67 protein-coding genes and 1 pseudogene (2 of these 68 cut by a window edge) are annotated in these 57,671 nt (G+C 40.1%); 2 read left to right on the top strand and 66 right to left on the bottom strand.

Going from position 1 to position 57,671, the window contains the following annotated elements:
• From ED605_RS10755 to ED605_RS10640, 24 genes and pseudogenes are all read right to left on the bottom strand, one after another.
• Positions 1–164: the start of a beta-ketoacyl-ACP synthase III gene (locus ED605_RS10755; RefSeq protein WP_121978888.1), read on the bottom strand. 820 nt of this gene lie to the left of the window's left edge; only the first 164 of its 984 coding nucleotides appear in the window; its start codon is at positions 162–164; its stop codon lies off the left edge, out of view.
• A complete protein-coding gene (locus ED605_RS10750; protein ID WP_121978887.1) occupies positions 161–628 on the bottom strand; it encodes a MarR family winged helix-turn-helix transcriptional regulator in 468 nt (155 codons plus the stop codon). The genes ED605_RS10755 and ED605_RS10750 overlap by 4 nt, the downstream gene beginning before the upstream one ends.
• Positions 629–657: 29 nt before the next feature.
• Positions 658–1,104, bottom strand: a complete 447-nt coding sequence (gene fabZ, locus ED605_RS10745) for a 3-hydroxyacyl-ACP dehydratase FabZ (protein WP_121978886.1) — start codon at positions 1,102–1,104, stop codon at positions 658–660.
• Positions 1,105–1,409: 305 nt separating this feature from the next.
• Positions 1,410–2,735 (bottom strand): annotated as a pseudogene (locus ED605_RS10740) (pyrimidine-nucleoside phosphorylase).
• A gap of 20 nt (positions 2,736–2,755) precedes the next feature.
• Positions 2,756–3,703 carry a sugar-binding transcriptional regulator gene (locus ED605_RS10735; RefSeq protein ID WP_121978885.1) on the bottom strand — a complete coding sequence of 316 codons (948 nt, stop codon included), beginning with the start codon at positions 3,701–3,703 and terminating at the stop codon, positions 2,756–2,758.
• Positions 3,704–3,745: 42 nt separating this feature from the next.
• Complete coding sequence (gene deoD, locus ED605_RS10730; protein ID WP_121978884.1) at positions 3,746–4,462, bottom strand: purine-nucleoside phosphorylase; 717 nt, start codon at positions 4,460–4,462, stop codon at positions 3,746–3,748.
• Positions 4,459–5,673, bottom strand: a complete 1,215-nt coding sequence (locus ED605_RS10725) for a phosphopentomutase (protein ID WP_121978883.1) — start codon at positions 5,671–5,673, stop codon at positions 4,459–4,461. Before ED605_RS10725 ends, deoD begins: the two co-directional genes overlap by 4 nt.
• A 31-nt stretch (positions 5,674–5,704) precedes the next feature.
• The gene (gene deoC / locus ED605_RS10720; protein ID WP_121978882.1) at positions 5,705–6,373 is read right to left on the bottom strand and encodes a deoxyribose-phosphate aldolase; all 669 of its coding nucleotides are present in this window, start codon (positions 6,371–6,373) and stop codon (positions 5,705–5,707) included.
• 262 nt (positions 6,374–6,635) lie between these two features.
• Positions 6,636–7,538, bottom strand: coding sequence for a glycine betaine ABC transporter substrate-binding protein (locus ED605_RS10715; protein WP_121978881.1), 903 nt, complete (start codon positions 7,536–7,538; stop codon positions 6,636–6,638).
• A gap of 12 nt (positions 7,539–7,550) precedes the next feature.
• Entirely contained in the window at positions 7,551–8,402 is an 852-nt protein-coding gene (locus ED605_RS10710) for an ABC transporter permease (RefSeq protein ID WP_121978880.1), read from the bottom strand.
• Positions 8,395–9,594 (bottom strand): quaternary amine ABC transporter ATP-binding protein, encoded by a 1,200-nt coding sequence (locus tag ED605_RS10705; RefSeq protein WP_121978879.1) that lies wholly within the window; start codon positions 9,592–9,594, stop codon positions 8,395–8,397. Before ED605_RS10705 ends, ED605_RS10710 begins: the two co-directional genes overlap by 8 nt.
• Before the next feature lie 395 nt (positions 9,595–9,989).
• Positions 9,990–10,379 carry a hypothetical protein gene (locus ED605_RS10700; protein ID WP_121978878.1) on the bottom strand — a complete coding sequence of 130 codons (390 nt, stop codon included), beginning with the start codon at positions 10,377–10,379 and terminating at the stop codon, positions 9,990–9,992.
• 384 nt (positions 10,380–10,763) lie between these two features.
• Complete coding sequence (rlmD, locus tag ED605_RS10695) at positions 10,764–12,137, bottom strand: 23S rRNA (uracil(1939)-C(5))-methyltransferase RlmD (RefSeq protein ID WP_121978877.1); 1,374 nt, start codon at positions 12,135–12,137, stop codon at positions 10,764–10,766.
• A gap of 85 nt (positions 12,138–12,222) precedes the next feature.
• Positions 12,223–13,227, bottom strand: a complete 1,005-nt coding sequence (locus ED605_RS10690) for a diacylglycerol kinase (protein WP_121978876.1) — start codon at positions 13,225–13,227, stop codon at positions 12,223–12,225.
• A gap of 15 nt (positions 13,228–13,242) precedes the next feature.
• Complete coding sequence (gene gatB / locus ED605_RS10685) at positions 13,243–14,664, bottom strand: Asp-tRNA(Asn)/Glu-tRNA(Gln) amidotransferase subunit GatB (protein WP_121978875.1); 1,422 nt, start codon at positions 14,662–14,664, stop codon at positions 13,243–13,245.
• Positions 14,664–16,127 (bottom strand): Asp-tRNA(Asn)/Glu-tRNA(Gln) amidotransferase subunit GatA, encoded by a 1,464-nt coding sequence (gene gatA / locus ED605_RS10680; RefSeq protein WP_121978874.1) that lies wholly within the window; start codon positions 16,125–16,127, stop codon positions 14,664–14,666. The genes gatB and gatA overlap by 1 nt, the downstream gene beginning before the upstream one ends.
• Complete coding sequence (gatC, locus tag ED605_RS10675; protein ID WP_121978873.1) at positions 16,127–16,438, bottom strand: Asp-tRNA(Asn)/Glu-tRNA(Gln) amidotransferase subunit GatC; 312 nt, start codon at positions 16,436–16,438, stop codon at positions 16,127–16,129. Before gatC ends, gatA begins: the two co-directional genes overlap by 1 nt.
• 85 nt (positions 16,439–16,523) lie before the next feature.
• Positions 16,524–17,666, bottom strand: a complete 1,143-nt coding sequence (locus ED605_RS10670) for a CamS family sex pheromone protein (RefSeq protein WP_121978933.1) — start codon at positions 17,664–17,666, stop codon at positions 16,524–16,526.
• 17 nt (positions 17,667–17,683) lie between these two features.
• Positions 17,684–19,711 (bottom strand): NAD-dependent DNA ligase LigA, encoded by a 2,028-nt coding sequence (gene ligA / locus ED605_RS10665; protein WP_121978872.1) that lies wholly within the window; start codon positions 19,709–19,711, stop codon positions 17,684–17,686.
• 40 nt (positions 19,712–19,751) lie between these two features.
• Complete coding sequence (locus ED605_RS10660; RefSeq protein ID WP_121978871.1) at positions 19,752–20,354, bottom strand: sugar O-acetyltransferase; 603 nt, start codon at positions 20,352–20,354, stop codon at positions 19,752–19,754.
• A gap of 13 nt (positions 20,355–20,367) precedes the next feature.
• Positions 20,368–22,605, bottom strand: a complete 2,238-nt coding sequence (pcrA, locus tag ED605_RS10655; protein ID WP_121978870.1) for a DNA helicase PcrA — start codon at positions 22,603–22,605, stop codon at positions 20,368–20,370.
• A 240-nt stretch (positions 22,606–22,845) separates the two neighbouring features.
• Positions 22,846–24,006: an ATP-grasp domain-containing protein gene (locus ED605_RS10650; RefSeq protein ID WP_121978932.1), complete on the bottom strand. Its 1,161-nt coding sequence runs from the start codon at positions 24,004–24,006 to the stop codon at positions 22,846–22,848.
• Positions 24,007–24,117: 111 nt separating this feature from the next.
• Positions 24,118–24,690: a xanthine phosphoribosyltransferase gene (locus ED605_RS10645; RefSeq protein WP_121978869.1), complete on the bottom strand. Its 573-nt coding sequence runs from the start codon at positions 24,688–24,690 to the stop codon at positions 24,118–24,120.
• Positions 24,691–24,705: 15 nt separating this feature from the next.
• A complete protein-coding gene (locus ED605_RS10640; protein ID WP_503100502.1) occupies positions 24,706–25,338 on the bottom strand; it encodes a glycoside hydrolase family 73 protein in 633 nt (210 codons plus the stop codon).
• Between the two features lie 250 nt (positions 25,339–25,588).
• Here ED605_RS10640 and ED605_RS10635 point away from each other — a divergent pair, with 250 nt between their 5' ends.
• Positions 25,589–25,873, top strand: a complete 285-nt coding sequence (locus ED605_RS10635; RefSeq protein ID WP_121978868.1) for a DUF2187 domain-containing protein — start codon at positions 25,589–25,591, stop codon at positions 25,871–25,873.
• A 51-nt stretch (positions 25,874–25,924) separates the two neighbouring features.
• On the opposite strand, the gene ED605_RS10630 is transcribed toward ED605_RS10635, so the two are convergent.
• From ED605_RS10630 to rpsL, 39 genes are all read right to left on the bottom strand, one after another.
• Positions 25,925–26,521, bottom strand: coding sequence for an ECF transporter S component (locus ED605_RS10630; protein ID WP_121978867.1), 597 nt, complete (start codon positions 26,519–26,521; stop codon positions 25,925–25,927).
• A 198-nt stretch (positions 26,522–26,719) separates the two neighbouring features.
• Entirely contained in the window at positions 26,720–27,112 is a 393-nt protein-coding gene (rpsI, locus tag ED605_RS10625; protein WP_013728473.1) for a 30S ribosomal protein S9, read from the bottom strand.
• Positions 27,113–27,125: 13 nt separating this feature from the next.
• Positions 27,126–27,569 carry a 50S ribosomal protein L13 gene (rplM, locus tag ED605_RS10620; RefSeq protein WP_121978866.1) on the bottom strand — a complete coding sequence of 148 codons (444 nt, stop codon included), beginning with the start codon at positions 27,567–27,569 and terminating at the stop codon, positions 27,126–27,128.
• A 202-nt stretch (positions 27,570–27,771) separates the two neighbouring features.
• On the bottom strand, positions 27,772–28,545 hold the full coding sequence (gene truA / locus ED605_RS10615; RefSeq protein ID WP_225419112.1) for a tRNA pseudouridine(38-40) synthase TruA: 774 nt from the start codon (positions 28,543–28,545) through the stop codon (positions 27,772–27,774).
• A 36-nt stretch (positions 28,546–28,581) separates the two neighbouring features.
• A complete protein-coding gene (locus ED605_RS10610) occupies positions 28,582–29,376 on the bottom strand; it encodes an energy-coupling factor transporter transmembrane component T family protein (RefSeq protein WP_121978864.1) in 795 nt (264 codons plus the stop codon).
• Positions 29,373–30,245: an energy-coupling factor ABC transporter ATP-binding protein gene (locus tag ED605_RS10605; protein WP_121978863.1), complete on the bottom strand. Its 873-nt coding sequence runs from the start codon at positions 30,243–30,245 to the stop codon at positions 29,373–29,375. Before ED605_RS10605 ends, ED605_RS10610 begins: the two co-directional genes overlap by 4 nt.
• Positions 30,215–31,048, bottom strand: a complete 834-nt coding sequence (locus ED605_RS10600) for an energy-coupling factor transporter ATPase (RefSeq protein ID WP_121978862.1) — start codon at positions 31,046–31,048, stop codon at positions 30,215–30,217. Before ED605_RS10600 ends, ED605_RS10605 begins: the two co-directional genes overlap by 31 nt.
• A gap of 261 nt (positions 31,049–31,309) precedes the next feature.
• Positions 31,310–31,693 (bottom strand): 50S ribosomal protein L17, encoded by a 384-nt coding sequence (gene rplQ / locus ED605_RS10595; protein WP_121978861.1) that lies wholly within the window; start codon positions 31,691–31,693, stop codon positions 31,310–31,312.
• 28 nt (positions 31,694–31,721) lie between these two features.
• Entirely contained in the window at positions 31,722–32,672 is a 951-nt protein-coding gene (locus ED605_RS10590; protein WP_121978860.1) for a DNA-directed RNA polymerase subunit alpha, read from the bottom strand.
• A gap of 95 nt (positions 32,673–32,767) precedes the next feature.
• Positions 32,768–33,157, bottom strand: a complete 390-nt coding sequence (gene rpsK / locus ED605_RS10585; RefSeq protein WP_121978859.1) for a 30S ribosomal protein S11 — start codon at positions 33,155–33,157, stop codon at positions 32,768–32,770.
• Positions 33,158–33,182: 25 nt separating this feature from the next.
• A complete protein-coding gene (gene rpsM, locus ED605_RS10580) occupies positions 33,183–33,548 on the bottom strand; it encodes a 30S ribosomal protein S13 (RefSeq protein WP_121978858.1) in 366 nt (121 codons plus the stop codon).
• Between the two features lie 25 nt (positions 33,549–33,573).
• Positions 33,574–33,693, bottom strand: coding sequence for a 50S ribosomal protein L36 (gene rpmJ, locus ED605_RS10575; protein ID WP_011668476.1), 120 nt, complete (start codon positions 33,691–33,693; stop codon positions 33,574–33,576).
• A 36-nt stretch (positions 33,694–33,729) separates the two neighbouring features.
• Entirely contained in the window at positions 33,730–33,948 is a 219-nt protein-coding gene (gene infA / locus ED605_RS10570) for a translation initiation factor IF-1 (RefSeq protein WP_003559541.1), read from the bottom strand.
• Between the two features lie 127 nt (positions 33,949–34,075).
• On the bottom strand, positions 34,076–34,732 hold the full coding sequence (locus ED605_RS10565; protein ID WP_121978857.1) for an adenylate kinase: 657 nt from the start codon (positions 34,730–34,732) through the stop codon (positions 34,076–34,078).
• A gap of 27 nt (positions 34,733–34,759) precedes the next feature.
• Positions 34,760–36,088 carry a preprotein translocase subunit SecY gene (secY, locus tag ED605_RS10560; protein ID WP_121978856.1) on the bottom strand — a complete coding sequence of 443 codons (1,329 nt, stop codon included), beginning with the start codon at positions 36,086–36,088 and terminating at the stop codon, positions 34,760–34,762.
• Positions 36,088–36,522 carry a 50S ribosomal protein L15 gene (rplO, locus tag ED605_RS10555; RefSeq protein ID WP_121978855.1) on the bottom strand — a complete coding sequence of 145 codons (435 nt, stop codon included), beginning with the start codon at positions 36,520–36,522 and terminating at the stop codon, positions 36,088–36,090. The genes secY and rplO overlap by 1 nt, the downstream gene beginning before the upstream one ends.
• A gap of 26 nt (positions 36,523–36,548) precedes the next feature.
• Positions 36,549–36,734: a 50S ribosomal protein L30 gene (gene rpmD / locus ED605_RS10550; protein ID WP_121978854.1), complete on the bottom strand. Its 186-nt coding sequence runs from the start codon at positions 36,732–36,734 to the stop codon at positions 36,549–36,551.
• Between the two features lie 14 nt (positions 36,735–36,748).
• The gene (gene rpsE, locus ED605_RS10545) at positions 36,749–37,252 is read right to left on the bottom strand and encodes a 30S ribosomal protein S5 (protein ID WP_121978853.1); all 504 of its coding nucleotides are present in this window, start codon (positions 37,250–37,252) and stop codon (positions 36,749–36,751) included.
• A 21-nt stretch (positions 37,253–37,273) separates the two neighbouring features.
• A complete protein-coding gene (gene rplR / locus ED605_RS10540) occupies positions 37,274–37,630 on the bottom strand; it encodes a 50S ribosomal protein L18 (protein ID WP_121978852.1) in 357 nt (118 codons plus the stop codon).
• Positions 37,631–37,664: 34 nt separating this feature from the next.
• Positions 37,665–38,204 (bottom strand): 50S ribosomal protein L6, encoded by a 540-nt coding sequence (rplF, locus tag ED605_RS10535; protein WP_121978851.1) that lies wholly within the window; start codon positions 38,202–38,204, stop codon positions 37,665–37,667.
• 27 nt (positions 38,205–38,231) lie between these two features.
• Positions 38,232–38,630, bottom strand: coding sequence for a 30S ribosomal protein S8 (gene rpsH / locus ED605_RS10530; protein ID WP_008855790.1), 399 nt, complete (start codon positions 38,628–38,630; stop codon positions 38,232–38,234).
• Between the two features lie 28 nt (positions 38,631–38,658).
• A complete protein-coding gene (locus ED605_RS10525; RefSeq protein ID WP_003635667.1) occupies positions 38,659–38,844 on the bottom strand; it encodes a type Z 30S ribosomal protein S14 in 186 nt (61 codons plus the stop codon).
• 16 nt (positions 38,845–38,860) lie between these two features.
• Positions 38,861–39,403: a 50S ribosomal protein L5 gene (gene rplE, locus ED605_RS10520; RefSeq protein WP_121978850.1), complete on the bottom strand. Its 543-nt coding sequence runs from the start codon at positions 39,401–39,403 to the stop codon at positions 38,861–38,863.
• Positions 39,404–39,433: 30 nt separating this feature from the next.
• A complete protein-coding gene (rplX, locus tag ED605_RS10515) occupies positions 39,434–39,742 on the bottom strand; it encodes a 50S ribosomal protein L24 (RefSeq protein ID WP_121978849.1) in 309 nt (102 codons plus the stop codon).
• Between the two features lie 28 nt (positions 39,743–39,770).
• A complete protein-coding gene (gene rplN, locus ED605_RS10510) occupies positions 39,771–40,139 on the bottom strand; it encodes a 50S ribosomal protein L14 (RefSeq protein WP_056983600.1) in 369 nt (122 codons plus the stop codon).
• Positions 40,140–40,196: 57 nt separating this feature from the next.
• The gene (rpsQ, locus tag ED605_RS10505; RefSeq protein WP_121978848.1) at positions 40,197–40,463 is read right to left on the bottom strand and encodes a 30S ribosomal protein S17; all 267 of its coding nucleotides are present in this window, start codon (positions 40,461–40,463) and stop codon (positions 40,197–40,199) included.
• A 25-nt stretch (positions 40,464–40,488) separates the two neighbouring features.
• A complete protein-coding gene (rpmC, locus tag ED605_RS10500; RefSeq protein WP_121978847.1) occupies positions 40,489–40,683 on the bottom strand; it encodes a 50S ribosomal protein L29 in 195 nt (64 codons plus the stop codon).
• Entirely contained in the window at positions 40,673–41,107 is a 435-nt protein-coding gene (rplP, locus tag ED605_RS10495; RefSeq protein ID WP_121978846.1) for a 50S ribosomal protein L16, read from the bottom strand. Before rplP ends, rpmC begins: the two co-directional genes overlap by 11 nt.
• A 2-nt stretch (positions 41,108–41,109) precedes the next feature.
• A complete protein-coding gene (rpsC, locus tag ED605_RS10490) occupies positions 41,110–41,775 on the bottom strand; it encodes a 30S ribosomal protein S3 (protein WP_121978845.1) in 666 nt (221 codons plus the stop codon).
• A gap of 3 nt (positions 41,776–41,778) precedes the next feature.
• Complete coding sequence (rplV, locus tag ED605_RS10485; protein ID WP_121978844.1) at positions 41,779–42,135, bottom strand: 50S ribosomal protein L22; 357 nt, start codon at positions 42,133–42,135, stop codon at positions 41,779–41,781.
• Positions 42,136–42,151: 16 nt separating this feature from the next.
• Positions 42,152–42,427 (bottom strand): 30S ribosomal protein S19, encoded by a 276-nt coding sequence (rpsS, locus tag ED605_RS10480; RefSeq protein WP_121978843.1) that lies wholly within the window; start codon positions 42,425–42,427, stop codon positions 42,152–42,154.
• A 43-nt stretch (positions 42,428–42,470) separates the two neighbouring features.
• Positions 42,471–43,310, bottom strand: a complete 840-nt coding sequence (rplB, locus tag ED605_RS10475; protein WP_121978842.1) for a 50S ribosomal protein L2 — start codon at positions 43,308–43,310, stop codon at positions 42,471–42,473.
• 28 nt (positions 43,311–43,338) lie between these two features.
• On the bottom strand, positions 43,339–43,626 hold the full coding sequence (gene rplW, locus ED605_RS10470; RefSeq protein WP_121978841.1) for a 50S ribosomal protein L23: 288 nt from the start codon (positions 43,624–43,626) through the stop codon (positions 43,339–43,341).
• Positions 43,626–44,249, bottom strand: a complete 624-nt coding sequence (gene rplD, locus ED605_RS10465; protein ID WP_121978840.1) for a 50S ribosomal protein L4 — start codon at positions 44,247–44,249, stop codon at positions 43,626–43,628. The genes rplW and rplD overlap by 1 nt, the downstream gene beginning before the upstream one ends.
• 17 nt (positions 44,250–44,266) lie before the next feature.
• Positions 44,267–44,902, bottom strand: a complete 636-nt coding sequence (gene rplC / locus ED605_RS10460) for a 50S ribosomal protein L3 (RefSeq protein ID WP_121978839.1) — start codon at positions 44,900–44,902, stop codon at positions 44,267–44,269.
• A gap of 28 nt (positions 44,903–44,930) precedes the next feature.
• Positions 44,931–45,239 (bottom strand): 30S ribosomal protein S10, encoded by a 309-nt coding sequence (rpsJ, locus tag ED605_RS10455; protein WP_035444678.1) that lies wholly within the window; start codon positions 45,237–45,239, stop codon positions 44,931–44,933.
• Between the two features lie 361 nt (positions 45,240–45,600).
• Entirely contained in the window at positions 45,601–47,703 is a 2,103-nt protein-coding gene (fusA, locus tag ED605_RS10450) for an elongation factor G (protein WP_121978838.1), read from the bottom strand.
• A gap of 74 nt (positions 47,704–47,777) precedes the next feature.
• Positions 47,778–48,248 (bottom strand): 30S ribosomal protein S7, encoded by a 471-nt coding sequence (gene rpsG, locus ED605_RS10445; protein ID WP_121978837.1) that lies wholly within the window; start codon positions 48,246–48,248, stop codon positions 47,778–47,780.
• A gap of 55 nt (positions 48,249–48,303) precedes the next feature.
• Positions 48,304–48,717 carry a 30S ribosomal protein S12 gene (gene rpsL / locus ED605_RS10440; protein WP_003559489.1) on the bottom strand — a complete coding sequence of 138 codons (414 nt, stop codon included), beginning with the start codon at positions 48,715–48,717 and terminating at the stop codon, positions 48,304–48,306.
• 374 nt (positions 48,718–49,091) lie between these two features.
• Here rpsL and ED605_RS10435 point away from each other — a divergent pair, with 374 nt between their 5' ends.
• Complete coding sequence (locus tag ED605_RS10435) at positions 49,092–49,787, top strand: prepilin peptidase (protein ID WP_225419111.1); 696 nt, start codon at positions 49,092–49,094, stop codon at positions 49,785–49,787.
• A 73-nt stretch (positions 49,788–49,860) separates the two neighbouring features.
• On the opposite strand, the gene rpoC is transcribed toward ED605_RS10435, so the two are convergent.
• The 3 genes from rpoC to ED605_RS10420 form a co-directional block, all read right to left on the bottom strand.
• Positions 49,861–53,532: a DNA-directed RNA polymerase subunit beta' gene (rpoC, locus tag ED605_RS10430; protein ID WP_121978835.1), complete on the bottom strand. Its 3,672-nt coding sequence runs from the start codon at positions 53,530–53,532 to the stop codon at positions 49,861–49,863.
• A gap of 18 nt (positions 53,533–53,550) precedes the next feature.
• Positions 53,551–57,174 (bottom strand): DNA-directed RNA polymerase subunit beta, encoded by a 3,624-nt coding sequence (gene rpoB / locus ED605_RS10425; RefSeq protein WP_162919793.1) that lies wholly within the window; start codon positions 57,172–57,174, stop codon positions 53,551–53,553.
• 225 nt (positions 57,175–57,399) lie between these two features.
• A protein-coding gene (locus tag ED605_RS10420; RefSeq protein ID WP_121978833.1) for an ATP-dependent Clp protease ATP-binding subunit crosses the window boundary here: on the bottom strand, positions 57,400–57,671 show its final stretch. Its footprint extends 2,227 nt past the window's final position; the window shows 272 of its 2,499 coding nt (coding positions 2,228–2,499); the start codon falls outside the window, past its right edge — the gene reads right to left on this strand; its stop codon occupies positions 57,400–57,402.

The raw sequence follows: 57,671 nt of genomic DNA, 5'->3' as shown, positions 1-57,671 counted from the left end.
GAACTGGTCGTTTCTTCCACTGCAATATGGCGACGCTTAATACCAGTCCGCTGCGTGATCCACTTATCTGATGTGTCCATCATCGTCGCAAGTTCATCATTATTAACAACCTTTTTAGGTACCTGACTGGCTGTTGCTAAAATCTTGAAATTTTCAAATTTCATTTTGCTGAAACCTCACCAATAAAATCCTCGACATTAATTAACGCTTGTTTCATTTTCTTGATTGCAGGACCGTCAAATCCCTTCAAGCATTGCTCCACCAATTTTCGATGGAATGCATAGTGTGCCCGATATAGTAATCGTCCCTTGCTGGTTAAAGCTAAATTAATAATCCGTCGATCACGTTGATTGGTGATTCGGGTAATGTATCCCTTGCGTTCCAGGTTATTTAAATTAGCAGTTAAGGTACCCTTACTCAATCTAAGGATCCGAGCCACTTCGGAAGTCGTTTTGCGGTCATGTAACCCGATTGTGTGAACCAAATGAAGTTCTTTCGCAGTAATGTCCTTAAAACGACTCTTTCTAATTTCGCTCTCTTCAATTCGCATGATTTGATCATAAATGTCAACCAGGGCGTCACTAATAAAGTTATAATCCGCTTTAATTTCATCACTTGTGGCATTCATTGGTTAATTCTCCTAGTTCTGTGACCCACTTAAATTTTCTTTTTTGGATCCGGTACGATAAACGTTAACGTTGTTGAGCAGGCAACCTTTTCGTCAACTTTGGCTTCGCACTTCACTTTGCCCATATTATCGCGTTGCTTTTCCATTTCAACGTGTAGTTTCAAAACATCGCCCGGACGGACAACTTTTCGAAACTTGGCGTTATCAATTGAACCGAGGTAAGCTGTCTTGCCTTTATACTTTTCAGTCTTTAAAATTAAAATTGAAGCTGCCTGGGCAAGCGATTCAATGATTAGAACTCCCGGCATCACAGGGTTCCCTGGAAAATGTCCTTGGAAAAATTCCTCGTTAATCGTGACGTTCTTAGTACAAATAATTGATTCACCAGGATTTAATTCATCAACTTTATCCATAAACAGAATCGGATAACGATTGGGAATCAACTCCATAATTTCAGATGCATCTAGTACACTCATTGGTTTCTTCCTTTCAGTTGTTAAACTGGTGGTCATTACCATTATCAACAAAGTCGAAACACGGTAACCCCACAGGTATCCATTTCCTGGACAGAACACACTATATACTAAAATAGTTTGAGAATCAAACTATTTTGGTTAACGGCATTATAAATATACTAATTTTACCTAAATAAATCCCGAAAATAAAGGGTTCACATTAAAAATTATCTAAAAATAAAAATTTAATGAGAAAACTGCATCCAAAAAAGATTGACCGGTTTCTTTCAAAATCCGATCAATCTTTTAATCTGTCAAATCAATTGTTAATCAGTTGCAGTTAAATCAGCAGCGCCAATTGTTTCATAAACTAGTGTCGGTTTTTTGGTAGCATCAGCAATTTCAATACTATTTGAAAGTAATTGTTTAACTTCCGTGATATCGGTTTGATTACTAAAAATAGTTAACAGGGGCTCACCCTTTGTCACCTGATCACCAATCTTTTTATGCAGATGAATCCCAACCGCATAATCCAATTGGTCATCCGCTGCTTGTCGACCACCACCCAGTAGCATGCTGGCAACGCCAACCTCATCTGCTGAAATCTTTGAAACGACCCCCGATTTAGGTGCCGGTAGATTAATTTGGTAAGCAGCTTGCGGTAGTATTCGATCAGGATAATCAATAACTCGTGAATCACCACCCTGATCTTAAATCATTTTTCTAAAGCTGGCTAAGCCACGTCCGTCATGAATAACTGATTGCACTAATTTTTGTCCCGCTTCAATCGTTTTGACCTTACCACCCATTATGGCCATATAACCGCCAAGCACAACGATGAGCTGCTCTAAATCGGTTGGCCCATTTCCCTTTAAAACTTCAATTGATTCTTTAATTTCCAAGGCATTTCCAACCGCATTACCCAGTGGTTGATTCATATCGGTGATCATTGCCATGCACTGCATGCCAACACCTTTACCAATCCCAACCAACGCTTCAGCCAATGCTCGGGATTCAGACAGGGTCTTCATAAAAGCCCCTGCCCCGGTTTTGACATCAATGATCAACGCATCGGTTCCAGAAGCAATTTTTTTGCTCATAATTGAACTGGCAATCAGCGGAATACTATCAACCGTATCCGTCACATCTCGCAATGCATAAATTTTCTTGTCCGCTGGTGCAATGTTTCCGGTCGCACCGATAATCGCACACTTATCCCGCTTTACCTGTGAAATGAATTGTTGCTCAGACAATTCAACCCGGTACCCCGGAATTGATTCTAGTTTATCAAGCGTACCACCAGTGTGGCCAAGTCCCCGACCGGAAATCATTGGAATCGGAATTCCCATAGCTGCCACAACCGCCGCCAGCGGAATACTAAACTTATCGCCAACGCCGCCAGTTGAATGCTTATCAACCTTAATGCCGGGAATATCACTTAGGTCAAGATGATCGCCGGAAGCCATCATTTTCATAGTAAGGGATGATTGTTCTTCTTCTGTCATCCCTTGAAAATAAATTGCCATTAGTAGTGCACTGATTTGATAATCAGGAAGGCTCCCTGAAACAACGCCATCCACAAAAAACTGAATTTCTTGATCCGAAAGTCTCTTACCCAATCGCTTGTGATGAATCACGTCCACCATTCGCATTCTAAATCCCCCTTACTGGTTTACATTTCTGCCAATCGCTTCGCAAGTCCCTGATCAACAATGACATGGTTCACGTAGCCGGCTTTTAAAACAGCATAAACACTTTCGAGCTTCTTATCCCCCGCTGCAACTAAAATCGCGTGTCGTTTCTCGTTTAGCTCTGTCAACTTAAGCCCAATTGTTCGATCATCAATTTCCGGATCAACAATTTTGCCTTGACGATCGATAAATCGTGACAACAAATCGCCAACGGCTTCCCGTTGCAACTGCTGCTTTTCTTGATTGCTAAAATAGCCAAGTCGAAAAAGTAATGCATTGTTTTGAACCGTCCCAACCGTAAATAGTGCAATGTCAGCTTTCCTACCAAGTGTCAAAATTCGTTTAATATAACGGTCCCGTTCAACCATTTGCTTAGTCAATCGGTTATCAAAAATGACCGGCAGTGGCAAATAGGCTGGCGTTGTTCGGTAGGCCACCGCTAGTTCATTGATACTTTCATACGCCCAAGTTTTTTCCTGAGAGTCACTAACACTTCCTTTGAGTTCAACAACTCGAACACCGGCGGTCGCCTGCTGTTCAACATGTTGTGTCACTGCATGAATGGTTTCTCCCCAGCCTAAACCAATAACATCGCCTGGCTGAACCAGTTTGACTAGAAAGTCGGCTGCAAATTGCCCGACTTGCTCGAGAATCGTCCCTGATCCGCCCGTTTGAGTCGGCACCACTTGAATATCGATTTGATATTTTTGATGAAGCTGCGTTCTTAAAATTTCTGCACTCATCAAGGGATCCGCAATTTGAATTTTGACAATGCCGGTTTCCTTGGCATATTGTAGCATTCGTGAAACCGTCGGTCGTGAAATGCCAAGAGACTTGGCAATTTCAGTTTGGCTCAAATCATCTTCATAGTACATTGCAGCAATTTTGACGCCTTGTTTTAGCTTCTCCAAATCGTGGTGTGCAACCATCTATCTTCATAACTCCTTACTGTTATTTTTTGGTTCAGATTGTTAATCGACCATATTGTTAACAGCAGTCGTTAGTGATAATTTGGCCATTTCATCAAAAGATGTTTCTCGATCTTGCGCTGAAAGTGCCTCGCCAGTTAACAAATGATCACTAACCGTTAAGATGGTTAATGCCCGAATATGGTATTTGGCTGCCAAGAGATAAAGCCCGGCCGTTTCCATTTCGGTAGCCAAAACGCCATAATCCGTTAATTTTTTAAGATCTAATTCATCATTGTAAAATCGATCCGCTGCAAAAATGTTGCCAACCTTTGTCTTGATTCCCATATCCTCAGCCGTATGATAAGCGGCATCCAATAAACCAAAATCCGCAATTGGTGAGTAATAAATTCCCGGTCCAAAGGTATTCGCGATAATTGACGAATCAGTCGTACCAGCTTCTCCTAAAATGACGTCTCGAATCTTAACATCCGGACTCATCCCGCCACAACTACCAACCCGATAAATCGTTTTGACGCCATATTCCTTGATCAATTCAGTTGTGTAGATTGCCAGTGAAGGAATCCCCATTCCCGATCCTTGAACCGAAATTCGCTTTCCTTGATACGTCCCGGTATAACCAAGCATATTCCGAACCTGACTGTAGCAAACCGGATTGTCCAAATAGGTTTCCGCAATATATTTCGCACGTCGCGGATCCCCCGGCATCAGTACCGTTGAGGCAATCTCATTTGGCTTAGCACCAATATGCGTACTCATTTAACTTCCCCCGTTCTAACTAATTCTTCGAGAAAACTCGTCCCAATTGCATGATTTTTAAGATTAAAATTATCAAGAACCGTGGCACCAAAGTCGGCGAATGTTTGCCGATTACCAAGATTCCCATTCATTTTCATTGAAGGCGAGTAAGCCAATAATGGGACTCGTTCGCGTGTATGATCGGTTCCTCTAAAGCCGGGATCATTACCATGATCAGCTGTAATCATTAATAAATCATTTTCCCTAAGGCTTTTCAAAACAGTCCCCAGACGTTTATCGAAATCCATCAGAGCCTTCCCGAAACCAATTGGATTGCGTCGATGCCCGTACATAGCGTCAAAATCGACTAAATTTGTAAAACAAAACCCAGTAAATTCTTTTTTCATCACTTCATCAACGTGGTCCATTCCGTCCATATTGCTTTCATTATGGTAGCCAATCGAAATGCCATGTCCGGAAAAAATATCATTGATTTTACCAATTCCAATAGTTTGAATGCCAGCCTCATTCAAGTAATCCAAATCTGTTTGGCCGATTGGCGCCAATGTAAAATCATGTCGATTAGCTGTTCGAACAAAATGAGCTTTATCAGGGCCGACATATGGCCGGGCAATTACACGTCCAATCGTATAAGTTGGCCCGTTAACCAAAGAACGAACGTACTCACAAATTCGATACAATTCTTTAACCGAAATCACTTCTTCATGAGCAGCAATTTGGAGAACTGAATCACCGGAAGTATAAACAATTAAATCGCCGGTCTCAATTTGTTGCTCACCTAATTCGGCAATAATCTTAGTCCCCGACTCGGGCCGATTACCAATGACCTTTCGACCAGAAAAGCTTTCAATTTTCTTAATTAGGTCATCTGGGAAGCCATGTGGGAAAGTATCTAATGGCTTTGTCACCGGCAGGCCCATCATTTCCCAATGACCATCCATACTATCTTTACCAGCTGAAACTTCCTGCATTGTCCCGTAATAACCAAGTGGCCGATTTACTTTTGGAACGCCTAAAATTTCATGCTCGCGTAAATTAGAAATTCCCATTCTTTGCAAATTTGGAATTTTTAACTCTCCTTGATAGGCTTCACCAACGTGTCCTAATGTATCTGCCCCCTGATCGTTAAATAAATTAGCGTCAGGAGCGGCGCCGGTTCCAACCGAGTCTAAGACAATCCCAAAAATTCGATGATATGCTTTTGGTTCCATCAACCAACTTCTCCTTTCTTAAAAATCAATTTCATTCAGACAAGATAGCAACCGTCGCACTAACACCGAGTCGACTGGCCCCTGCTTCAATCATTTCTAAAGCTTCTTTTCGGGAATGGATGTCACCTGACGCTTTGACACCCAGCTTATCGCCGACTGTTTTTCTCATCAGTGAGACATCCTTAACTTTTGCGCCTGACTCACTGAATCCAGTGGATGTTTTAACGTAATCAGCCTTAGCTGCCATAGCAGATTGGCATCCCATTACAATTTGTTGATCAGTCAGATAAGACGTTTCCAAAATTACCTTCAACAGCTTCCCTTTAGCATGAACAGCTGCCGCAACCGCCGATATGTCAGCGGTTACATATTCTTGGTTGCCAGCAATTAATTGACCAATATTTAACACCATATCAATTTCTTCTGCGCCCTGATCAATTGCCGTAATTGCTTCATATACCTTGGTCTCAGTATTTGTGGCACCAAGCGGAAAACCCACTACTGTAATCGGTTTAACTGAACTACCCTTTAAGGCTTCTGTAACAAATGGTATCCAGTATGAATTCACGCATACTGAAGCCGTTTGATATTTAATGGCTTCCTCGCAAGTCGTCTGAATATCTGCTTTGGTTGCGTTGGGCTTTAAGTTAGTATGGTCCAGATATTTAGCTAACTCTGCCGTCGTTAAGCTTGTCTTCATAGTGATGTAACCCCTTTCATTATTTACAAAATTATCATACCGGAATTGTGAACAAATGTAAAGAACGACGATGAAATAATTTTCACCTATCAAAAACATTCGATTTAACGCTAATGGCAGCGTGCGCATCCAGCTTACCAACTGATTAAATTTAGAGACTAATAAAAAAGGCCGGCGACGTTTTAACGTTCCGGTCTTGGACTGACTATCATCAGATACCTTTAAAAAAGTTGAGTGACGATCAGGTAGTTTCTTATTAAATTTACTTTAAATCCGAGATAGTATTGACGTTTTTCATATAAGTGGGCACTGCCAACCCAACTTTGGCCCCATGCAAATTCTTTCCTAAATCAACAAATCGGCCTTTAAAATCTTTATAGTAAAGCCCTTGCGTATTGGGTAACCAGGCACTAACTGTGGCATCAGCTGCTTTAGTTGCAATGGAGGCCCACATTGGTTGCAACTCCATTGCTTGAATCGTCACTTTATACCCCATTGACCGCAATACGTTAGCAACTAAATTAGTGGAAGCAATTTCAGAATCCCAAGCTACGTAGGTCAATTTTATTTTTTGACCATGAACGTGCTTAAGTCCTTTAGTCCAAGAGTCAACTTGGGATTTATGTTGCTTAATCCAATCATTGGCCGCCTTCCGTGGGCTCTCACCATGATTAACTTTCAACATAACGGATGACATTTGCTCAGGTTTCCAATTAAACCGATTCAGCATTTCGTAAGCTTCAGGTTTATCTTTTTTCAACCCTTTTCTGACAATGGTATGAATATCTTCTGTTTTCCCATAAATATTTTTGGGATCCTTTAAAAACTTCAATTTGTACTTGGTAAACATCCAGTGGGGCGTCCATCCGGTAATGACAATGGGCTGCTTATACCGAATTGATTTTCCCAAAGTGGCCAGCATTGCAGCAGTTGAACTGGTTTGAAGCTGCCAGTTACCTTTGTCCAACCCATAAGCTTTCATTGCTTTTTGAGTGGTCGCCATTTCACCAGCACCGGCTTCAATCCCGGTAATCGTGTAATTAATCTGCTTACCAACGCTTTGTTTAGGATTATATTTTGCCATTTGACTAGAACAGCCTGATAGAAGAATCATTGAAAAAAGGACCGAAATAAAAATTAATAATTTATTGGTTGTTTTCTTCATTTTGACTCCTTTCTAGGACTTAGGTGTTTTGCTCCGATTAATGGCTTGCGTAATCCGATCCAAGATTATAGCTAGGATGACAATTGCCAGCCCGGCCGCAAATCCGCTTCCGGCATCATTTCGACCAACCGCAAAATAAACCTTGTTTCCTAGTCCCATTGCACCAATCATTGATGCAATCACAACCATGGAAAGCGATAGCATCATGCTTTGATTAACACCAGCCATTAAAGTTGATTTAGCCAATGGTAATTGAACTTTAATTAACTTTTGCCAAGAAGTCGAGCCATACGAATCAGCTGCTTCAATCAAATCTGCCGGCACTTGACGGATTCCCAAATTGGTCATTCGAATAGTCGGTGGCATTGCAAAAATAACCGACGCAATTACACCAGGAACCATTCCAATTCCGAAAAAGGCAACCGCTGGAATCAAATAAACAAAGGCTGGCATTGTCTGCATAAAGTCAAGAATTGGCTTGACAATAACCTCCACTACTTTTGACTTAGCCATCCAAATACCAATTGGGACGCCAATTACCAATGCAATCAAACTTGATGTCAACACCAGTGTCAATGTCTGAGTCATATCCCGCCAATAGTTTTGATTCCAAACGTAAAGTAGACCAAGTATTTCAAATATAAGTAATGGCCAATGCTTGGTTTTTCGGTTAAGCCAATAGGTCCCGCCGACTACCAAAACAATAAACAACCAGATTGGGATCAAATCAAAAACCCATTGAATCCCGTTGATAATGCCACCGATAAAATTAGTGATCCCGTTAAAGAAACCGGTAAAGCCTTCCAACCAATTAACAAAATGATTAATCCAGCTTGAGACTGGTAACTGTGGTAAATTACTCATCTACATTCACCTCATTTCCTGAAATTGCGCCTAGAACAGCACCACGAATGATAATTCCCAATAAATGATTTTGATCATCAACCACAGCGAACGGAATAGAGGTTTCAGAGATCTCTTCCATAATTGTCGTAATCGGTGTATCTGGCGATGTCGTTGGCACATCCCGCTGAACGACCGAATCCAATTTAGTGATCTTTTTCCGAATCAAATCCATCACATGACTGGCATCCACGATTCCAATGAATTTGCGCTGATTATTGACAACATAAACGGATGAAATTTCATTTTCAAGCATTCGGCGCATGGTAATTCGAGGACCGTCTTTGTCAATGTTCACGGTATTTGGTCGAATCATGACATTTGAAGCTGTTAGAACCTTGGTTCGATCAACGTCTTCGATGAACCGTTCAACGTACTCATCTGCAGGTTGAGTTAAGATCTCTTCGGGAGTCCCAATTTGAACAACTTCCCCATCCTTCATAATCATAATTCGATCACCGATTCGTAGGGCTTCATTTAAGTCATGGGAAATAAAGACAATGGTTTTATGAAGGTTCTCTTGCAAATCCAATAACTCATCCTGCATATCTTTTCGATTAAGCGGATCCAGAGCTGAGAACGCCTCATCCATTAATAAGATTTCCGAGTTATTGGCTAAAGCTCTGGCAAGACCAACCCGTTGTTGCATACCTCCTGAAAGTTGCGTTGGGAACTGATCATCATAGCCATGGAGGCCAACTAATTCCAAAGCTTCATGGGCTTTTTGATGTCGGACATCCTTATCAACCCCTTGAATTTCCAAGCCGTAAGCAGTATTTTCCAGAATCGTCCGATTAGGAAATAAGGCAAAGTTTTGAAATACCATACTCATTTTCTTACGTCTGACATTAAGTAATTCTTTTTTTTCCAATTTTGTCAGATCTTGTCCATCAATAAAAATTTTACCGGAAGTCGGCTCAATTAATCGATTAATCATTCGAATGATTGTCGACTTCCCACTACCGGAAAGCCCCATAATCACGAAGATTTCACCATCATTAACCGTGAACGAGGCATTGTTAACACCAACGGTTGCCCCAACTGAGTTTAGAATTTCCGCCTTAGACTTTCCTGCTTTAACAAGTTCTTGGGCTTTCTGAATTCTTCTACCAAATATTTTAGTCAGATTTTGCACCTTAAGTTTTTCTGCCATGTACTCCTCCTTCATTAAAATTCAAGCTATAAAAAATGACACTCTAGCAGGGTGTCACGTATTTTTCACAAAAGAATAACGATTATTACCATAACAAAAATTTAAGTTTCAATCAAATGATTGTCTCAAAATAACAAATCAATTCTTAATGGATGACCTTGTCAGAAGCGCCTTCAACAGGGTTTTCTATTCAGATTAACTCTTACACAATTTATTTTTTAAACTGATGAAAGCTAAAAGTTTATGATGGATTTAAGATCAATTTAATTGGGTCGTTTATCGCCATGATTTCTTCCCAACAATATGCAATCAATTAAAAAGAATCAAGAACAGATTAAATTAAAGCTAAAATGTAAATAATCGAATTGCAGCACTCAATTATTTTGTCTATGTGCTTATTTTTTAGGCAAATTCTTGAGCTGATCTAGTTCTGGATCCATTTTTACGGGGTTAGAAAATTCAAAATTATTAGTCGGTCTTGTTCCCCAGCGTGGATTACTGTACAGAATTGCTTCAATTTTGACGATTTCACTAGTCGGTACAAACGTAGTTAGTTGATTACCACTTCTTAATTTAGAAGTGTTTTCATCTAAATCATATCTACTAATATCAACTACTTTGACTGTCTCCTGACCTAACCAAGTATCCCAGAAGCCTATATATACCGTTTCATCATTCAAGGTGATCCTAACTTTTTCCCCTAGAGGGTAAGCTTTCAACTTATTAAAGTCGGTCGAGTATTGTTTGACTACCTCACCCGATAAATCATATTGGATAAACTTCATGAACTTTTTCTCCTTTCTTCAAGTGCCACATTTTATGAATTTATGTCTTTTTGACTGACCAGAAGCAAGCCTGAACAGAATCGCCGTCTACATTCCACTCACCATAATGTGAAGTAATATCAAATACTCACCACCGCGATTTTTCTTTCACGCGCTGTTGCTTTTTAGTTGACAGTCCCTCAAAACATTTATCCTCATTAATATTATATGTCGAGTATACTACCGTCCCACTAAATTGAACCATTGTACACCCGACTGTAGAAATAGGATATAGAGAACTCGACCCTCCAGCCAAAAAGCAAAAAGTGTACTAATTCCAATCATGCAGAAAGGGAAAAGTACACTCTTGATCATCATAAGCACTGATGTAAAAAGGTTTATCAGCTATTTTCCTATGCGTTCTAGGACCGTAACTGACTCCACGTGAACAGTTTGTGGAAATTGGTCAACAGGTTGAATTGGCTGATTAATTTGATAGCCATGCTCGCTAAATAATTTAGCATCCCTAGCTAAAGTGGCCGGGTTACAGGAAACGTAGATTAATCGTTGTGGCGACATTTCTGCCACACTTCGAATCAAACTTTCAGCTAGTCCTTTACGTGGCGGATCGACCACAATCACATCCGGCTTTAAGCCTTCCTTTTGCCATTTTGCAAGTTGTTCCTCTGCTTTACCAACCATAAATCGACAGTTAGTGATGTTATTTAGTTTGGCATTTCGTTTTGCATCCTCAATTGCTTCAGGAACAATTTCGACTCCGTAAACTTTTTTGACAACTTTAGCTAATGATAACGAAATTGTCCCAATGCCACAATAAGCATCAATTACCGTGTCATCCTTATTTAATTGGGCTTTTTGAATGGCTAATTGATAAAGCTTCTCTGTTTGAATCGGATTAACCTGATAAAATGAATTTGGTGAGATTTCAAAGGTCAGCCCCATTAGTTGATCAGTAATCGACCCTTTTCCCCAAAGAACCTTGTTTTTCTCTCCCATTAACGCATTTGTTGCTTTGGGATTAATGTTTTGAACGATACTTTTAACTTCTGGCAACTGTTCAACAATTTCAGAAACCAGATCTGATTGACTTGGTAACTTTTTACTCTTAGTGATTAACACGACCATCATCTCGTGTGAGTAGTGACCTCTTCGAACCATAATATTCCGAATGACGCCACGATGCGTTTGTTCATCATAGGGCGTTATCTGGAACTTTCTAAGGATGTCTCGAACAATCACTACCGCTTTATCAATCTCGGGATCCTGAATATAAAAGTCCTCAATTGGAACTAAATCATGAGAATGTTTTCGGTAAAAACCAGTTTGTAAGCGACCATTTAACATTCTGACAGGGATTTGCGCTTTGTTTCGATAATGGTAAGGGGTTTCCATCCCGATGGTCGGCGCAACTTCAACATCTAATTTCATCTTCGCAAAATCCGTTTGAATTTGATGTTGTTTAAACGTTAATTGGGCCGGATAAGCCAAATGCTGAAGCGGTGCAATCCCAGTTTGGGTATATGCGCCATCAATCGGCTTAACTCGATCCTGGCTCTGACGGATGATTTTAAGCGCTTTTCCAAATGCAAAATTTTTCTTGACCTTTGTAACCAAAATAGTAGCTAATTCTGTTGGTAAAGCATTTTCGACAAAAATTGGAAAATCGTCAATTTTCGCAACGCCTAATCCTTGATAGGATAAATCCGTCACCTCAACGTCGTATTTTTGATTTTTTTGAACAGGTACTTGTGTCTTCATTTTATTCACCTTTAATTAATCCATTTAAAAATAAAAATTGCGAGTCGAGAATTCGAATCGCAATTTTCTTCAACAACTTATTAAACTATTCTTTATCGGGTAACTTGTCAACACCTTTGACGAAGTTCTGCTCGACTTGTCTCATTTCATTAGTTTCATCAGAATAAGCATCATCTGGAATTTCATCAAGGTTGGCAAAAAATGTGATGTGTTGCCTTAAATCAACAAAAGTCATTGGCGCATCCCCACCGTATTCACCGTCAAGATTAATTAACATCCGATCATCGGTTTTAACAGGTTTGGCCATGACTTTACGCGTCTTTTTGTAAATAATTCGTGGATCATCAACGTGCCGGCCACCGTTAAACACCTTTGAAGCTAAGTGAAGAATTTCTACTAAATTACTGGTTTTTACAATAATTAACGTAAATTTTCCATCATCCAGTGATGCATCCGGAACGATTTGTTCAAATCCACCAACAGAATTAGTCAATGCCAAGAAGAACATCGATGCTTTTCCTTTAAATTCGCCTTCATCATATTTGATGTCCATTTCAATCGGCTTAATTCTTGGAAGGAGTTCAGCACCTTTAACCAAGTAAGCAAAATAGCCAAAGAAGGTTTTTAAATCTGATGGGACATCATACGTTAATTCAGTTAGTAAACCACCAGCCGCAATGTTAATGAAATAATTTTCACCAGCTCGGCCAATATCCATTTTGATCATCTGGTTCTTATAAATAATCTTGGCAGCTTCAACCGGGTCTTCACGCGGTATATGAAGTGCTCGTGCGTAATCATTAGTTGTTCCAGCAGGAATAATGGCCATTTGGGGACGCTTTTTTAGTGCTGCCACACCATTCGCAACTTCATTAATCGTCCCATCACCACCAGCCGCAACAATTAATTCAAACCCATCTTGGGCAGCTCGCCGTGCTTCGTTCTTTGCGGAATCCTTTTCCGGAGTGGTCGCAAAAGCGCTGGTTTCATATCCGGCGTGTTCGAAGACATCCAAGATATCAACCATTTTCTGCTTTAAAATTTCCCTTCCGGAAGTTGGATTATATATCACTCTTGCCCGTTTTCGCATCACAATTCCGACCTTCTACTTATTCATAGACTCTTTCAATAATTTATTGACAATCTGAGGGTTAGCCTTCCCGTGAGTTTCTTTCATGATTTGACCAACCAAGAAGCCGATTGCTCGATCCTTACCATTATGAAAGTCTTCCACAGACTGTGGGTTAGCTGCCACAACTTTATCAACAAGTGGTTGAAGTTGAGCAGGATCTGATAACTGAACCATGCCTTTTTCTTCAACAAACTTCTTCGGTTCCTCACCCTTAGTGATGGCCTTAAAGACCTTTTTGGCCATCTTTGAAGAAATCGTGCCGTCAGTAATCAACTTAATCATCGTTGCCAGATGCTCTGGAGTGATTTTAGTATTCTGAAGATCAACTTGATTATCATTGAGGTACTCATTAACGCTTCCTTGAAGATAATTGGCAGCTAATTTTGCATCAGCACCCGCACTAATCATTTGATCAAAGAAATCAGACATTTCCTTAGTTTGAGTTACCACCATTGCATCGTAATCAGTAATTCCTAATTCGTTAACGTAACGTTCACGACGCTTTGCCGGTGGTTCCGGTAATTCCTTAGCGATCTGATCAATCCACTCTTGAGAAATATTTAAAGCTGGTAAATCCGGTTCCGGGAAGTAGCGGTAATCATCAGAGCCTTCCTTAACCCGCATCAACTCAGTCTGACCTGTCGTTTCGTCGAACCGACGAGTCTCCTGTTGAATCGTTCCACCGGACATTAAGACACGCTGTTGGCGTTGCTCTTCATATTCCAAACTCTTTCGAACATAATTAAACGAGTTGATATTTTTCATTTCGACCTTTGTTCCAAACTCCTTTTGGCCAATCGGTCGAATTGAAATATTTGTATCCACTCGCATGGAACCCTCTTCCATTTTGACATCCGAAATGCCGGTAAATTGGACAATCTGTCTTAATTGTTCCAAGTAGGCATATGCTTCTTCAGGAGAAGTAATATCTGGTTTTGAAACAATTTCAATTAACGGGGTTCCTTGACGGTTTAAGTCCACAAAAGAATGTTCAGCTTCATGAGTGTTTTTACCAGCATCTTCCTCAATATGCATTTCCGCAATGCCGATTCTTTTCTTTTTGCCATCAATTTCAATTTCTACCCAGCCATCATGGGCAATCGGCTTTTCAGACTGCGTAATTTGATACGCTTTGGGGTTATCAGGATAAAAATAGTTCTTTCGATCAAAATGCGGATGACGTTGGATTTCAGCATGTAATGCCAAGCCTGCCATAATGCCATCGTGGACAACCCCCTTATTGGTGGTTGGCAATACACCAGGATATCCCCAATCAATCACATTCGTATTTGCGTTTGGTTGATCACCAAACTCAACAGGAGAAGGGCTAAAAATTTTTGACTTCGTTTTTAGTTCGACATGGACTTCCAACCCAATCGTTGTTTCAAAATTCATTAGTTGCTTCCTCCCATCTTTGGTGCTTGTTTTGAAAAATCTGTATCTTGTTCAAAGGCATTCCCAGCTTGATAGATTGTCAACTCATCATAAGGCCGGCCAATTAGTTGAACGCCAACTGGTAATCCTTTTGAAAAACCAGCAGGAATGGACATTCCTGGAAGACCGGCAAGGTTAACCGGTAAAGTTAAAACATCATTCATATACATCGTCATCGGATCGGAAACATCTTCCCCAATCCCATAAGCCGGCGTCGGTGCTGTTGGTGCCAAGATCAAATCATAGTCCTTAAAGACCTTGGTAAAGTCATTGATCATTAACGTTCGGACTTGTGCGGCTTTTTTGAAGTAAGCGTCATAAAAGCCGGCTGATAATGAGAATGTCCCTAACATAATTCGACGCTTAACCTCATCGCCAAAGCCTTCAGAACGTGATTTAACATAGAGTTCTTCTAAGTTTTTAACATCCTTAGCACGTCGACCATATCGAATCCCGTCAAATCGTTGCAGGTTTGATGAAGCTTCAGACGAAGAAATGATGTAATAAGCAGCAACCCCGTATTTCGTGTGCGGTAAGGACACTTCATCAACCGTTGCACCCAGCTTTTTAAAGGTGTCAGCTGTTTGATCAACAACTCGCTTCACATCTTCATCCAATCCTTGAGCCATAAACTCAGTTGGAATCCCAATTTTAAGTCCCTTAACGCCCTTGTTGAGTGTACTTGTGAAATCAGGAACCTCTTTGGTTGAAGAAGTCAGATCATGATCATCGTGACCGGCAATCACATTGAGCAATGTGGCATTATCAGGAACGTTTCTGGTGATCGGCCCAATTTGATCCAAACTGGAACCAAAAGCAATCAATCCCCATCTGGAAACTCGACCGTAAGTTGGTTTCATTCCGACAACCCCATTAAAAGATGCTGGCTGACGAATCGAACCACCTGTATCTGATCCCAAAGAAGCAATTACTTCTCCAGCTGCCACTGCTGCAGCTGAACCACCTGAAGAACCACCAGGAACCTTTGTTTTATCCCATGGGTTATGCGTCACTTTAAAAGCAGAGTTTTCAGTGGAACCCCCCATTGCAAACTCATCCATGTTGGTCTTACCGACGGTAATCGTCCCAGCCTGATTCATTTTCTGGGTGACGGTTGCGTCATAAATTGGCGTAAAGTTTTCTAATATTTTTGAAGCAGCCGTCGTTTTCAACCCTTTGGTAACAATGTTATCTTTAATCGCAACCGGCATACCAGATAATAGGTTATCTGATTCAATGCCCTTTTCATCAAGCTGTTTGGCTTGTGCCAAAGCATTCGTTTCGTTAAGCGCTAAAAACGCATTAATCTCACCGTCAACCTGTTTAATGTTATCCAAGGTTTGCTTGGTTAGTTCCGCGGCAGAAATGTCTTTGTTCACCAACTGCTTGTGAATGCTGGTCAAAGATTGATCAAAATAATTCATTATTCATTCGACCCACTTTCATCGATAATTGTTGGAACTCTGATATAACCATCTTGAGTATCTGGAGCATTATCAAGTAACGCCTGACGTTGGTGCCAATTATCGGCAATGTCTTCACGCATTACGTTGATCTGGTCGGTCACACTGCTTGTTGGCTCAACGCCATCAGTATCAACCTTGCTCAAAGTTTCAAATAAACCAATGATTTTGTCTAACTGGGTAGTGAAATAAGGTAATTGATTATCGTCAATCTTTAACTTGGCCAGTTGGGCAACGTGTTTTACTTGATCTTCGGAGATCTTTTCAGTCATTGATATCCTTCTCTCTTCTGAAAATTAGTAAATTTTAACAACAATGTTCATTTTAACATATTAACTGGGCAGATTTCTTACAAAATTAGTAACTGTTAAAGATATGAGCAGAAAACTTTTTCTCATTTGCCTTACGACTCAAGAAGCTTTGAATCCCCTCAGTCGACTGAACCGTAATATCAATAGGGGCATTAGCAGGCAAATATTTTTGAGCTGCACTTTGAATGTATTGAGTAAAGCTGATAATCTCTGTCTGACTGTAAAATTGGGTAGTGATATTAATATTCATCCCGTTAAGCGAGCCATCTGTATATTGTGCTTGGGCAGTAACACCGCTTAAATTAGGGAAGAAGGTTTGAACTTGTGACTTAAAGTTGTCAAAGGAATCCTCATCATTTTGACTTGGTCCCTTTTTGTTGGATTGCAGTGGAAAAACATAATTTTTTTGATTGACTTTTGTCCATTTATTAATCGTATTCGAACCACTATTATTAGTTGAATAAGCAAAAAAGTTACCGCCAACCAAACTATCATCAGAGGCCTGTTTATAAAGTGCAATGACAATCGGAATGTTTTTTAATTTTTTATTACTACGTAATCTTTGCAAAACTTGACCCGCAATTTTTTTACCTTCGCGACTGATTTGAGCATTCGAAATATGTGTTTCATAAGTCGGCCCATACTGTTTTTTCTTATAGTAATCAACAGAATTAATGGCCAACCCGACCGTCATTCCTTGAAGTTTCAAAGATTTACCATTTTGAGTCATAAAATCCTGTTCATTAATTTGTGACAGGTAAACCGGCGTTCTGGTGTTAGGGTTGGTTGATTTCGACTTTTTAGGATTCAAACCAGTTGGATTTGACTTTGATTTTCGTCCCAACCAGGCCTCAACTTTTTTGGTTGAGAGATACTGGCCCTCTTCAAAAACGTATTTCTTAGTAGAAAATTCCTTTTTAGAGATATCCAACAAGCCACTTTCAAATCCTTTAATATTAAATTGATTTGATTCCTGTTGAACACTGACACCTCGAGACTTACTAGTCTGATAATGACCGTTTTTAATGACTCCTTGATAATAACCGGTATTGGTTTGACCCGTTAACTGGGTTTTAGCTTTTGAGCTGCCGGAATTGCTTGTATCATTTGATAAATTATCAACGCTCCCACAGGCCGTCAGTAGAACTCCGGTTAAAAGTACCGAAAGTCCCAGAAATATTTTTTTCAAAATTAATTCCTCCATTGCTACTCTTCATCAGCCATTTCTTTTGCAAAGCGCGTCTCATCCCAAATTTCGATTCCAAGTTGCCGAGCACGATCATATTTACTGCCTGGGTCTTCTCCGACCACAACAATATCTGTTTTTTTGGAAACCGACCCACTCACCTTAGCACCATGATCTTCCAACCAATGAGTAGCTTCCGGACGAGTAATGTGCTGAAGCTTGCCGGTTAAAACCAATCGTTTCCCGTTAAAGACTGAATTTGATTCTTTGAGATCTTGATCCGTGGCTCCCAAATAGTTCATGTTGACGCCCACTTGCTTTAACTGATTAATGAGTTCCTTTGATTGCGTCATTGAAAAGTAAGTAACAACACTGTCCGCAATAATCATTCCCATTGTATCAATTTCAGCAATTTCTTGCGCTGATGCTGTCATAATCTTATCAATATTTTTAAAACGCTGAGCAATTAATCTGGCTGCCTTGGCACCAACATGACGAATGCCCAAGCCATATAATAAACGTTCACAAGAATTTTGCCGACTGTTATCGATTGCCGACAACAAGTTATTGGCTGATTTCTCGCCGAATTTATCCAACGTCATTAACTGGTCAAATGTTAAACTGTATAATCCGGCAACGTCAGTCAACATTCGTCTTTTAAATAACTGAGCAATAATTTTAGACCCCAAGCCATCAATATTCATGGCATCCCGTGAGGCGAAGTGAGTTAATCCTTCCTGCAGTTGAGCCGGACACTGCGGGTTAATACATCTTAGTGCAACCTCTTCATCGAGGTGAACCAATTCTGAACCACAAGATGGACACTTGGTCGGAATCTTATAAGGTTGGCTGTCAGCTGGTCGTTTTTCCTTAACATAAGTCGAAATTTCGGGAATAATATCACCGGCTTTATGCAGTTTGACAGTATCGCCAACCCGAATATCTTTCTCTTGAAGGTAGTCCGGATTATGCAACGATGCCCGACTAACGGTCGTTCCGGCAAGAATCACTTCGTCCATAACAGCGGTTGGCGTCACTACACCAGTTCGGCCAACGGTCCACTCGATGTCTCGGACTACTGTCTGGGCCTCTTCGGGTGGAAACTTATATGCAATTGCCCATCTCGGCACCTTAACTGTTGCACCAAGGGACTGCTGGAGTGGCAACGAATTAACCTTAATGACAATGCCATCTATCCCGTATGCTAATTGGTCACGTTTTTGAGTATATTTTTCAACATACTGATCAATTTCCGTCATGGTATGAGCTACTTGATAATCAGGATTAATTGTGAACCCTAATTCTTTTAATTCTACTAAAAGGCCACTCTGAGTATCAGCTTGTAAATCATCATAATTAGCCACATTATACATAAACGTACTAAGTTCTCGATGCGCCGTGACCCGGGGATTTAATTGACGTAAACTCCCGGCTGCAGCATTTCGAGGATTTGCAAACGGAGCTACCCCCTGAGTCTGCCGCTGTTGATTAAGTTTAACAAACGAAGACTTCGGCATATAGCATTCACCACGGACTTCAATCGTAATTGGCCGACTTAGTTTCTGAGGAATGGATTTAATCGTTTTTAGATTACGAGTAATGTCTTCGCCAATTTGACCATTTCCACGCGTTGAACCTTGAACCAGCCGACCATTTTCATATCGGAGTGAAATCGCCAAACCATCAATTTTTAATTCACAGTTATAGTCAAAGGGCACCTCATCAGCATTGGATAACCGATCAGCAAATGCTTTTAACTCGTCAATTGAAAAAACATCCCCCAAAGACAACATCGGAATATCATGAGGAACTTTTGTAAAGCCAGGAAGCGTACGATCGCCAACTTTTTGAGTTGGTGAATCCGGCGTTATAATTTGGGGAAACGCTTTTTCTAAATCTACCAATTGCTGATAGGCTTGATCATATACGGAATCTTCAACACTTGGTGAGTCGTACGTATAGTACTCATCTGCCCATTTATTTAACTTTTTCCGAAGTGCTTGAGCTGCTTGAGCTGCTTGCTCTTCGGTCATATTTTCAAAACCCACGCTAACACCTTCTGCTTGTTAATCATTAATTATTATCTGCTCAAATCTGATTGTTAATGGGTGGCAACCGTTTGATTATCCTACCAGGAACACCAACGACAACCGAGTTATCCGGAATGTCATGAGTAACAACACTCCCTGCGCCAACGACCACATTATGACCAATTGTTATACCGGGAAGAATGCTCACATTACCGCCAATCCACACGTCATCACCAATTTGAATCGATCGGCTAAACTGTTCACCTTGTCGTCGCTTAGGGCCTTCTAGTGGGTGACCCGTCACCGAGATCATCACATTTGGTCCACACATCACATGATTACCTATTCGGACATCCACATCATCAACAATGGTTAAATTAAAATTTGCATAAAAGTCATCGCCAATTGTGGTATTGCAACCATAAGATGTATAAAGTGGTCCCTCTATGAAGGGCCGACTACCAACGTGCTTAAACAGTTGCTTTATTACCGATTGTCGAATGGCTTCATCACTTGGGTCGGTATGATTAAATTTAAAGGACAGCCGCTTTCCGTTGAGCCGCTGCTTAGCTAGTTGCTCTGCATAGTTGACGTCAGTCGGATTTTTAAAACCCGATTCACGATAAACTTCGCCATTTCTCATTTGCTTTTCCAAACTCATATTTTCGTAACCTTTAGGATTCCTTAGTAATCGGGGCAAAAGCTGCTAACAAACGTTTAATGCCTTGTTGATTAAAAGCAATGTCTAATTCCATATCTTCTCCACTGCCTGAAATTTTTACAACCGTTCCAGTTCCCCATTTCTTATGAGAAACCTTATCGCCAACTGACCATGATGATCTGTTGGCACCAGTTTCCTTTGGTTTAACAACTCTTTGAGCAGGTCGATGATAAGTCGTTGCAGTTGCACGTCTGGTTCGACGATCAAACGGTGTCGAAGGAGCGGTTTCCCGCTGTTTAATATTTTCATAGTCAAGTAGCCCAGGTTCAATTTCTTTAATAAACCGAGATTCAGGGTTATTTTGACGTCGGCCATACAACATTCGTGAATAGGCGTTTGTTAAATATAACTTTTCCTTTGCTCTAGTAATGCCCACGTAAGCCAGTCGACGTTCCTCTTGTAATTCCGATTCTTGTTGAGAAGCTCGTCCCAAGGGAAAGAGTCCCTCTTCCATCCCCATCATAAAGACAACCGGGAATTCCAACCCTTTAGCAGCGTGCAACGTCATCAAAGTCACTTCAGCTGTATTTTCATCAACATCATCCTGATCAGAAACTAATGCCAAGTCACTTAAAAAGTTAACTAAATTATCTTGACCAGTTTGATCCGGATTATCTTGATCATATTTTTGAGTAACGGAAATAAATTCTTCCAAATTTTCTAAACGCGTCTGTGCTTGCAGAGAATTTTCTTTGGCGGCTTTGAGCGTACTTATATAGCCACTTTTATCAAGAATTTCTTCTGTTAATTCAGTAATTGTCATATTGGCCATCTTTTTAGCAGTGCTACTAATGAGCTGTTCAAAGGATGAAATTGACCGCTTAGCCCGCTTTGAAATTTCGTTAGCAAGATCAATATTTTTTGCAGCTTCAAGTAACGACCAATTATGATCGCCGGCAAACACCCGTAATTTTTCCAAACTTGTTTCGCCAATCCCACGTTTGGGTTCGTTAATCACCCGTTCGAAGCTCATCGAATCACGCGGATTTCCTAACAATGTTAAATAAGCTAAAGTATCACGAATTTCCTTTCGATCATAAAACTTATGCCCACCAACTATTGTATAAGGGATGTTCGCTTTTAAGAGCATTTCTTCAATAACTCGTGATTGGGCGTTTGTTCGATATAAAATTGAGAAGTCACCATAACTACGTTTGGACTTTTTCATTTCTTCTTGAATTTTGCTAACAATATATAACGCTTCATCACTTTCAGTTTGTCCGCGATAATAAGAAATCTTTTCGCCCTGAGCATTTTCTGTCCAAAGATTTTTATCTGCCCGATTTTGATTATTTGCAATCACTGAGTTAGCAGCATTTAAAATGGTTTTAGTGGAGCGATAATTTTGCTCGAGCAGCGTAACATGGGCATCCGGATAATCTTCTTTGAAATCCAAAATGTTTTGCATATTAGCACCACGCCAACCATAAATACTTTGATCGGCATCGCCCACTACACAGATATTTCGATTCTTTTTAGCCAAAGTGTTAACCAATCGATATTGTGCTTCATTCGTATCTTGATATTCATCAACATGAATATACTGAAACTTTTCTTGATAGTAAGCCAATACATCGGGAAATTGATCAAACAGCTCAATCGTCATCATAATTAAGTCGTCAAAATCAAGTGATTCATTTTGACGTAATTCGTCTTGATAACGTTTGTAAACCTTAGCAACGATTTGGTCAAATGCACTAACCGCCCGAGATTCAAAAGCCTTAGGAGTTAACAGATCATTTTTTGCATTTGAGATTGAAAACAGAATCGACCGTGGATCGAATTTCTTAGGATCAATGTTCAACTCCCTTAGAACTCGTTTGATTAAGGTTCTTTGTTCACTGGTATCTGCAATTGTAAACGCCCGGTTAAATCCTAATTGATCGATATAACGTCGTAAAATACGCACACAGAGAGCATGAAAGGTTGAGACCCATACGTCATTGCCATCTTCATCAAGTAGCTTAGAAACCCGCTCACGCATTTCACGGGCTGCCTTATTGGTAAACGTGATTGCCAAAATATTCCAAGGTAATACCTGATCATGTTCAATCAAATAAGCAATTCGATGTGTTAATACACGTGTCTTGCCACTACCTGCTCCTGCCATGATCAAAACTGGGCCTTGCGTATGAACAACGGCATCTCGTTGGTCTTTATTTAAACCCTTTAGTAAACTATCTTCTATCACTGATTATTCCATCCTCTCAAAAGTATCCAATTAATTATACCAAATATACGTTTGGCCGTCTCGCCTTTGATCATAAAAGTAATCTTTTTAAATTTACCCAGCATTCATATTGAAATTTTAACACCGCACCAAACTTTATTTAATCACACTATTTGAGTTACTAATAACTTAAATGACAAACTTAAACAATTTTAAAAACGAGCTCAATCGCACAAAAAAAGTCGGAAATTCCGACAAGTTTTAATTTTTCTCGTATTTTGATTTAAAGTCAATATCTTTCCAAATACTGGTTGCTTCAATCTTCATCAAAGTATCCGAGATTGATTTAGTAGGAATCAGAATATGACCAACCCGCTCATCGGCATCCTCGGTTTTGTTACCATAAAAGGAAAAATGCCAATTCCCTTTTATGACCCATTGAGTTTTAACACGCTGATATTCTTTTTGTCTAATTGCTTGAAAAACCGTTGGCATTACTGCAGTAGCTTCAGCTAATGGTAAACCTGCAATGGCCCGAATATGTTGTTCAAACTCATTAACATTGGCCGCGTAATCAAAAAGAAAACCGGCAGGGCTTAATGTTGGTGCAACCCGATTAACATAAATCGAACCACTCTTTGCCAAAAAAAGTGAGACCTCAAACGTACCAACGTAATCAATATTTTTGGCAATTTCATTTGTAATTCGATTCATTTCCTTTTCGACTGCCGGATCAAGTTTAACTGGTGTAAAAGCCGTCATAATTTGTTTGCCATCATAAATGACTTCAACAATTGGAAATACAACTGTTTTACCATCGGTTTGTCGAGTCACAATGATTGAATAATCTGTATCATGTTCAACAAATGATTCCATAACATAAGTCCCGGAATCCAGCAACCCGGAAGCTGTCACAATATCAGCCTGATTTCTAATCACCAGTTCCTTATCACCCAACAATCCCCTTTGAATTGGCTTTAAAATGGCTGGATAACCAATTGAGTTAATCGATTGGTAAATATCTTCAAGCGTTACAATCGTCGCGTAAGGTGCCATATTAATATTAAGGGTTTCAAAAAAGCTACGCTCGATCAATCGATCTTTAATGATATCCAACAAAGCGCCTCCTTGGGGAACCGAAGTGAATTGAGAAATATACCGAATAACCGCCGAATCAATTGACGGGCTATTATAGACCACAACATCACAACGTTCTGCAAACATCTTCAAAGTCTGCTTGTCATCCATAGAGCCAATATATTTATAGTCTGCCAAACGAACTGTTTCACTGTTTTCATTTGAACTGTACATACCGATTTTAAAGCCCATTTTTTTTGCGATGTAAAGGAGCGCCGGACTACTAATACTATCACCTAAGATTCCAATTGTTTGATCAGGATATAAGATGTCTGCTTCTGTCAATGGTTTCACTACTTTCATATCTCGAATACTTGGAGTGAACGGAAGGGCCACTTACTTGCCCACCGTTTAATAAATGCCTAATAACACGAATTTATTGTACTACTTTATTGTTTAGTCAACAAAAGTTACCTTACCATCGCTTAGGGAAGCAATTCTTGCCAAAGATTCCAACCTTACTCCGGATTTTTCAATAAGCGTATGACCCTTTTGAAAACTCTTTTCAATCACAATTCCAATTCCGGCCACTGAAACATTCGCCAACTTGGCAATTTCCAACAGCCCCTGAACGGCCTGCCCATTGGCTAAGAAATCGTCAATGATTAAAATTCGATCACCAGCATTTAAAAAGCGCTTATCAACACTAATATCATTGCTAACCTGCTTTGTATATGAATAAACACTAGCCGTATACAAATTATCTGTTAGGGTTAATGATTTATGCTTACGAGCGAAAATCAACGGAACGCCTAAATGAATCGCTGTTGTTAAAGCAGGCGCAATCCCTGAGGATTCCACTGTAACAACCTTCGTAATTTTTTCGTTTTTGAACAGTCTTGCGAATTCAACCCCAATTTTGTCCATAAGTTGTGAATCCACTTGATGATTTAAAAAATTGTCAACTTTTAGTACATTTCCTGGTAATACAGTGCCATCTTCAACAATGCGCTTCTTCAATAAATCCATGAGTTGCATTCCTTTCTAGTCATCAAATTGATATAATTTGTAATTCTTAATAAGTGAAATAAGTTTTTCAGTGTACGTTGGGTCCGTTGCGTAACCATCCTTTTCAAGTCCTCGGGCAGCTTGGATATAATTATCCGCCGACACAACATCCCGGTATTGATCCGGGTTCCATTTAGTCCCGTAAGCCAACAATTTGGCATGTTCTGCCAACGATTCATTCCAACTATTGTAAGCCTCAAAACGCGCTTTAACCGTCACATAGTGCCCGTTTACATATTCCTGGGTGTCCAAATAAACTGATTTGGTATTTGAGCTTTGCGCCTTTACGCCAAAAAGATTATGGTACTTACTTGAAAGCTGGCTTGTCCCCCAATCAGATTCAAGAATTGCCTGTGCAATCGTGATACTGGGTAAAATATTATATTGTCCCTGAAGCAGCTGGGCTTGTGGTGCCAGTTGATTAATAAATTTACGGTGTTGAGCCGCTAATTGACTTCTTGCGTCATCAACTCGTTGTGGACTTGAAACATCTGATGACAACATTTTAAATCCCAAAACAATCATTAATCCAAAGGCAATTAGAACTAACATCACAATAATATTTGATGTTTGTTTCCGACGCTTTCGCCGATTACTATACTTTGCCAATTCAACCTCAAACTTTCCGACTATCAAAACTAATTCTAACGATATTTTTCAATAAAGACAATTGATAATTTAAACTTGGTGACATTTTTTAAAAGTGTTAACTCAAATCTATCATGAGTATCTTTCCAATGATGGACCACTCAGCACTAAACTATCGTCAGATAATCGTTAAGGTGGCCTTTTTCATTGACAAATTCCACAATATCGGTTATGTTATCATCTGACACTTAAAATCTGGAGATGTAAACCTATGGCTAAAAACACCGAAGTATCAGCAGCACAATCAAAATTTCACGTTGGCGACGAGGTTTCATTCAAGATTGAAAAGCGAACGTTTAAAGGCTTTATTGATAAAAGCTACACGAACTCCTTTTTGATCACATTTGAATCTGATGATCCCGAAATAATTGATAAATACCACAAGAAAGTTGTCATCAATAACCGGCACTTGAAAATGATCAAAGCTGCGCCGAAAATTAAAGATACGGATGATGACAAAGAAACCAAGAGCACTAAATCATCCAAAAAGAAATAAGTCATTTAAAAAGTCGTCCGATAATTTTCGGCGGCTTTTTTATAACTGGACTCAATTTAATCGTCCTTTTAATACTTTTTGAAGTGGCATCACAATTAATGGCGTAACGATCCCACTAAAAATTGCTTCAGGAATACCGTTTGTTCCAACTACTCCAAGTAAATATGGCAGCAAATCTTTAATATTTATTTGATAAAGTTGGGGTGTCTTTGCTTTATAAAACAGATAAATCAATCCCAATACTAAAATTGTGTTTGTAAGTGAGCCAAGAACAGCAGCAATTGAAATACTGACCGATTGCTGCTTAAGGCGCTTTGAAAGTGTTTGATAAGTAACACCTGCAACGATTCCAATTAAAATTCTTGGCAGTACAGAGACGACTGGATTGACAAAAACAATTGTTGCTAACGGACTAGTTGGCCAGACATAGGCCCGGATAAAAGTAATCAGCCCCCACACACCACCGATAATTGCACCATCCCTGGTGCCCATCAAAATAGTTGCAATAACAACTGTTGCTGAAATGATTGTAATATCAAGTGGTCCAATCGGAATATAACCAATTAAAGGGATTGAAGTTTGTAAGATTATGATAGCGATAAACATTGCTAATAGATTGAATCTGAGTGTCTTTTTCTTATCAGCCATCCTTTAACCCTCCATTTCGATGGCTATATTATACCAAATTATCGCTGCTTCCCTTACTATTAAAATTGGGCTTATGCTTTTTTTAGACATTTTAAAAAGAAGGCAAACACTATTTTGGTAGATCCAAAATAATTGATTGCCTTCTTTTTAAAATTTTTAAGCGAAAAATTATTATTTTGATATTTGAAATAAAGAATATTAACGCTTTGAAAATTGTGAAGCCTTACGAGCTTTCTTAAGACCTGGCTTCTTACGTTCTTTCATTCGAGCATCACGAGTTAATAAACCGGCACGCTTTAATGGTCCACGAAAATCTGGATCAACTGCCAGTAATGCACGAGCAATCCCATGACGAGTTGCACCGGCTTGACCAGAGAAGCCACCACCGTTAACATTAACAAGTGTGTCATAATTTCCAAGTGTCTCAGTTACATTAAATGGTTGTACAACCACTTCACGTAAGTTTGCAAATGGAATGTAATCTTCAATTGCTTTATCATTCATAATAATTTTGCCAGTTCCCGGTACCAAACGTACACGAGCAACCGAGTCTTTACGACGGCCAGTGCCGCGATATTGTACTTGAGCCAAAGTGAGTTCCTCCTTAAATTAGGTTCTTAATGTCTAATGTTTCTGGTTTTTGTGCTTGATGATCATGTTCAGGACCTGCATAGACATGCAACTTCAAACCGATCTTATGACCTAACGTTCCATGAGGAAGCATCCCTTTAACTGATGTCTCAATAAGCTTTTCTGGGTTCTTTTCACGGAACTCACCAGCTGTTTTTTGCTTTAAACCACCAATGAAGCGAGTATGGTGATAATAGATTTTATTTTTATCTTTACGACCTGTTAATCCTACTTTGCTGGCATTGATTACAATGACATTGTCCCCAGTATCAACATTTGGGGTATAAGTAGGTTTATTTTTACCTTTTAAAATTGAAGCGACTACTGATGAGAGACGACCTAATGATACATCTGTTGCGTCCACAACGTACCATTTACGCTCTACTTCACCAGGTTTTGCCATATAAGTTGTACGCACGTTATATTCCTCCAAGTCTGTGTTTGTTCGACACCAAATAAGTTTCCGGGGCTCATCGTGGGGCAAACAATACCAACTAACATAATACTAATAATTTTGATAAAAGTCAATCTGTTTCTCGATTTACGCTGAGAAACTTAACCTAATTTTTGTTGTGTTAGCTTCTCATTAATCTTTGCTTTCAGGTCACAACAACTTTCTATTAACGCCAACGTTTTACTAACTTAGTTGGATGAGCCGGGTCATCACCCTCATAAAAAACTTGTTTAAGATAAAGGCCAGACGCTGGCATCGTTCTCCTGGCCTGATTTCGATCTTTCACCTTATATAAACGTTGTATATCGCCTTCGGGCCTCATTCCCGATCCAATTTCAGCCACTACACCAACTATAATTCGAACCATATTATACAAAAAGCCATTCCCGTAAAATTCCAATTGTAACTCGTCCTTAGTTGAATTTAACTGAGCAGTTGCAGAATAAATAGTTCGGATATTCGATCGAGCTGTTGATCCCGAAGCCACAAAACTCGTAAAATCGTGCTCTCCCTCTAAATCAACTAATGCCCGTTTTACTTTTTCCAAATTAATTGGGAACTTCCAGTGTCCAGTATAATTTCTTTTAAATGGATTTTGAAATTCGCCAAGGTACATTCTATAAATATATTTTTTTCCAGAAACATCATAACGAGCATGAAATTGCTGACTTACCCGTTCAACTTTGGTAACTTCCATGTCTAATGGCAGCATACTATTTAATCCCTTATAAACAGCTTGAGTGGGTAAATCAAACGGAAAATCAAAATGGGCTACTTGAGCGATTGCGTGGACGCCGGCATCCGTTCTACCGGAACCATAAATAATAATTGGTGGATCGGGCTTTTTGGCCATCACATTAACTTTCTGAGTTAAAACTCCTTCAACCGTTCTCTGATTAGGTTGTCTTTCAAACCCACTGAATTTCGTACCATCATACATAAATGTTACTTTATAACGACTTGTAATTGTAATCAACTACTTTCTAATAAATAAAACCGCTACGCCAACTAAAATAAAAATCAGCCAACTAATTGTGTCCTTACCCTGCCATTTATACAAGCGATACTTAGTCCGATGTTCACTATCCGAAAAACCGCGAGCTTCCATTGCTGTGGAAAGATTCTCGGCATGATTAATCGCGCCTGTAAATAGTGGTACTAGCAATGGCACCGCTGCCTTAACCCGATGTTTTAAACTCCCTGAACCAAAATCAACTCCTCTGGCACGTTGAGCATTCATAATCGTCTCCATTTCATCCATTAAAGTAGGAACGAACCGCAGGGCAATTGATAACATCAATGCCAGTGTGTCAACGGGGAACCTTATTTTTTTCAGCGGTTTCAGGATAGTTTGTACCCCATCCGCGATTGCCAGGGGAGTCGTCGTTAACGTTAAAACTGTTGAAATCATAATAATTAAAAGGAACCGCATAAAGATAAAGCCACCATTGATCAGACTCTCATCAGTCACTGAGAATGGGCCAAAATGCCAAAGAACGTGACCACCACTACTAAATAGAATTTGTAACAGGACGGTGAAAATAATTAACCAGATTAAAGGTCTAATGCCTTTTAAGAAATACATAATGGAGATTCCAGAAGATAAGATAGCTACTAAAATAAGCACACACAAAACACCGTAGGATGGCAAATTATTAGCAAAAAAAATAACAACAACAAAATAAAAGCATAATAAAAGCTTTGATTGTGGACTCATTTGATGAATCCAAGAATGACCGGGGAGATATCGTCCAAAAATGAAGTTACTCATTTTGTGTCTCCTTTCCCAACCAGATGAGCAATTTTATTAGCAAGTTGTTCAACAGTTAGTGGTAATTCCCCCAAATCAACGCCGGCAAGTTTTAGTTGTTGCGCAAATTCTGCACTACTGGGTAAGTCCAACTGCATATGGTATACCCATTCCGGATCATTAAAAATTTGCTCTGGTGGTCCTACCTTTACTACTTTTCCCTGATCCATCACAATCACATTTGACGCATAATCAATTACATCATCCATTTGATGAGTTATCAAAATAATCGTTATCTGTTTTTTCTGATTTAAAAACTTAGCCAAATCCATAATTTCTCGATGACCCTTAGGATCAAGCCCAGCTGTTGGTTCATCTAAAATAAGAATTTCAGGGTTCATTGCTAAAACACCAGCAATGGCTACCCGGCGCATTTGTCCACCAGATAAATCAAATGGAGAATGATTAGAAAAAGACTTGTCTAAGCCGACTAATTCCATTGCTTCATGCGCAGCAGCTTCAGCGTCTTGATCAGAAACACCATAGTTTTTAGGCCCAAATTTAATATCTTTTAAGACCGTTTCTTCAAATAGCTGCTTTTCAGGAAACTGAAACACCATGCCAACTCGTCTTCGAAAAGCCTTCAAATTTTTATTTGTTGTTTCAGGACTGATCATTTTCCCTAAAACATCTATCTGTCCTGACGTTGGTTTTAGTAAAGCATTAATATGTTGAACCAACGTTGATTTACCACTACCCGTATGCCCAATAATTGCAGTAAAAGAGCCCTTTTCAATTTGGAGAGTAATATCGTCCAAGGCATTTTGAGCAAAGGGTGTATTTGCCTGATAAGTATGAGTTACTTGGCTGAAACTAACTGCTGTATCCATGTGATTAGCTCCTTATCATCCATATATGACTTTTCTGCCACTATTCCACGTTTTACTAAGGCTGCAATCAACTTAGCTGTATAGGGAATGTCCAAGCCCACTTCCTTTAAGCGCTTTGAATGTGAAAAAATCGCACGCGGTGTATTTTCATCAATAATCTTACCTTGATTTAAAACAATTACCCTATCAGCCTCAGCCGCTTCGTCAATATCATGCGTAATTGAGATCACCGTCAAGCGGTTTTGTTCCTTAAGATGTCGAACAAGTTTAAGAATTTCTTTTCTACCACGAGGATCCAACATACTAGTAGCTTCATCTAGAATAATGATTTTTGGACTAAGCGCAATGATTCCAGCAATCGCAACTCGTTGTTTCTGACCACCAGACAAGTTAGCTGGAATTCGTTCGCGAAAATCCCACATTCCGACATTTTTCAAGCTCTTCTCAACAATTTCATGCATTTTCTCACGCTTTACCAATCGATTTTCCAATCCAAAAGCGACATCATCCTCTACTGTTGCACCAACAAATTGATCTTCTGGATTTTGAAAAACCATGCCAATTCGATCTCGAATATCGTAAATGTTTTGATCATTAACCATTAAGTCATCTACAATGATTTCTCCCTGATTCAGGACTAATAAACCATCAATCAGTCTGGCCAACGTACTCTTGCCACTACCGTTTTGACCAATAATCGCCAACCATTCTCCCTGATGAACAGTTAGAGATAACTGGTTAAACAGCAAAGGACGTTCAGGATAACTATATGAAATTTTATTAACTTGGATAATCTCTTTCATCAAATTAGCCTCAAACACTTTCTATAGTTGATTTTATAAGGAAATATCCCTTTTTCATTAATGGTTACGAGAGGAATATGAGATCCTCTGGGAGTTTTATGTACAAAAAAATCACTGCCAGATAATTGGTGCATGGGACTTACCCACATTCAAACTAGACTAGGAATTCAAAATCCCACCATCATAACGTTCTATACCAAAAACCCGAGTGATTCTCGTGAAATGTGACAAATATTTGTAGGAAACTAAAATGGAACTTTTTTAGTCAACTAGTTCTAATACGACCATTGGAGCACCGTCTCCACGACGTGGCATCATCTTAAGAATCCGAGTATAACCACCATTTCGATCAGCGTACTTAGTAGCCAACTCTCCAAACACTTTTTGCAAAGCAGTTGTGACAGTAATGTCATCGCCATCTTCTTTAACATCAGCAACGACGTTGCGAATAAAAGAAGCAGCTTGACGACGAGCATGTAAGTCACCACGCTTACCAAGTGAGATCATCTTGTCGGCAGTTGAACGAACTTCTTTAGCTCGAGCTTCAGTTGTAATAATTTGACCATGAATAATTAGTTCAGTAGTTAAATTACGAAGTAATGAGCGTCGATGTGCACTCGAACGTTGTAATTTCCGATAACTCATTTCTGGTTGTCCTCCTTTATAAATTTAATTAATCTTCTTTACGAAGTGAAAGGCCCAAAGCAGCGAGCTTTTCTTTTACTTCTTCAAGTGACTTCCGACCCAAATTTCGAACCTTCATCATGTCAGGTTCAGTCTTTTCGGTAAGTTCTTGAACAGTATTAATGCCGGCACGTTTCAAACAATTATAAGACCGAACCGAAAGATCCAGCTCTTCAATTGTCATTTCCAACATTTTTTCTTTATGGGTTTCTTCTTTCTCAACCATGATTTCGGTATTCTTAGCTTCATCAGTTAAATCAACAAACATCTCCAGATGCTCAGTTAAAATCTTAGCTGCTAAGCTAACCGCTTCACTTGGTGTGATCGAACCATTAGTCCAAACATCCAAAGTCAATTTATCAAAATCATCGCGTTGGCCAACCCGCGTACTTTCAACTTGATAGTTGACACGTTCGATTGGGGTATAGATGGAATCAACAGGAAGAACACCAATTGGCATCTCAGTAGCGCGTTTCTTGTTTTCAACAGCAGAAACGTACCCTCGACCCCTATTAGCAGTTAATCGCATATGGAAAGTAGCACCTTCAGCAACAGTTGCAATGTGAAGATCCGGGTTAAGAACTGTCACATCACTATCGCCTTGAATATCACCGGCAGTCACGTCAGCAGGGCCAATTACATCAATTTCCAAATTTTCTTCTTCGTCTTCAGGTCCATCTAATTTCAACGAAATTTTCTTAACATTCAGGATGATCTGGGTAACATCTTCAACAACGCCTTTAATTGTTGAGAATTCATGAAGAACATCATCAATCTGGATGCTGGTTACGGCAGCTCCTGGAAGTGATGATAACAAAGTACGGCGAAGTGAGTTCCCGAGAGTAGTACCGTATCCTCTTTCGAGTGGTTCAACAACCACCTCACCAAAGTTCTTGGTTTCTTCAATTTTATGAATGTTAGGCTTTTCAAATTCAATCATTCTTATCATTAACCCCTTTCAAAACGCGTGAGTCCATGTGCAATATATCAATACGTATAGGCAAAATAAACATCACTATATTGAATCAATAAAAACTAAACTCGACGACGCTTTGGAGGACGAGAGCCATTGTGAGGTACAGGCGTTACATCACGAATAGCAGTAACTTCCAGCCCAGTAGCCTGAAGTGCTCGAATTGCAGCCTCACGACCCGAACCAGGGCCTTTAACAGCAACTTCAACAGACTTCATGCCGTGTTCCATTGATGATTTTGCAGCAGCTTCAGCAGCCATTTGGGCAGCAAACGGTGTTGATTTACGACTTCCGCGGAAACCTAAAGCACCAGCTGATGACCAAGCAATTGCATTACCTTGAGTATCAGTAATCATCACTAAAGTATTGTTAAATGTTGAGTGAATATGAGCAACACCTGAAGCAATATTTTTCTTAGCCCGACGTTTACGACTTGACTTCTTGTTTACCATAAAAACAGATGACCTCCTTTATAAATTATTTTCTTCTGCCTACTCCAGAAGTTGCCTTTCCCTTACGAGTGCGGGCATTGTTCTTCGTATTTTGACCACGAACGGGCAAGCCACGACGATGACGCATTCCACGATATGAACCAATTTCTTGAAGTCGTTTAATGTTCATGCTGATCTCACGTCGCAAGTCACCTTCAATTTTAAGGTCGCTCACGATCTCACGAATTTTATCCTCTTGGTCAGGAGTCAAATCACGCACACGAACATCTTCAGAAACACCTGCTTTTGCAAGAATTTTTTCTGAAGTACTTGTACCGATACCAAAAATGTAAGTTAATCCGATGACAATTCGTTTGTCACGGGGTAAATCGATTCCGGCAATACGAGCCATTTAGTATACACCTCCTGTTTTAATTCTACTTTCCTTGGCGTTGCTTGTGCTTTGGGTTCGCTGAGCAAATCACCATTACACGGCCTTTTCGCTTAATAACTTTGCAATGTTCGCACATTGGTTTTACTGATGGTCTTACTTTCATTTTTAAACCTCCTCAAAAAATGATGGAGACAAACAATTACTTAAATCGATAAGTAATTCTTCCCTTTGTTAAGTCATAGGGTGACATTTCAACAGTAACTTTGTCTCCCGGAAGAATTCGAATGTAATGCATCCGAATCTTACCAGAAACATGGGCTAAAATTTCATGTCCATTTTCAAGTTCAACTCGAAACATTGCGTTCGGCAATGTTTCGACGACTTTTCCTTCAACTTCAATAACATTATCCTTTGCCACTATTTAACACCTCCAAATTAAGTTAAATTGAATTTAAAATATAAACGAATTCGACAAACCTTTGACAGTCTAACACATTCATTATATTTCATCAATCCAATAGTCTCAACACCTAATTTATGGCGGGTCATAGCTTGCTTAAGATGCCATCGACATCTTGCCAAACCTTATCGATATCTTGATCACCATTAACATTAAATAACAGGTCGCGATCCTTATAATAAGAAATCAACGGCGTATTCATTTTAACATTAACTTTCAAGCGTGTTTTAACAGCTTCCGGTTTATCATCATCACGCTGGTAAAACTCATGTGATCCACAAATATCACAAGTTCCGGCAACTTTTGGCATGTGATACAACTTATTATAAGTTGCGCCACAATTTTTGCAAATAAACCGGGCTGTTAAACGATCAGTTAAGATTTTAGGGTCGACATCGATGTTAATCACTGCAGATAATGGTTTATTTAATTCATCTGTCATATCCGCCAATGCATCAGCTTGTTCCAAAGTCCTAGGATAACCATCAAGCAAAAAGCCGGGCTGAGTATCTTGATGAGACAATCGTTCTTTCACAATTCCGTTCGTAACCTCATCTGGAACTAAATTGCCTTTATCGGTAAACGATTTAGCTTTTAGTCCAAGTGGTGTTCCATTTGAAATTGCTTCACGGAACATATCACCTGTCGAAATGTGTGGAATTTGGTACTTATCGACAATAAATTGTGCTTGAGTACCCTTACCAGCTCCGGGTAATCCCATTAAAATCAGATTTAATGCCATTTTTTCTTTTCCTCCTCGTGAGATGTTTTAATCACTATATTCACCAGTCGTTGGCCGAGAACCTTTAATGAAGCCGACGTATTCACGCTTCATCATTAATCCACGAATTTGACGAATGGTTTCGATCGCAACACCTACAACGATAAGAAGACTGGTACCACCAAGTCCGATTGACTCATCCAAGTTCCATACATTCTGGGCAATCAGCGGAATTAATGCAACCACCCCTAAGAAGAGTGACCCAACAGTACTCAATCTCATTAAAAGATTTGATACATAACTTTGAGTCTCATGGCCTGGCCATACACCAGGAATATAACTACCTTGCTTCTGCAAATTTTCTGATAACTTTTCAGGATTAACTTGAACAAATGCGTAAAAGAAAGTAAACATGATAATCAAAATTGTGTAAAAAGCAGCACCTGTTGTGGTTTGCATATTAAATACATTATTTAAAACTTGATACCAAGTTGTTGTGGAATAATTGTTGGTAAAAGCCATTAGGATTGTCTGCGGAGTTGCAATGAATGAACTCGCAAAAATAACGGGGATAACACCCGCAACATTAACCTTAAGAGGCAAATAACTACTATCTGGAGAACCGGCAACTCTTCGCGTATATTGAATTGGAATCCGACGTTCAGCCTGTTGAACCCAAGTCACAAAAGTCACAATGACTAACACAATGATTAAAAGTGCCAGGGAAAAGAGAATGGGTTGCCATAAATCAGAACCACTCACGCCAACAAAGTATTGCTGCCACAGTGAATGTAGTCCCGTTGGAATTCTCGCAATAATTCCTGCAAAAATAATCATTGAAATTCCATTACCAATTCCTTTTTCAGTAATCATGTCACCCATCCAAGTTGTCAACATCGACCCACCGGTTAAAATAACACCGATAACAATAAACGTTTTAACACTTGGATTAGTTACTAGATTCAAACTACTAAGTTGGTTAAATCCTGCAGTAATCCCAATTGACTGGAAGAATGCAAGTACCACGGTCAAATATCGTGTATGTTGGTTCAATTTTCGACGACCAACTTCTCCTTGTTTCCCCCACTCAACATACTTTGGGACGATATCCATTTGAAGCAATTGGATAATAATTTGAGCAGTGATGTATGGAGAAACTCCCATCGCAAAAATCGAATAGTTAGTTAGTCCACCACCACTAAAGGTATTCAGGATACTAACCAATCCCGATGATGCAACAGACGTTAAAGCTTTTGCATTAACACCAGGAACAGTTATAAAGGATCCTAACCGGAAGATAATCAAAACAAAAAGGGTAAATAAAATTTTGTTTCGAATTTCCTTAACCTTAAACGCACCAGTTAGAGTCGAGAGCATTAAACCACCTCGATTTTACCGCCAGCATTTTCAATTACAGATTGTGCAGTTTTTGAAAACTTATTAGCCTTTACGGTTAATTTCTTATTCAATTTACCGTCTCCAAGAACCTTAATCCCAGATTTAGCATTCTTAACGATTCCACGATCTTGAAGCAGCTCAGGTGTTACTTCAGTTCCTTCATCGAAAACATCAAGTTTTTCAACGTTAACAACTGCGTATTCTTTACGGTTGATATTGTTGAAACCACGCTTTGGTGTTCGACGATACAATGGCATTTGACCACCTTCGAAACCAATTCGTGTCTTGCCACGAGCTTTTTGGCCTTTTTGACCACGGCCAGCAGTCTCACCTTTACCAGCAGAACGGCCACGACCTTTACGGGTACGCAATGAACGAGAACCTTCTGCAGCTTTCAATTCATTTAATTTCATAAAATTTGGCACCTCCTTACAAATAATTAATCTTTGAGTTGTTCAACTTCAATTAAGTGAGCGATTTTAAACAAAGCGCCACGAATTGATTCATTATCCGGCTTAACAACTGTACTGTTAACCCGACCCAAGCCGAGTGCCTTCACAATTTTACGTTGATTTGGGAGGCGATGCGCTACGCTACGTTTTAAAGTAATTTTTAATTGAGCCAATTAAAACACCCTCCTTATTCAGCCAAATGTTGGGTCGATACACCACGTAAAGCTGAAACTTCTTCAGCACTCTTCAATGAAACCAAGCCTTCAAATGTTGCTCGGATAACGTTGACAGGAGTATTGGAACCCAATCGCTTACTAGTAACATCGTCAATGCCGGCAAGTTCCATGACAGAACGAACAGCACCACCCGCTGCTACTCCAGAACCTTCTTCAGCAGGCTTTAACATGATTCGTCCACCACCGTAAGTTCCAACAACTTCATGAGGAATCGTTGTACCAACAATCGGAACCTCAATTAAGTTTTTACGAGCTGCTTCAACAGCTTTACGAATTGCTTCAGGAACTTCTTGTGCTTTACCAGTTCCGAAGCCAACATGACCATGCTTGTCGCCAACCACGACTAAAGCAGCAAAACGAAGACGACGTCCACCTTTAACAACTTTAGTGATCCGGTTGATAGCAACAACATTGTCTTCAAGCTCTAACTTATCAGGATCAATAAACTTCTTCATGTGCGGTTATTCCTCCTTTTATTAAAATTCTAGTCCATTTTCACGAGCAGCATCAGCGAGAGCCTGAACCCGACCATGGTAGAGATAACCGCCACGATCAAAAACAACTTTTTTGATGTTCTTTTCGCTTGCACGTTCAGCTACTAATTTACCAACACCAGCTGCTTGTTCAGTCTTGTTACCATCACTGATTGCAGAATCAAGTGTTGAGGCACTAACAAGCGTTACACCCTCTACGTCATCAATAATTTGCGCGTAGATGTTTTTATTAGAACGAAAAACGTTCAAGCGTGGGCACTCGGCAGTACCAGAAATTTTATTCCGGACACGGTTATGACGACGTTTCCGACTCTTATTTTTATCTGGTTTAGAAATCACAATAGTCACCTCAATAATTTATTAAGCTGGTAGTTTACTTACCAGTCTTACCTTCCTTACGAATAATATGTTCGTTTTCGTAACGAATTCCTTTACCTTTGTATGGTTCAGGTGAACGAACATCACGAACAGACGCAGCAAAATCTCCAACTCGTTGCTTACTGATTCCACTGATGTGAATTGTTGTGTTATCAGGTACTTCAACGGTGAGATCTTCCGGTACAGTTATGTTAACCGGGTTTGAATAACCAACTGTAAGGGTCAAAGTCTTACCCTTAAGTGCAGCACGATATCCAACACCGACTAACTTCAAAGTTTTTTTGAAACCATCCGTAACGCCCTCAACCATGTTGTTGAAGTTTGCTCGCATTGTTCCATGCAGAGCGCGAACTTTATTGTTGTAGTCAACAGCTGGTTCAAAATTAACTTCATTGTCTTTAATATTCATTTTAATTTCAGAAACAAATTCACGAGTTAAAGATCCTTTAGAACCCTTAACAGTCACTTTGTTACCATCGGTTGTCACTTCAACACCTTTTGGCAGGACAACTGTTTTATAACCAATTCGACTCACGGATCACACCTCCAATTTTTTGAAATATTACCAAACGTAAGCTAATACTTCGCCGCCAATTTTTTGGGCGCGAGCTTGTTTGTCAGTAATGACACCGTTTGATGTAGAAATAATCGCAATTCCAAGGCCATTTAAAACCTTTGGAACAGCATCTGCTTTAACATATGAACGCAACCCTGGCTTTGAGATACGTTTCAAGCCAGTGATGACACGTTGCTTATCCTTACCGTATTTCAGGAAAACGCGGATAACGCCTTGCTTGTCATCTTCAATGTATTCAACATCGCGGACAAAGCCTTCACGTTTAAGAATTTCAGCAATGTCACGTTTGATTTTTGATGCAGGAACTTCAACCGTTTCGTGATAAACCATGTTGGCATTACGAATGCGAGTTAAAAAGTCTGCAATGGGATCAGTCATAGACATCAGCGAACAACCTCCTTCTTAGTAGTTATTACCAGCTAGCTTTCTTCATACCAGGAATTTGACCCTTGTGGGCAAGTTCACGGATGCAAAGACGGCATAAGTGGAATTTCTTGTAAACTGAACGAGGTCGCCCACAACGTTCGCAGCGCGTATAGTTCTGAGTTGAGAACTTTGCAGGGCGTTCACTTTTTACAATTAATGATTTTTTAGCCAATGTGAAACCTCCTCAATTATCTAGCAAATGGCATACCGAACTGAGCCAGTAATTCATGTGACTCTTCATCAGTATTAGCAGTTGTGACGATCACGATGTCAAGACCTCGAACACGGTTAACATTATCGTAGTCAATTTCCGGGAAAATCAATTGTTCACGAACACCTAAAGTATAGTTACCTCGACCATCAAAGGCTTTCGGGCTAACACCGTGGAAATCACGAACACGTGGTAATGAAACATTGATTAGTTTATCCAAGAAATCATACATTCTGTCACCACGAAGAGTCACTTTGGCACCAATTGACATACCTTCTCGTAGTCTAAAACCGGCAATTGACTTCTTAGCCTTAGTGACCAATGGCTTTTGACCAGAGATTAAAGCAAGTTCTGAAACTGCTTCATCCAAATTTTTGGCATTGGTAACAGCATCACCAACACCCATGTTAAGAACGATTTTGTCAATCTTCGGGGCTTGCATGACTGACTTGTAGCTAAACTTGTCCATCATGTGTGGCACAATTTCTTTATTAAATTGTTCATGTAAACGACTTATCATTTAAAAGTTATCCTCCTTTCCCGGTTTAAATTAGTCAATCGCTTTTTGCGATTTTTTAGAATAACGAACTTTTTTGCCATTTTCAAACTTAATTCCAACACGAGTTGGTTCGTTTGTCGATGGATCAATCAGCATCACATTAGAAACGTGAATTGGTGCTTCTGCATCAACAATTCCACCATTAGGATTTGCTGACGAAGCCTTGGTGTGCTTCTTAACTTTATTGACACCCTCAACAATTACACGATCTTTAGAAGCAATAGTCTTTTTGACCGTTCCTTCTTTTCCTTTGTCCTTACCACTAATAACACGGACCTTGTCACCAGTTTTAATGAACATGTTGGCACCTCCTTATATCCTGGTTGGTTTACAGCACTTCTGGGGCTAATGAAACAATCTTCATGAAGTTGTTATCACGTAATTCACGAGCAACCGGGCCAAAGATACGAGTGCCTTGAGGGCTCTTGTCATCACGAACCAGAACCGCAGCATTTTCGTCAAATCGAATGTATGAACCATCAGTCCGACGAGTGACAGCTTTAGTACGAACGATTACCGCTTTAACCACGTCACCCTTTTTGACAACGCCACCTGGTGTTGCTTGTTTAACCGTAGCAACAATGGTATCACCAATTCCAGCGTACCTTCTAGTTGAACCACCCAAAACCTTAATAGTTAACAATTCTCGTGCACCTGAGTTGTCGGCAACTTTTAATCGACTTTCTTGTTGAATCACAGGTATATCCTCCCTTCATCGTCAAATAAAATACGATAATAATGGTATTTAAATCAGTTAAATAATAACCGCTTTTTCAACAATATCAATCAAACGGAAACGTTTCGTCTTTGAAAGAGGACGAGTTTCCATAATCCGTACGATATCGCCGACCTTGGCTTCGTTGTTTTCATCTTGAGCAGTGAATTTCTTTGAATAACGAACTCGCTTACCATAAGTAGGATGTTTCTTGTAAGTCGACACCATTACAGTAATTGTTTTGTTATTCTTGTCAGAAACAACACGTCCCTGATAAACTTTACGCTGGTTACGTTCTTCAGCCATTAATGATAACCTCCCTTATCGTATTTTACTTGTTTAACTCTTGCTGACGCAGAGCTGTCTTAATCCGAGCGATATTTTTTCGAACTTGCTTCAATCGCGCCGTGTTCTCCAATTGCCCAGTGGCTAACTGGAAACGAAGATTGAACAACTCATCTTTGTAATCTTTTTCTTTTTCAAGCATTTGAGCAGTGGTTAATTCATTAATTTCTTTAGCTTTCATTTGATTCGCCACCTACTTCCTCACGTTTTACAACCTTTGTACGAACGGGAAGTTTATTGGATGCGAGACGCAATGCTTCAGTAGCAACTGCTTCAGAAACACCACCGATTTCAAACAAGATCTTACCACGCTTAACTGGTGATACCCAGCCAGCTGGTGTCCCTTTACCATTACCCATTCGAACGCCGACACCTTTTTCAGTATATGATTTGTGAGGGAAGATCTTAATCCAAACTCTTCCACCACGCTTCATATAACGAGTCATCGCCACACGGCAAGCTTCGATTTGACGGTTTGTGATCCAATGTGAATCAAGTGCTTGCAAACCGTATTCACCAAAAGTAACCGTTGTTCCGCCCTTAGCGTTTCCGCGGAGTTTTCCACGGTGCTCACGACGGTGCTTTACACGTTTAGGTACTAACATGCTTATTTGCCTCCTTTATCAGCTTTACTGCTCTTTGGCTTTTCAGGAAGAACTTCACCACGATAGATCCAAGTCTTTACACCAATCGAACCGTAAGTTGTAAAGGCTTCAACCCATGAATAGTCAATATCAGCTCTTAAAGTATGCAAAGGAACAGTTCCATCAGAATATGATTCAACACGAGCCATATCTGCACCGTTTAAACGGCCTGCAACTTGAGTCTTGATCCCTTGAGCGCCCGCACGCATCGTTCGCTGCATTGCTTGACGCATTGCACGACGGAAAGCAACACGGCCTTCCAACTGTCGAGCAATATTTTCACCAACAAGTTTTGCATCAAGGTCTGGCTTTTTGATTTCAATAATATTAATGTGAACTCGTTTGCCCGTAAGATTATTTAATTCCTTACGAAGACTTTCAACTTCTGATCCACCTTTACCAATAACCATACCTGGTTTAGCAGTATGAATTGAAATGTTAACACGATTTGCAGCACGCTCAATTTCAACAGTTGAAACAGAGGCATTAGCAAGTCGCTTTTCAATGTACTTACGAATTTGCAAATCTTCACGCAAATATGCAGCATAATCTTTGCCAGCGTACCACTTGGCTTCCCAGTCACGAATAATACCAACTCGTAAACCATTAGGATTTATTTTATTTCCCACGCGTTATCCCTCCTCTTTTTCAGACACAACGATTGTGATGTGACTAGTTCGTTTATTAATTGGTGATGCCGAGCCCTTAGCTCTTGGACGAAAACGTTTTAAAGTTGCACCTTCGTTTACGTATGCTTCACTAACAATTAAGTTTTCTGAATCTAAGTCAAAATTGTTTTCTGCATTAGCAACAGCAGATTTAAGTACCTTAGAAACCACTGGAGAAGCACCGCGTGGTGTAAAGTCCAAGATGGCGGCTGCTTCAGCAACGCTTTTACCTCTGATAAGATCAACTACAAGACGGACCTTACGAGCGGCAATGCGAACAGTTTTGGCAGTTGCTTTTACTGATGTAACTTGTTCAGCCATTTGTTATCCTCCTTGTTTATACAGTCTTCTTATCGTCAGTACCGTGGCCATGGAAAGTCCGAGTTGGAACAAATTCTCCAAGTTTGTGGCCAACCATATCTTCTTGGATAAATACTGGCACATGTTTACGCCCATCATAAACTGCGAAAGTATAACCAATAAAACTTGGAAAAATTGTTGATCGTCGTGACCATGTCTTGATTACAGACTTTTTTTCTTGGTCCTTTTGGGCATCAACCTTTTTAAGTAAATACTTATCGGCGAATGGCCCTTTTTTTAAACTACGACTCATTTTGAAACCTCCTCTTCATATGCAAACTAATTGCATATGCTTTTTACATCTTCGATCCCTTACGACGACGAACAATAAATTTGTTTGAACGCGCTTTTTTAGAACGAGTCTTCTTACCAACTGTCTTCTTACCCCATGGTGATAATGGTGATGGAAGACCAACCGGTGCTTTACCTTCACCACCACCATGAGGGTGATCGTTAGGGTTCATTACAGAACCACGAACATGTGGACGTTGGCCCTTATAACGAGTTCGACCTGCCTTACCAACATTGATCAATTCGTGTTCTTCATTGCCAACTGATCCAATCGTGGCACGATTAGTTGCCAAAACCATTCGAACTTCACCTGAAGATAAACGAACTAACGCATATTTACCATCACGACCCAGCAATTGTGCTGAGGCACCAGCAGAACGCGCCAATTGGCCACCTTTTCCAGGCTTTAATTCAATGTTGTGAATGATTGATCCAACAGGAATGTTAGCTAAAGGCAATGCATTGCCGACTTTAATATCAGCATCTGTACCTGATTCGACCTTGTCTCCAACCTTTAATCCTTTTGGTGCAAGAATGTATGATTTAACACCATCGACATAAACCAACAATGCAATGTTAGCAGTTCGATTAGGATCATATTCGATTGCTTTAACCGTTGCCGGAACGTTATCTTTGCTTCGCTTAAAATCAATAACTCGATATTGATTCTTATTACCACCGCCACGGTGACGAACAGTCATATGACCGTAATTATTACGGCCGGCTGTTTTGCTTTTAGACTCAAGCAATGACTTTTCAGGCTTACTCTTAGTGATAGCACTGTAGTCTAAGCTGGTCATATTACGTCGACCATTGCTGGTTGGCTTATATGTTTTAATAGCCACAACGTTTCCCTCCTAATTCATTAAATAATTATTCTTCGCTAAATAATTGGATTTCCTTTGAGTCTTCCGATAAAGTAACGATTGCTTTACGACGCTTTTTAGTGTAACCAGAATAACGTCCTTGTCGCTTTAACTTACCACGAACATTCATAATATTAACTCGAACAACTTTGACATCAAAAATATCTTCAATTGCTTTTTTTACTTGTGTCTTAGTTGCTCGTAAATCAACATCAAAGGTGTATGTTTTGTTGTCCATTTTACTGGTTGATTCTTCAGTAATAACTGGGCGTAAAATAACATCACGTGATTCCATTATGCGAGCACCTCCTCTACTCGAGAAAGCGCAGCCTTTGTAATGACAACTTTATCATGATCTGCTACATCTAATGTATTAATGCCATCAGCTGAAACAACCTTGACGTTCTCAAGGTTCCGTGCAGAAAGTGATGCTTTCTCGTTACCGTCTTCCAAAACAACTAAAGTCTTGGTTGAAACGTTTAATTTCCCTAATAATGCTGCAAATTCTTTTGTTTTAGGCTTGTCGAATGATAATTCATCAACAACCAATAGTTTTTCATCAGCAACTTTCTCTGAAAGCACTGATTTCAAAGCTAAGCGTGAAACTTTCTTAGGCAAATGATAGGCATATGAACGTGGAGTAGGGCCAAAAACAATTCCGCCACCACGCCACTGTGGTGAACGAATAGAACCTTGACGTGCTCGACCAGTTCCTTTTTGACGCCATGGTTTCTTACCACCACCACGAACAGCTGAACGGTTTTTAACTGCGTGAGTTCCTTGTCGTTTAGATGCACGCTGCATTACGATTGCATCAAAAACAACATTATTATTAGGTTCAATACCAAAAATAGTTTCATTTAAAGAAACTGTTCCGTTTTGAGTACCATCTTGCTTATATAATGCTACATCAGTCATCTATAGTTGCCTCCCTTCTATTTGTTTGCACCGCGAACGGCGCTTCGAATTGTAACAAATGATTTGTTTGCACCTGGAACATTACCCTTGATTAAGATAACGTTATTGTCAGTATCGGCATTTACAATTTCAAGGTTTTGAATTGTAACAGTTTTATTACCCATTCTTCCTGGCAATTTCATTCCTGGAACAACTCGGTTAATGATTGGCCCAAGTGAACCTGGACGACGGTGATAACGAGACCCGTGAGTTTCAGGACCACGTGATTGTCCATCTTTATGGACGTTACCTTGGTATCCATGACCTTTAGTTGTACCGGTTACATCAACGATGTCACCTGGCTTAAAGATATCTGCCTTGATTTCTTCAGCTACCTTATAATCTCCCAGCTCAACATCTTTGATTTCCTTAATGAAGCGCTTAGGAGTCGTTTTTGCTTTCTTTGCATGACCTTGTTCAGGTTTATTTGTAAGCACTGCTCGCTTATCCGAATAACCCAATTGAACAGCATCGTAACCGTCATTTTCAACGGTCTTGATTTGCATAATGACATTAGGTGTCACTTCAACGACTGTTACTGGGACTAATTCGCCGCTTTCAGTGAAGACTTGCGTCATTCCAACCTTTTTTCCTAAGATTCCTTTTCTGGTCATGAGTACACCTCCAATATTTTGTATTTAATTAAAGTTTAATTTCAATATCAACACCACTAGGCAGATCAAGCTTCATCAGCGAATCAACTGTCTTTGGCGTTGGGTTTAAAATATCAATTAATCGTTTATGAGTCAAAATCTCAAATTGCTCACGTGCATCTTTAAACTTATGCGGTGAAGCAAGTACAGTATAAATTGTTCGTTCAGTTGGCAATGGAATTGGACCAGAAATTGTAGCCCCAGTTCTCTGTGCCGTTGCAACAATTTTATCTGCAGATTGATCTAGGATACGATGCTCGTACGCCTTTAAACGAATACGAATTTTTTGTTTTGCCATTGTATTCCCTCCTTCGTCTATTTTAAAAATAAGACTAACTCCGTGAAAATTACCGCCAAACCCATGGCAAAGCATCCGGGTGTGTCGCAACCTTTCACATCAAAGCTTACCTATACGTTTTTCTGGACACAATTATCCCTCAAAACAGTACTTAACTAGTGTACTAAAAAAAGCTTGCTAAAACAAGCCCCAAGTTCAACAATCTGATTTTGTAATATATTTGTCATCAACTACTTAATCCAAAACTTTAATTTAATTCATCTCAGCATTTTAAAGTCCAAATTCAAATTACCTTTTGAACATATCGGTAAAAGTTTCAACAAAAAAGAGATTGGAAAACCCAATCTCTCAAAAATATTTTTTACTTATTGTCGCCTGTGTTGCCGCCATTCTTCTTGATAATTTCTTCTTGAATGCTCTTTGGTACTGGCTCGTAATGATCAAATGTCATTGTAAAAGTACCACGGCCTTGAGAGGCTGAACGAAGAGTGGTTGCGTAACCAAACATTTCTGCCAATGGCACAAATGAATGAATAACTTCAGCCCCACTTCGACTTTCCATCCCATCAACACGGCCTCGACGTGCAGTAACTTGGCCCATAATATCACCCATGTACTCTTCAGGAACGTTGATATCAACCTTCATGATCGGTTCAAGAATGACAGGGGCAGCCGTTTTAGCAGCATTTCGAAGTGCTAATGATGCAGCAACCTTAAAGGCGGCTTCACTAGAATCGACTTCATGATAACTACCATCATATAGCTTAGCTTTTAAATCAACCAGTGGGTAACCGGCCAGAACACCATTTTGCAAAGATTCTTTCAAACCTTGTTCAACGGCAGGAATGAATTCACGAGGAACAACACCACCAACAATGGCGTCTTCGAATTCAAAGCCTTTACCTTCTTCGTTTGGCGTAAATTCAATCCAAACATCACCGTATTGACCTTTACCACCTGACTGACGAACAAATTTACCTTGAGCAGAGGTTTGCTTAGTAAATGCTTCACGATATGAAACTTGTGGTGCACCAACTTTTGCATCAACATTAAACTCACGACGCATCCGATCAATAATGATATCCAAATGCAGCTCACCCATTCCGGCAATTAATGTTTCACCGGTTTCAGGATTAGTTTCAGCCTTGAATGTTGGATCTTCTTCAGAAAGTTTCTGCAAGGCAACATTCATCTTATCTTGATCAGCTTTAGTTTTTGGCTCAACAGCAACTTGAATAACTGGATCAGGAAAGTCCATTGACTCAAGATGCAGTGGACGCTTAACGTCAGTTAGTGAATCACCAGTTGTGGTGTTTTTCAAACCAATAGCCGCCGCAATATCACCAGAAAATACTTCAGGAATTTCCTGACGGTGATTTGAATGCATTTGGAGTAATCGTCCAACACGCTCGCGTTTATCCTTAGTTGCATTCAAAATATATGATCCCGATTCAAGTGTCCCTGAGTAAACCCGAATATAAGTTAAACGACCAACGAATGGATCAGTTGCAACCTTAAATGCCAAGGCGGCAAAGCTTGCGTCATCGTTAGCTTTTAATTCAACTTTTTCGTCAGTTGCAGGATCAGTTGCGTTGTAAGGCTTAACATCAAGTGGAGATGGTAAGTAGTCAATAACGGCATCCATCAACATTTGTACACCTTTGTTCTTGAAAGCTGAACCAGCTAATACTGGGAAGAGTTCCAAGTTCAAAGTTGCTTTACGGATGGCAGCCTTCAGCTCAGGAATCGAAATTTCTTCGCCTTCAAGATACTTATCCATAATGTCATCGTCAACGTCAGCAACCGTTTCAATTAATTGCTCACGACGCTTCTTAGCTTCTTCTTTATATTCATCCGGAATATCAACTGTATCCCATTCCGTTCCAAGCTTGTCTTCATCATACAAATCGGCTTTCATTTCGATGAGGTCAATAACCCCTTCAAACTGATCTTCAGCACCGATTGGCATTTGAATGGCAAGTGGCTTGGCATTCAAACGATCAGCAATTGAATGAACAGAAAAGTCAAAGTTTGCGCCAATCTTGTCCATCTTATTAACAAAGACAATCCGTGGAACATCGTAATCAGATGCTTGACGCCAAACAGTTTCTGTCTGTGGCTCTACACCGGCCTGTGCATCAAGAACGGCAATTGCACCATCAAGTACTCGCAGAGAACGCTCAACTTCAACAGTGAAGTCAACGTGTCCGGGGGTATCAATGATGTTAATTCGATGGTCTTTCCATTGAGCAGTTGTCGCAGCTGACGTAATAGTAATCCCACGTTCTTGTTCTTGTGGCATCCAGTCCATTTGTGAAGCCCCATCATGGGTTTCACCAATCTTATGAATCTTACCGGTATAATACAGAATACGTTCAGTAGTCGTTGTTTTACCAGCATCGATATGGGCCATAATTCCGATATTACGAGTTTTTTCTAGCGGAAACTCTCGTTTGTTAGCCATTGTGTTACTCCTTCCAATTCGTATAAAAAGTGGTCTAAGCCACCTTTTATGCGAAGCTTAAAACAAATATTATCTTACCAACGATAGTGAGCAAATGCACGGTTGGCTTCAGCCATTCTGTGCGTATCCTCACGCTTCTTAACGGCTGCACCAGTATTATTGGCAGCATCCATAATTTCACGTGCCAGACGCTCAGTCATCGTGTGCTCACCACGCAAACGTGCGTAGTTTACAAGCCAGCGGAGGCCCAAAGTTGTTCGACGATCAGGGCGAACTTCAATCGGTACTTGGTAGTTAGATCCACCAACTCGACGAGCCTTAACTTCGAGGACTGGCATAACGTTTTTCATTGCTTCCTCGAATACATCTACCGGCTCATTACCGGTTTCTTTTTTAATTAAATCAAACGCACCGTATAAAATTTCTGATGCAGTGCCTCGCTTACCGTCTAACATTAAACGGTTGATTAAACGAGTAACTAATTTTGAATTGTACATAGGATCGGGAAGTACTTCCCGCTTTTGAACATTTCCTTTTCTAGGCATTTCGTTATCCTCCTCATTTTTCAAAAAAACGAAAATTAAGATTTTTTGACTTCAATTATTCTTTAGGCTTCTTAGTACCGTACTTGGAACGACCTTGACGACGATCGGTAACACCGGCAGTATCAAGAGCACCACGAATAACGTGATAACGAACACCAGGCAAGTCCTTTACACGACCACCACGAATTAAAACAACACTATGCTCTTGCAAGTTGTGACCAATCCCAGGAATATAAGCGGTCACTTCGATCAAGTTTGACAACCGAACACGGGCATACTTACGTAAAGCTGAGTTAGGTTTCTTTGGTGTCATAGTTCCCACACGGGTTGCAACGCCTCGCTTCTGTGGAGCTGGCACAACGACTTGCTTCTTCTTGTAACTATTGTAAGCATAGTTTAAAGCTGGTGACTTTGATTTTGAACTTCTAGAATGACGTCCTTTTCGGACCAATTGGTTAATTGTTGGCATCTAAAAGATCTCCTTTCATAATTTGTTTTAAGTCCACACATCCAGGCGGTTCTTTTTTATGTAAAAAGAAATGTGTTCCGCCAAACACTTTTTGTCTTAAACAGTCAGCATGTCTGAGATTTCAGGAATCTGTCACAAAAAGCACCTTGTCTAATTTATCATGACTTCGAAAATGTGTCAATCATTCGCAACAAAAAAATTAATTTTTCAATTTAAATTTGAAATAACCATTAACATCGACTCTTAAAAATCTACTTTCAAATTTTTTCAGGATCCAACTTATGGGCAACTTTTTCAATCATGGACATTCTAATCATATTTTCTTCTAAAAACTTCGGCATTCTATCGTATGTAATAATTAGAGGTAAAAAATCATGATACTATTTCAATTTTTATTGGGTGCCAGTTTGGCATCGTTTCTAAATTTAACGGTTACTCGTAACCTGCGACATGAATCAATTATTTCGCCGCGCTCACACTGTGACAAGTGCAAAGAACCGCTTCCTATCTGTGATTTAATCCCAGTGATCAACTACGTTTTCCTTAAAGGCAAATGCCGATTTTGCCATCAGCGGATTCCATTATCGTCACCAATTCTTGAGCTAATGCTTGGGATTTGTTTTTCCGTCACACAATTCCGACCGACAACGATTCCTTCTCTTTTAAATTTACTTATTTTAACCCATCTTAGCTTGTTTGATTTTAAACGCAAGCAATTACCCATTTGGGGAATCTTGGGATTATTAATTGTTTGTCTTCTATCTTGTCATCATACTTGTTATCAGCTATTAATAGCCGGTTTACTTTATTGTCTGTGCCTCGCACTAAATTATCGGCAATTGTTTGTCGGCAATGGTGATATTGACGTGTTCTTTTGCTTATGGATCTGCCTTTCGATTAGCCATCTTTTGTGGATCTCAAGCATTGCTTGTGTCAGTGCACTTCTTTATTTAATCATTGCACCTTGGCCCAAAGATAATAAGATCCCCTTTGTTCCCTTCATTACTGTTGGATATTTCATAGTAGTTCATTACGCTAATATTTTAATCCCCTTAATCACCGGTTCTTGATTTCCCCGTCATCCTATGTATAACAAAAAGAGTACCACCTAATTTACAGGTGATACTCTTTTTTTAAAGAAATTTATTTGGTTGTTTTTGTCGGTTTACTCTTTTTGGCATCTTCAGCTTTCATCTTTTCTTCGAGCTCACTAATGGAATAAACACCATCAGTTGAAGAACCGCCGATTTCTTCCGGCTTGATACCACGGTAATCCGGCATTCCGGTACCAGCTGGAATCAATTTACCAATAATAACATTTTCTTTCAAGCCAACTAACGGATCATTCTTACCACGAATTGCTGCATCAGTTAGCACACGAGTTGTTTCTTGGAATGAAGCGGCAGACAAGAAACTATTTGTTTCAAGAGCTGCCTTGGTAATACCAAGAAGCACTGGCCGTGCAGTTGCAGGAATTCCGCCAGAAATAACCGTATCAGCATTACTACTTCTAAAGTCATTGATATCCATTAAAGTTCCAGGAAGAACATCTGTGTCACCTGGATCCATAATTCGAACTTTTCGAAGCATTTGTCGAATCATGATTTCCACATGCTTATCAGCCACTTCCACACCTTGCATTCGGTAAACTTTTTGAACTTCATGCAAGAGGTAGTTTTCAGTCGATAACACATCACGAACCTTCAAGAGTTCCTTAGGATCAACAGAACCTTCATTAAGGGCAGAACCACGGTGAATAAAGTCGCCTTCAGCAACTTTCATTCTTGCTGTGATCGGAACCGTGTAAGTTCTGGTATCAGCTTCACCTTTAACCGTAATCTCTTTAGTTCTTTCAGCTGGATTTTCTTCAATTGATTCAATGGTTCCAGTTACTTCACTAATTTCAGCTTTACCTTTTGGATTCCGAGCTTCAAAAATTTCTTGGACTCGTGGAAGTCCTTGCGTAATATCAGCGTTTCCAGCAACACCACCAGTATGGAAGTTCCGCATTGTTAACTGGGTACCTGGTTCACCAATTGATTGAGCAGCAACCGTTCCGACTGCTTCACCAACTTCAACTTCGTCACCAGTTGCCATGTTTCGACCATAACATTTCTCACAAACACCGTGAACAGTATTGCAAGTAAAGGCTGATCGAATCGTGACTTCCTTAATTCCAAGTTGATCGATCTTCTGAGCTTGGTCTTCATTGATCATTGTCTGAGCTGGGACAATCACGTCACCCGTCTTTGGGTTCTTAATTGTCTTCAATGCATAACGACCCACAATTCGATCATAAAGTGGTTCGATCATTTCGTTACCTTCAGTAATTGCAGTGATTGTTAAACCACGATCGGTACCACAATCTTTTTCACGAACAATGACATCTTGAGCCACATCGACTAATCGACGAGTCAAGTAACCAGAGTTGGCAGTCTTAAGCGCTGTATCAGTCATTCCTTTACGGGCACCATGGGTTGAAATAAACATTTCCAAAACCGAAAGGCCTTCACGGAAGTTTGATGTGATTGGCAATTCCATGATTTCACCATTAGGAGCCGCCATTAGTCCACGCATTCCGGCTAACTGAGTAAAGTTTGAGATATTACCACGCGCTCCGGAATCACTCATCATGTAGATTGGATTTTGTGGATCCTGAGCTTCCATCAATCGCTTCTGAATGTCGTCCTTGGCGTCGTTCCAAATACCAATAACCCGTTCATATCGTTCATGATCAGTAATTAATCCACGACGGAATTGCTTGGTGACCATTTCAACTTTCTTATGCGCTTCGTCAATGATTTTCTGCTTATCAGGAAGTTCAGTAATATCAGAAATTCCCACGGTTAAACCGGATTTCGTTGACTCATCATATCCCAAATCCTTCATTCGGTCCAAGAAGAGAGACGTCTCCGTCACCTTATAGATCTTATAGACTTGAGCAATGATATCACTAAGGAAGCCCTTCTTAAATGGCGGTACCAACTCAGCATTTTGAAGATGTTCATGAATATCTTCGCCAGGTTCAAGGAAGTACTTATCATCTAAGAATCCATTAATATTAGTTTCAGTTGGTTCATTAATATATGGAAAATCTTTTGGCAGAATTCGGTTAAAAATCACTTTACCAACAGAAGTAATCAAAATCTTGCCTAATTGTTCTTTGGTAAATGATTTGTCAGGATATGAAGATGCTTTAATCCCAATTCGGGTGTGCCAATGAACGATCCCGTTTCGAAAAGCCAGGCCAACTTCATCAGGTGAATTGAAGATCATTCCTTCACCTTCACGACCTTTTTCTTCCATCGTCAGGTAATAATTTCCAATAACCATATCTTGAGACGGTGTTACCACTGGCTTACCATCTTTAGGTGCCAAAATATGACCGGCAGCTAACATGAGCAGCCGTGATTCAGCCTGAGCTTCATCAGACAACGGCACGTGAATTGCCATTTGGTCACCATCAAAATCGGCATTGTAAGCTTCACATACTAACGGGTGAAGCCGCATTGATTTACCACTTACCAAAACCGGTTCAAAAGCTTGAATTCCCAAACGGTGAAGTGTTGGGGCTCGGTTTAGCAAAACCGGATGCTCCTTGATAACATCTTCAAGAACGCTAAAGACATCGTCATCTTGGCGTTCAATTTTTCGCTTGGCATTCTTAATATTGGAAGCCAGTTTGCGACCAACCAATTCCTTCATGATAAATGGTTTAAACAATTCCATTGCCATCGGAACAGGCAATCCCATTTGGTTCATCTTTAAGCTTGGACCCACATCAATAACAGAACGGCCAGAATAGTCAACTCGCTTACCAAGTAAGTTTTGACGGAAACGGCCCTGCTTTCCTTTAAGCATATGCGACAAGGATTTGAGTGGTCGGTTACCTGGGCCGGCAACTGGTCGGCCACGTCGGCCATTGTCAATTAATGCATCAACGGCTTCTTGAAGCATTCGTTTTTCGTTTTGAACGATAATTCCCGGTGCATTTAAATCGAGTAATCGTTTTAATCGGTTATTACGGTTAATCACCCGTCGATACAAATCATTCAAATCAGAGGTGGCAAACCGCCCACCCTCTAATTGAACCATTGGTCGTAGATCAGGTGGAATCACTGGAATCGTATCAAGAACCATCCAAGAAAGCTTATTGCCCGACTGAACAAATGCTTCCAAGATATCCAACCGTCGAACCGCACGAGTTCGCTTTTGGCCAGTTGCGTTCTTCAACTCATCTTTTAACTCAGTGACTTCTTTATTAACATCAACGTCGTTTAACAACGTTTTAATTGCTTCAGCACCAATCTGAGCTTCAAATCGTGGGCCATACTCAGTCTTCTTCTCACGATATTCGCGTTCTGAAAGTAACTGCTTCTTTTCCAACGGCGTGTTACCAGAATCAGTAACCACGTATGAAGCAAAGTAGATAATTTCTTCCAGTGCCCGAGGGCTCATATCAAGAACAAGTCCCATTCGGCTTGGGATACCTTTAAAGTACCAAATATGGGTTACCGGAGCTGCGAGTTCAATGTGACCCATTCGCTCACGACGAACCTTCGAACGGGTAACTTCAACACCACATCGATCACAAACAATTCCCTTATAACGAATACGCTTGTATTTCCCACAAGCACATTCCCAGTCTTTGGTTGGACCAAAAATTCGTTCATCGAACAAGCCATCTTTTTCTGGCTTTAATGTTCGATAGTTGATCGTCTCTGGCTTTTTAACTTCGCCATATGACCAGCTACGAATTTTGTCGGGAGAGGCTAGCCCAATTTGCATACTTTCGAATTTATTAACATCGACCACTAGTTTGACCTCCCATGATTAGTCATTACTATTCTTTACATTGGTTGACTTGGTTGGCTGATCAGCTGCTTCTTTTTTATCAGAACTTTCTTCTGCATCTGCCTTTTGCTGATTCTTCTTTTCACTCATCTTGCTCAAGGCATCAACGTTGACGACATCATCGTCGTCATCAAGATCCCGAAGTTCGATTTCCTTATGGCTACTGTCAAGAACTTTCATATCAAGACCCAGTGATTGCAATTCCTTAACCAGTACTCGGAATGATTCCGGAACTCCCGGTTTTGGAATTGGCTCACCCTTTACAATTGCTTCGTAGGTCTTAACCCGTCCGACAACATCATCTGACTTGTAAGTCAAGATTTCTTGCAGGGTGTAAGCAGCACCATAAGCTTCCAGTGCCCAAACTTCCATTTCACCAAAACGCTGACCACCAAATTGTGCTTTACCACCAAGTGGTTGTTGCGTAACTAGTGAGTACGGTCCAATTGAACGTGCATGAATCTTATCATCAACCATGTGGGCCAATTTCAGATAATGCATCACGCCAACTGCGATCGGTTTGTCAAATGGTTCACCTGTCCGGCCATCGTAAAGAATGTATTTACCATCCTTAGGCATGCCGGCTTCCTTAACAGCATTCCAAATGTCTTTATCAGTTGCACCATCAAAAACAGGTGACGCAACGTGGATGCCAAGTTTTCTGGCAGCCATGCCCAAATGCAGTTCCAAAACCTGACCAATGTTCATCCGTGATGGCACACCCATTGGACTTAGCATAATGTCAACTGGTGTTCCGTCTGGCAGAAATGGCATATCCTCTTCAGGAATCACAACGGAAACCGTTCCTTTGTTACCATGACGGCCGGACATTTTGTCACCAACCTGAATCTTACGCTTCTGTGCAATGTAAACTCGAACCATCTTGTTGACACCAGGTGATAATTCGTCGCCATTTTCTCGGGTAAAGACCTTGACGTCTTGAATAATGCCGCCGCCACCGTGTGGTACTCGCAATGAAGTATCACGAACTTCACGTGACTTTTCACCAAAGATCGCATGCAGTAATCGTTCTTCGGCGGACAACTCAGTGACTCCCTTAGGCGTTACTTTACCAACTAAAATGTCGCCATCGTGAACTTCAGCCCCAATTCGGATTGTCCCGCTGTCGTCAAGATTCTTTAAAGCATCTTCACCGACATTTGGAATTTCCCGAGTCATTTCTTCAGGGCCTAATTTAGTATCACGAGTTTCTGATTCATATTCTTCGATATGAATCGACGTGTAGACATCGTCTTTAACCAATCGTTCACTAATGGCAATGGCATCTTCAAAGTTATATCCTTGCCAAGTCATGAAAGCAACAATTGGATTTTGGCCTAATGCTAATTCGCCACCCTCCATGGATGGACCGTCAGCCAAGACTTCATCGGGATCAACATGATCACCGACACGGACAATTGGACGTTGATTGTAGTTCTTGCCACCATTTGAACGGCGGAATTTCATCAACTTATACTTATCAAGTGTGCCATCGTCCCGACGGATTCGAATTTCACGTGCATCAACGTATTCAACCGTTCCAGCAAATTTGCAGATTAGTGCGACGCCAGAATCGTGAGCAGCTTTATATTCAATTCCAGTTCCCACAAGTGGCGCATGCGGATTAATCAATGGAACCGCCTGACGCTGCATGTTAGCACCCATCAAGGCTCGGTTGGAGTCATCATTTTCCAAGAATGGAATACATGCTGTGGCAACCGCAACAACTTGTTTAGGTGAAACATCCATATAATCAACTTTATCAATACTAATTTCAATGTTATTGGATTTATGACGAGCCATTACCACATCATTAACAAACGAACCATCATCATTTAATGGTGAGTTGGCCTGAGCAATAACGAAATTATCTTCTTCGTCAGCTGTCAGGTAATCAATTCGATCCGTTACTTTGTGAGTAGTCCAATCAACCCGGCGATAAGGTGTTTCAATGAAGCCATACTTATTAACCCGGGCATAACTTGACAGACTGTTAATCAACCCGATGTTAGGACCTTCAGGCGTTTCGATCGGACACATCCGGCCATAGTGGGTATAGTGAACATCCCGAACTTCATATCCGGCACGATCACGTGTTAATCCACCAGGTCCAAGAGCGGACAACCGACGCTTATGAGTCAGTTCACCAAGTGGGTTGGTCTGATCCATAAATTGTGACAGTTGTGATGACCCAAAGAATTCCTTAATCGAAGCAACCACTGGTCGAATATTGATTAATTGTTGTGGTGTTACCGTGGAAGTGTCTTGGATTGACATTCTTTCACGAACAACCCGTTCCATTCTTGATAAGCCGATTCGGAATTGGTTTTGCAGTAACTCACCAACTGAGCGAATTCGCCGATTACCCAAATGGTCAATATCATCGGTTGAACCAATGCCTTCTTGTAAGTTAAAGAAGTAATTCATCGATGCAATGATATCAGCAGGCGTAATGTGCTTGAATTCAAGTGGAATATTGTCATTGCCAATCAACGGCACGACTTTTTCTGGGTCGTTGGCTGAATAAACTTTAATAATTTGAACAGTCATCGGTTCAGTGACAACCGCTTCATCAGAAGGATTGAACGTGTAAGCCTTAAAGTCCTTTTGGTCGAGGTAAGGTGCCAATTTCTTCATAACATCCTTAGTAACGACTGTATCCTTCTGAACGATCACTTCACCCGTTTCAGGATCAGCAAGCGTTTCAGCTAATGTTAATCCCAAAAGACGGTTCTTTAAGCTCAATTTTTTGTTGGTCTTGTAACGACCAACCGGTGCCATATCATACCGCTTCGGATCAAAGAAACGAGCCGTTAGCAAGCTCCTTGATGAATCAGCAGTTTTAGGTTCACCTGGCCGCAATCTTTCATAAATATCCTTCAACGATTCTTCAACTCGTGAATCATCGGTGTCTTTATGAACATCCTTTTCAAGTGTTAATTCAAGACTGTCGCTATGACCTAAGATTTCAGTAATCTCATCGTCACTACCGAAACCAAGTGCTCTGACCAATTCAGTCAGTGGAATTTTTCTCGTTCGATCAATTCGAACGTACGCGATGTCCTTTGAGTCGGTTTCAAATTCAAGCCAGGCTCCTCGATTAGGGATTACAGTTGTTCCATAGGAAATCCGGCCGTTTTTATCTGTATCTTCATGATAGTAAACGCCGGGCGAACGAACTAATTGTGAGACAATTACTCGTTCAGCACCGTTAATGATAAACGTCCCTTGATCAGTCATTAACGGAAAATCACCAAAGAAAACATCCTGGGTTTTAATTTCGCCAGTTTCATGATTGGTTAACTTCAACGTAATATGAAGTGGTGCTGAATAATTTGCTTCATGTTCACGCGCTTCATCAACCGTATACTTCGGTTCCAATAACTGATAGTCCACAAACTCTAACGAAAGCTTTCCCTGAAAATCATCAATCGGCATAATACCGTCAAACGTTTCGCGAAGGCCTTCTTTTAAAAACCAGTTGTAAGAATTAGTCTGGATTTCAATAAGGTTTGGGAGATCAAGCACTTCTTTAATCCGTGCATAACTTCGTCGGGTACGGTGTTTTCCATATTTAACTAAGTGTCCTGCCAAGTTTTTCACCTCTCCAAAATTCCTGAGTCGAAATGTTACATTTTGATTACAATTGCCCTTTTAACCTGATTTTTGGCAAAAAAAATCCAAAAACAAGCTCAACTTGCTTTTGGTTTTTTATGAAGGTCAATCCGGACAATAGATCGCATCGACCATTTCGATTCACAACAAATACAATTAAGACTATACCAACTAATCCATTGATTGTCAAATAAAAGTCTTGAGAATCGTCATTTATTTTTTATTGTTAACCAACGTTTGTCGATTTGGTTTTTTAACTGAAATTGTAATTTGGTTATTCCGCCCACCAACGGTGACCGAATCACCAGGGACAATTTCTTTAGCCAGCAATTTAGCACTCAAGTTATCCTCAAGTTGGGTTTGAATTGCCCGACGAATTGGCCGAGCACCATATTGCGGATCAAAACCAACTTTGGAAATAATCCCAATCGCTGTCTTGGTGACCTTAATGTCAATTCCCTGATCATGAATTCGTTTAATAACCG

This window comes from Lentilactobacillus raoultii, assembly GCF_900411375.1.
Taxonomy (GTDB): domain Bacteria; phylum Bacillota; class Bacilli; order Lactobacillales; family Lactobacillaceae; genus Lentilactobacillus; species Lentilactobacillus raoultii.
This window is presented reverse-complemented; position numbering and strand designations above follow the sequence as displayed.

Coding starts and splice junctions, on each gene's coding strand:
- ED605_RS10750 (WP_121978887.1), bottom strand. CDS start 628: ATGAATGCCACAAGTGATGAAATTAAAGCGGATTATAACTTTATTAGT.
- fabZ (WP_121978886.1), bottom strand. CDS start 1,104: ATGAGTGTACTAGATGCATCTGAAATTATGGAGTTGATTCCCAATCGT.
- ED605_RS10735 (WP_121978885.1), bottom strand. CDS start 3,703: ATGGTTGCACACCACGATTTGGAGAAGCTAAAACAAGGCGTCAAAATT.
- deoD (WP_121978884.1), bottom strand. CDS start 4,462: ATGAGTACGCATATTGGTGCTAAGCCAAATGAGATTGCCTCAACGGTA.
- ED605_RS10725 (WP_121978883.1), bottom strand. CDS start 5,673: ATGGAACCAAAAGCATATCATCGAATTTTTGGGATTGTCTTAGACTCG.
- deoC (WP_121978882.1), bottom strand. CDS start 6,373: ATGAAGACAAGCTTAACGACGGCAGAGTTAGCTAAATATCTGGACCAT.
- ED605_RS10715 (WP_121978881.1), bottom strand. CDS start 7,538: ATGAAGAAAACAACCAATAAATTATTAATTTTTATTTCGGTCCTTTTT.
- ED605_RS10710 (WP_121978880.1), bottom strand. CDS start 8,402: ATGAGTAATTTACCACAGTTACCAGTCTCAAGCTGGATTAATCATTTT.
- ED605_RS10705 (WP_121978879.1), bottom strand. CDS start 9,594: ATGGCAGAAAAACTTAAGGTGCAAAATCTGACTAAAATATTTGGTAGA.
- ED605_RS10700 (WP_121978878.1), bottom strand. CDS start 10,379: ATGAAGTTTATCCAATATGATTTATCGGGTGAGGTAGTCAAACAATAC.
- rlmD (WP_121978877.1), bottom strand. CDS start 12,137: ATGAAGACACAAGTACCTGTTCAAAAAAATCAAAAATACGACGTTGAG.
- ED605_RS10690 (WP_121978876.1), bottom strand. CDS start 13,227: ATGCGAAAACGGGCAAGAGTGATATATAATCCAACTTCCGGAAGGGAA.
- gatB (WP_121978875.1), bottom strand. CDS start 14,664: ATGAATTTTGAAACAACGATTGGGTTGGAAGTCCATGTCGAACTAAAA.
- gatA (WP_121978874.1), bottom strand. CDS start 16,127: ATGAATTATTTTGATCAATCTTTGACCAGCATTCACAAGCAGTTGGTG.
- gatC (WP_121978873.1), bottom strand. CDS start 16,438: ATGACTGAAAAGATCTCCGAAGATCAAGTAAAACACGTTGCCCAACTG.
- ED605_RS10660 (WP_121978871.1), bottom strand. CDS start 20,354: ATGAGTTTGGAAAAGCAAATGAGAAATGGCGAAGTTTATCGTGAATCG.
- ED605_RS10645 (WP_121978869.1), bottom strand. CDS start 24,690: ATGGATTTATTGAAGAAGCGCATTGTTGAAGATGGCACTGTATTACCA.
- ED605_RS10635 (WP_121978868.1), top strand. CDS start 25,589: ATGGCTAAAAACACCGAAGTATCAGCAGCACAATCAAAATTTCACGTT.
- ED605_RS10630 (WP_121978867.1), bottom strand. CDS start 26,521: ATGGCTGATAAGAAAAAGACACTCAGATTCAATCTATTAGCAATGTTT.
- truA (WP_225419112.1), bottom strand. CDS start 28,545: ATGTATGATGGTACGAAATTCAGTGGGTTTGAAAGACAACCTAATCAG.
- ED605_RS10610 (WP_121978864.1), bottom strand. CDS start 29,376: ATGAGTAACTTCATTTTTGGACGATATCTCCCCGGTCATTCTTGGATT.
- ED605_RS10605 (WP_121978863.1), bottom strand. CDS start 30,245: ATGGATACAGCAGTTAGTTTCAGCCAAGTAACTCATACTTATCAGGCA.
- ED605_RS10600 (WP_121978862.1), bottom strand. CDS start 31,048: ATGAAAGAGATTATCCAAGTTAATAAAATTTCATATAGTTATCCTGAA.
- rplQ (WP_121978861.1), bottom strand. CDS start 31,693: ATGAGTTATCGGAAATTACAACGTTCGAGTGCACATCGACGCTCATTA.
- ED605_RS10590 (WP_121978860.1), bottom strand. CDS start 32,672: ATGATTGAATTTGAAAAGCCTAACATTCATAAAATTGAAGAAACCAAG.
- rpsK (WP_121978859.1), bottom strand. CDS start 33,157: ATGGTAAACAAGAAGTCAAGTCGTAAACGTCGGGCTAAGAAAAATATT.
- rpsM (WP_121978858.1), bottom strand. CDS start 33,548: ATGGCTCGTATTGCCGGAATCGATTTACCCCGTGACAAACGAATTGTC.
- rpmJ (WP_011668476.1), bottom strand. CDS start 33,693: ATGAAAGTAAGACCATCAGTAAAACCAATGTGCGAACATTGCAAAGTT.
- ED605_RS10565 (WP_121978857.1), bottom strand. CDS start 34,732: ATGGCATTAAATCTGATTTTAATGGGATTACCCGGAGCTGGTAAGGGT.
- secY (WP_121978856.1), bottom strand. CDS start 36,088: ATGCTCTCGACTCTAACTGGTGCGTTTAAGGTTAAGGAAATTCGAAAC.
- rplO (WP_121978855.1), bottom strand. CDS start 36,522: ATGAAATTAAATGAATTGAAAGCTGCAGAAGGTTCTCGTTCATTGCGT.
- rpsE (WP_121978853.1), bottom strand. CDS start 37,252: ATGAAGAAGTTTATTGATCCTGATAAGTTAGAGCTTGAAGACAATGTT.
- rpsH (WP_008855790.1), bottom strand. CDS start 38,630: ATGTCTATGACTGATCCCATTGCAGACTTTTTAACTCGCATTCGTAAT.
- rplE (WP_121978850.1), bottom strand. CDS start 39,403: ATGATAAGTCGTTTACATGAACAATTTAATAAAGAAATTGTGCCACAC.
- rplX (WP_121978849.1), bottom strand. CDS start 39,742: ATGTTCATTAAAACTGGTGACAAGGTCCGTGTTATTAGTGGTAAGGAC.
- rpsQ (WP_121978848.1), bottom strand. CDS start 40,463: ATGGCTGAAGAACGTAACCAGCGTAAAGTTTATCAGGGACGTGTTGTT.
- rpmC (WP_121978847.1), bottom strand. CDS start 40,683: ATGAAAGCTAAAGAAATTAATGAATTAACCACTGCTCAAATGCTTGAA.
- rplP (WP_121978846.1), bottom strand. CDS start 41,107: ATGTTAGTACCTAAACGTGTAAAGCACCGTCGTGAGCACCGTGGAAAA.
- rplV (WP_121978844.1), bottom strand. CDS start 42,135: ATGGCTGAACAAGTTACATCAGTAAAAGCAACTGCCAAAACTGTTCGC.
- rpsS (WP_121978843.1), bottom strand. CDS start 42,427: ATGAGTCGTAGTTTAAAAAAAGGGCCATTCGCCGATAAGTATTTACTT.
- rplW (WP_121978841.1), bottom strand. CDS start 43,626: ATGGAATCACGTGATGTTATTTTACGCCCAGTTATTACTGAAGAATCA.
- rplD (WP_121978840.1), bottom strand. CDS start 44,249: ATGACTGATGTAGCATTATATAAGCAAGATGGTACTCAAAACGGAACA.
- rplC (WP_121978839.1), bottom strand. CDS start 44,902: ATGACCAGAAAAGGAATCTTAGGAAAAAAGGTTGGAATGACGCAAGTC.
- rpsJ (WP_035444678.1), bottom strand. CDS start 45,239: ATGGCAAAACAAAAAATTCGTATTCGTTTAAAGGCGTACGAGCATCGT.
- fusA (WP_121978838.1), bottom strand. CDS start 47,703: ATGGCTAACAAACGAGAGTTTCCGCTAGAAAAAACTCGTAATATCGGA.
- rpsG (WP_121978837.1), bottom strand. CDS start 48,248: ATGCCTAGAAAAGGAAATGTTCAAAAGCGGGAAGTACTTCCCGATCCT.
- rpsL (WP_003559489.1), bottom strand. CDS start 48,717: ATGCCAACAATTAACCAATTGGTCCGAAAAGGACGTCATTCTAGAAGT.
- ED605_RS10435 (WP_225419111.1), top strand. CDS start 49,092: ATGATACTATTTCAATTTTTATTGGGTGCCAGTTTGGCATCGTTTCTA.